Genomic DNA, 42,691 nt, shown 5'->3' with positions numbered 1-42,691 from the left:
CCCGCGCGGCTCCCAGTCGCGACACGGCCTCGCACCGGCACGGCAAGGGGCGACGGGCCCCCCCGCCCCCCCCCCCGCCCCCGGGGGGGGGGGGCCCCGGGGGGCCCCCCCCCGCCCCCCCCCGGCCCCGCGGACCCGGCCGCGGCGATGCTGGCCGTCTGGCGCACGGTGATCGGCTCCGACCTCGGCCCGGACGACCACTTCTTCGAGGTCGGCGGCAACTCGCTGCTCGCCGTGCGGCTGCTCACGGCGGTGCGGGACGCGGGCTTCGGCTCGGTGAGCCTGCGGGAGTTGTACGCGCACCCCAGTCCGGCGGCCCTCGCCGCCGGTCTGAGCGCCCCGGCCACCCCGTCGGCCGCGTCCGGCCCCGCCGCCCGCGGGTGAGAACCGGTTCCGGCCCCGCCGCGCGTGCGGCGGGGCCGGACGGTTCCTCGGCAGGTCCCGTCAGCGGTGCCCGGACCGGGGGCCGGGCTCCCAGAGCCTGGCGAGGTAGTCGATACCGGCCTTCACGCTCTCGTTCCGGGTCTCGAAGGCGATGATGCCCTTCCAGTCCCGCGCCCGGATGGTGTCCGTGATCGCCCGCATCGACAGGGTGCCCTCGTCGAGGGCGAGATGCGCGTCCTGGTCCCCGCTGTTGTTGCTCAGCGACAGGGCCGCTATCGACGACGCGAACTGCTCGAACGCCGGCACCGCGAGCGACTGGTTGACGTTCGCATGGCCGACATCCAGGATGAATCTGATCCCGGGAATCGCGGCGAGGGCCGCGGCGAAATCGGACTCCCTGGTGAAGACGTACGAGAACGGACGGTATTTCGGGTAGTAGGAGAGGTTCTCCAGCCAGACCGTGACGCCGCGTTCGCCCGCTTCCCGGACGACCACGGAAAGCAGGGAGAGGAACCGCTCCAGTGCGGCATCGCGCTGTGCCTTCGTCGGCCGGGGCTCGACGAAGGCGCCCCCGTGCACGATCAGCGCGGTGGCCTCCAGGCGCGCCGCCAGGTCGATCTCGCGTCGCAGGTACTGCAGGCTCGCCGCCTGGATCTCCGGGATCTCCGAGGCCAGCGGTGCCCGGAAGTTTCCGTGCAGGAGGGGCGCGAGCCCGTGCTCCGCGGCGGCCGCCACCAGGTTCCGGGCACGGCTCTCGGACCAGTTGTGCGGCATGTCCGACAGCAGACTCGCATCGATGTACCAGTGGCTGCACCCCTCCTCGTGTGCCGCCGTCAGTCCGTCCTCGGCGGCCAGGTAGCGCTGGACGGCGACGCCGGCGACAAAGGGCAGGGACCGCGTTTCATGCGAGCTTTTCACATTGCACCCACCTCGGGAGAATCTGGCTTTTCTTGCGGGGCCACCCATTTCACATGCCCGGCCACCAACAAATGCGGCAGGAATGGGGAAAAACCGTGCCAGCAGTCTAAGCACGCCGATCGCCGGGGAGGCGGCACAACCAGCGGCAGATGAGGGGAAGTTCACCGCACCGCCCCGCCCCGCCACCGCCGGGCCACCGGGCCGGCCCCAACGGGCCGCCCGCCACCGACCGGTAGCCACCCGGACGATCAACTCCCAAGCCACCAAAGGAAAATACGTCGCTCACTCCCGCCACGACGGGCTACGGTGTAGCCTCCGACCACCAGGTGATCTCCGGTCTTCGCACACGGACGACACACGGCGGGGGGCCGCCGAACCACTCAAACGGGGGAGGGGTATTGGTTCCGCACGACGACGGGTTCATCGAGCACGGCCACAGCCCGGCCGGCCCGACGGCAGACCGCGGCCTACGCCTGCGCCTGCGCAGAGCGACGGCGGTCCGAAGAACGAGAGCGGCCCGGGCCTGCGCCCCGCGCGCGTGAGCGACCGCCGCGAACCCCCACCGGGCCGGCCCCAACACCCCCTCCCGGCCTCGGGATCCCGCTCGGCGCAGACCTCCCGCTCCCCCGTACCGACACGGCGCGGCGCCTCCCCGACCGGGAGCCCGCGCTCCGCCCGGGGCACACCGGCCCCAGCGGCCTCCCCACCTCCTGCACCCGGCGTTGGCACGTCAGGCGCCACCCGGCCGTCATCCACGACCATGACGGCCGGCCGACCAGAGAAGGACCCCCTGATGGAGCGATCGCGATCCGGCGTCGGTGGTGAGGACTTCGGACAACAGCTCCGGAAGTACCGTCAACGCTCCCGGCTCACCCAGACCGCGCTGTCCAACCTCTCCGCCGTCAGCGTGCGCGCCCTGCGCAATCTGGAGCAGAGTCAGGTGGCACTGCCACGCCCGGACACCGTGCGTCTGCTGGCGGACGCTCTGCGGCTGACCGCCCAGGAGCGCGTCTCGTTCGAGCTGGCGGCCGGCTGCGAAGCGGGCGGAGCGCTGTTCGAGGCGCTTGTCATGCCGGCCATCGCCAACGCGCGGCCGCTCCACGGGCGGGAGTGGGAGGTGAACACGATCGTCCGGCGGGTGCTGAGCGAGCACGAGCGCATCACCGCCGTGACCGGCTTCGGCGGCGTCGGCAAGACGCACCTGGCCGTGGCCGCGGCCCAGGCCCTCCACGCGCAGGCGGCCATGCCCACCGTCTGGGTGCCCCTGCGGCAGACGCCCGGCGGCCTCTCCGCGGGGGCGGCGACCCACCGCCGGGCCGGCAGTCCGCACCGGGCCCGGTCCCTCCGGGTGGAAGGGATGCTGACACGCGACGGCGAGAACCTCGACCAGCTCGTCCGGCTGGTCGAGGACCGGTCCGTCCTGCTGGTCCTCGACGGGAACGACGTGGGCCAGGTCCCGCGCGACACCCTGCGGACGCTGATGTGCGAATGTCCGAGACTGCAGATCCTGGAGACCGCGCGGACCCCGCAGGGATCGCCCGAGGAGTACCAGCTCGCACTGCGCCCGCTCACCCTCGCGGCGGCCACCGCACGCCCGGAGGAGATCACCACCGCGCCGGCCATGGCGCTGCTGCTCGAACTGATCACCGATCTCCAGCCCGGCTTCGACCCCGACACCACCACCCTGCGGATGCTCACCGAGATCTGCCACCGGCTGGACGGCCTGCCGAGAGCCCTGGAGGCGGCCGCCTCCTGGTTCACGATCGTCTCGGCGGACGAACTCCTCGGCATGGCCCGCAACGAGCCGCTGCTGCTCGCCACGCATCCCGGGGACCGCGCCGACGCGGTGGCGATGGTGCGGGACGCCGTGCTGGCGCAGCCGCTGCCCTACCGCAACCTCCTCACCCGCCTCTCGAACCGGCCCTGCCCGTGGACGGTCGAGACGGTGGTCGCGTACCTCGGCATGCCACGGGCACAGGCCGCACGCGCGGTCTACGCTCTGCTGCAGTGCGGGCTCATCACCAGAGTGACGTCACCCGTCGAACAGCGGGTGGGCTTCACCGTGCTCAACGCCGTCCGGGCCTATCTGCGGAGCATGCGCGAAACCGCCGGCCAGGCCACGGCGGGGCAGCGCAGATGGCCCCGGTCCAAGGACTGCTCGACGGCGAAAGCCCTGCCGCGGCTCCCGGACCGGCAGTTGAGCGGCAGTTCACCCGCGCCCGTCGAGGACCGACCCAGACAGCTGGCACTGTAGACCGCGAGCCCGGACAGGTGCCACCCGAACAAGGCAGGACGAATCAGTGACCCAGCCGGCAACACCGCAGGCCGTCATGGCAAGGCCGAAGGACTCGCTCTGGCGGAACAAGAACTTCATGCTGCTGTGGTTCGGGCAGGGAGCGGGAACACTCGGTCCACGGATCGCGATCATCGCCCTGCCTCTCCTGGCGCTCGACGTCCTGCATGCCAGCACCTTCCAGGTCTCCCTGCTGACGTCGCTGAGCTGGCTTCCCTTCGCGCTGTTCTCGTTGCCGGCCGGCGTGATCGCGGAGCGGCTGGACCAGCGGAAGATCATGATCTTCTGCGATGTCGCCCGCATGCTGCTGATCCTCTCGGTCCCCCTGGTCGCCCTGGCCGACCGGCTGAGCCTGTTCTACCTGTACGCCGTCACCAGCGCGTCCGGCGTGCTGACCGTCCTGTTCACGGTCGCCTACCGCACCCAGCTGCCGAAACTGGTGAAGAGCACCCAACTGGTCGACGGCAACGGCAAGCTCGGCATGTGCGAGTCCCTCGCGGAGCTGATCGGGCCCGGCCTGGGCGGCACGCTGGTCGGGCTGGTCGGCGCCTCGCGCACGCTGTTCGCCAACGTCCTGACGTACGCCCTCAGCGCCCTGACCCTGGGCATGATCCGCGTCCCGAAGTCCGCGTCCGACGCACCGGGCGGTTCGAACCGCGTGTCCTTCAAGTCGGCCATGGGCGAGGGGCTCACGTTCGTCCGCCGGGAGCCCGTCCTCCGCAGGCTGCTGATCTGCACCAGTGTGACCAACTTCTTCGTGACGGCGACGTACTCGATCGCGGTCACCTTCATGCTGCGCGGCCTGGACGCGTCCCCGGCCGCCGTCGGTCTGGTGTTCACCCTGGGTTCCGTCGGCGGCCTGCTCACCGGCGCCTTCGCCCGGCAGATCTCCGACCGGGTGGGCTCCGCGCGCATCATCTGGGTCGCCATGCTGGTACCCGGCCCGCTGTACCTGCTGATGCCGCTGGCGATGGCGGGCTGGGGCATCGTGCTGTACGCCGTCGGCCTGGCCGCCCTGTCGGCCAACTCCACCCTGTTCAACACCGCGTCGATCTCCTACCGGCAACTGGTCTGCCCGCCCGACCTGCTGAGCCGGGTGAGCGCGGTCTACCTCTGGATCGCCTACGGTGTCATCCCGCTCGGCTCCCTGTTCGGCGGGGCGCTCGGCGCCTCGATCGGGCTCCGGCCGACCCTGCTGGTCTGTGTTCTGGGGATGTGGAGCGCCTCGCTGTTCGTGGTGTTCTCGCCCCTTCGCACCATGCGTGACGTGCCGGTTCCCGTCACCGCGCTCAGCTAGCCACCGATCCTTCGGCCACGCTCCCGCCGCCGTTCCCCGTGGCATGACGCAGGCCGACTACCGAAGGGACATGACGGGCATGGCGGAACCGCCGAAGGACCTCGTCCGCACACCGCCGGCCGACTTCCCCGCGGCCGACTCCCCCGCGGCCGGACCGGTCGACCCGGCGGACCCGGCGGACATCCTGCTGGCCGTGTTCAAGGAGCATCTCGCCGTCGAGCAGATCGACCGGGACAGCAGGTTCTACGCGCTCGGCGGGGACTCGCTGATCGCGGTGCGTGTGGTCAACGCCGCGCGCGCCCGGGGAATCCCGGTCTCGCTACGGGATCTGATGGTCCATCAGACCGTTCGGGGCGTGATCGGCTCGCCCGCCGTGGTCGAGGCGCTGGCCGCCGGCGGCGGCGCCGACCGGAGCACCGCGGCGGAGACCGCCTTCTCCCTCCTCGACCCGGCGGACCGCTCCCTGGTCCCGGCGGGCGTGGTGGACGCCCTGCCCGCCTCGGCCCTCCAGGTCGGCATGCTCTATCTCTGCGAGACCAGCCAGGATCCGCTGCTCTACCACATCATGCACGGCTGGGAGGTGTGCGCGCCCTTCGACGAGAGCTGCTTCCGGACCGCCCTCGCGGAGCTCGGCCGCCGCCACCCGGCCCTGCGGACCTCCTTCGACCTCGGCGAACTCTCGGAACCGGCACAGCTGGTGTGGGAGCGGGCCGAACCGGCCCTGAGCGTCGACCGGGCCGCGGACGCCGGGAAGGCCGAGGCGCTGGTCCGCGACTGGCGTGACCGCCGGGCCGACACACCGCTCGACTGGCAGTCCCCGCCGCTGTTCCACTGCCAGGTGGTGGCCCTGCCGGCGTCCTTTCACGTCGCGCTCGCGGCACACCACGCCATTCTGGACGGCTGGAGTTTCAGCCGGCTGGCCGTGGAGCTGATGACCCTCTACCACCTCGGGCTCGGCGGTCAGGGCGTCGAACTGCCCGGGCTCGCACCGGACGTGCAGCGCGACTTCATCGCCGCCGAGCGCGCGACGGCGGGCTCGGCGGCGGCGGCCGACCACTGGTTCGGACAGGCGAACGTTCCCGCGCTGCTGTTCGGCGCGGCGGCCTCCGGCCGGGTCCCCGATCCGCGGGAGCGCTGCGAGACCGCCCTCGACCCGGAGCTCGTGGGCGCCCTGTCCGCCGTGGCCCGGATGCTCGGCGTCCCGGTGAAGTCCGTCGCGCTCGCCGCCCACGCCCGGGCCCTGGGGAGCTGGACCGGACGCGAGCACGACGTCGTCACCGGTGTCGTGTTCAACACCCGCCCGGAGAGCGCCGGTTCGGATCTGGCGGCCGGGCTCTTCCTCAACACCCTGCCGATCCGCTTCACGACGGTGGACGACACCTGGACGGGTCTCATCAGGGCGGCGGCCACCGCCGAGCGGGAGGGCGCCCCGTACCAGGCCTACCCCCAGGCCAGGGTCGTGGAGCGGCTCGGCCGCCCGGCCTTCGACGTCACCTTCAACTTCATGAACTTCCACGCCTACCAGGAGCTCGACCGCCTGGCGTCGCTGCCCACCCGCGGCTGGTGGCGCCGGGGCAAGCCCAGCTTCCCGTTCCACGTCAATGTCGAGATCACCGGCACCGACGGCCAGATACGGATCGGCTTCGACCCGGCCTTCGTGCCGCGGACCGCCGCGGAGGCCTACGCGGACCTCCTGCGGCAGTCACTGTCCGCGCTGGTGGCGAACCCGGTCAGCCCGGCCGCCCCGCCCGGGCCACCCAGGCCATCGGCGCCATCAGCGCCGTCTGCACCGCCCGCACCGCCCGCACCGCCCGCACCGCCCGCACCGAACGATCGGGGGATATGAGCGATGGCCGACGCCTCTCGGACCCGCTTCGCCGTGCTGTACGACGCGGGCGCGGTTCCCGCCGGGGAGATCGGTGCGGGCCTGGCCGACCTGGGCGACATCGTCTTCCTGGTGCCGCCGGAGTCCGCGCACGTGGACCAGCTCCGGCCGGTGATGGACCTGCTGGGCGAGGTCCGCACGCTCACCGGGGACACCGCGGCGGACACGGAGCTCGTACGGGAGGTCGCTCCGGACGCGATCCTCACCTTCTGCGAGGAGATGATCCGCCCGGCCGCCGAACTCGCCGCCGCCGCAGGGCTTCCCGGTCAGTCGGTACGGACCGCCCGGCTCTTCACCGACAAGGGCGGGCAACGCCGCGCCCTGAGGGAAGCGGGCGTCGACACCACACGCACCCACGTGGTGGAGGACCTCGCGGACTGGCCCACCGCCCTCGGGGCGGTGGGCCTGCCCGCGATCGTCAAACCGGTGACCGGTTCGCGGAGCCGGGACGCCTACGCCATGTGGTCACCGCAGGACGCCCGCACCGTCCGGTCCCGGCTCGCGGACCTCGCCGCCGGCGGGTCGTGGTCCCCCTTCATCATCGAGGAGTTCCTCCCGGGCCGGCCCAGCGAGCCGTTCGGCGACTACGTGTCGGTCGAGAGCGTCTGCACCTCCTCGGGCATCACCCACCTGGTCCTCACCGGCAAGACCCCGGTCATGCCACCGTTCCGGGGGACGGGGCGGATCTGGCCCAGCCACCTGCCGGGCACCGAGGAACAGGAGATCTTCGACCTCGTCACCCGGGCACTGGAGGCCGTGGGATCCGACTTCGGCTTCGCCCACACCGAGCTGAAGCTCACCCCCGAGGGGCCGCGCATCATCGAGCTCAACGGGCGGATCTCCGGCCATGTGAACATGATGGCCCGCGAGTCCTGCGGGCTGGATCTGGTGCGCGTCGGGGCGCTGCTGGCACTCGGCGAGAAGCCCTGGCTGCCGACCTTCGACTTCGGCGGCAGGGTCCACTTCCAGTACAACAACCTCGCACCGCTGCTCCCCTGCCGGCTGGACGCCGTCCACGGAGCCGAGACCGTCCGGGGGCTGCGGGGGGTGACCGCCTACCGCAACTTCGTCCGGCCGGGCGACCGACTGCCCGGCGGCTCGGCGACGCTGACCCTGGACACCATCTCGGGTGTGGGCGACAGCCATGCGGCGGTGGCGCGCACCATCGACGAAGCCCGCTCGGCGCTCACCTTCGAGTTCCGCTTCGCGGACGGCGTCCGCCGGATCAACGGCCTGGACCTGCCGCGACATTGAGACGGGCCGGGCACCGGGCGCTACTCCACGGTCACGCTCTTCGCCAGGTTGCGCGGCTTGTCGACGTCCCGCTTCAGCGCCACCGCCGCGTGGTACGCGAGCAGTTGGAGCGGGATGTTGAGGAGCAGCGGGTCGAGCTCGGGCTCGCTCCTGGGGACGAGGATGCAGTGGTCGGCGAGCTTCGCCTCGGGCCTGCGGTGGGCGACGGCCAGCACCCGGCCGGAGCGGGCCTTGATCTCACCGAGCGTGGTGAGGTTCTTGTCGAGCAGCTCGTCGTCGGGCACCAGGGCGACGGTCGGCAGCGCGGAGCTGATCAGGGCGAGCGGGCCGTGCTTCAACTCGCTCGCGGGGTACGCCTCGGCGTGGACGTAGGAGATCTCCTTGAGCTTCTGCGCGCCCTCCCGCGCGACGGGGTAGCCGCGGACCCGGCCGATGAACATCATGCCCTCGGACCGCGCGTACTCGGCGGCGAGTTCGGCGATGGCGTCGTTCTGCGTGAGGATCTCCCGGATCTGCCCGGGCAGCGCCTTCAGACCGGCCACGATGCGGCGGCCGTCGGCGGGCGAGAGGTCGTGGATGCGCCCGAAGTGCAGGGCGAGCAGCGCGAAGGCGACCACCGTCGAGGTGAAGGCCTTGGTCGAGGCGACCGAGATCTCCGGGCCCGCGTGCAGGTAGATGCCGCCGTCGCACTCGCGCGCGATGGCGCTGCCGACGGTGTTGACGACGCCCAGTACCCGGCCGCCCTTGCGCTTGATCTCCTGGACGGCGGCCAGCGTGTCGTAGGTCTCGCCGGACTGGCTGACCGCGACGTACAGGGTGTCCGCCTCGATCACCGGGTTGCGGTAGCGGAACTCGGAGGCGGGCTCGCTGTGCGCGGGGATCCGGGCCAGCTCCTCGATCAGCTGGGCGCCCATCTCACCGGCGTAGTAGGCGGAACCGCAGCCGAGGATCTTGACCCGGCGGATCTCGCGCAGCTCGCGGGCGTCCAGGTTGAGGCCGCCGAGGTGGGCGGTGGCGAACCGCTCGTCGAGCCGGCCGCCGAGGGTGCGCTCGACCGAGCCGGGCTGCTCGTGGATCTCCTTGAGCAGGAAGTGCTCGTAGCCGCCGGTGTCGTAGGAGTCGGTCTCCCAGTCCACGGTGGACGGCTGGCGGTGCGTGGTGCGGGCGTCCTCGGTGAAGGTGCGGAAGCCGTCGGCGCGGACGGTGGCCAGCTCGCCGTCCTCCAGGTGGACGACTTGCCGGGTGTAGCGGACCAGCGCCGAGACGTCGGAGGCGGCGAACATCTCCTTCTCGCCGATGCCGAGGACGATCGGGCTGCCGTTGCGGGCGACCACGATGCGGTCGGGCTGGGCGGCGTCGAGCACGGCGATGCCGTAGGTGCCGACCACCCTGCCGAGCGCGGCGCGCACCGCGTCCTCCAGCTCGGCCCCGGCCGCGGCGTGGGCGGCGATCAGGTGGGCGAGCACCTCGGAGTCGGTCTCGGAACGGAAGACGGCGCCGTCGGCGGTGAGCCTGGCGCGCAGCTCGTCGGCGTTCTCGATGATGCCGTTGTGGACGACGGCGATCCGGTCGGCGTTGTCCAGGTGCGGGTGGGCGTTGGCGTCGCTGGGTTCGCCGTGGGTGGCCCAGCGGGTGTGGCCGATCCCGGTGGTGCCCTTGAACCGGGCGGGCACGGCGGCGGCGAGGTCGGCGACCCGGCCCTTGGTCTTGCGGACCTTCAGGCCGCCGGTGCGGCCGGTGACGGCGACGCCGGCCGAGTCGTAGCCGCGGTACTCCAGCCGGGCCAGCCCCTCCAGCAGAAAGGGGGTCGCGTCCTTGGGGCCGATGTAGGCCACGATTCCGCACATCTGGGTGGACTCCTTCACGAGGCGGGAAGAGGCGGGGGAAGCGGGCGGCCGGCGGTCAGCCGTAGACCATCCGGCGCAGCTGGCGGGCCGAGAGCCCGGGCGCGGCGACCCGCCTGGCGGGCAGTTCCTCGGCCAGCCGGGCGAAGATCCGCTCGTTGGTCAGGCCGCGCGCCTGCAGCTCACCGTGGCGGCGCCGGACGTACTCCTCGGTCGTCTCGGAGAAGTACGCCAGGACCTCCGCCACGACCCGCGCCGCCTCCCTGGGCCCGAGCGGGCTGGTCCGGGTGAGGTGGGCGAGCAGGTCTTCGTGAGGGTGCGGTGAGCTGGACACGAGCCAGGAGCCTAGGCCGCGCCCGGCGGCGAAACCAAAGATCTTGCCCGAATCCGGGCAGATCTCGGGGCTTTCGGCTCAATCGGGACCCGGAGTCGGTTCACCCCCTTCTCGCCCCACCCTTGTAGCGACCCCCGGTGGCGACGTAGCGTGATTCTCCGCATACGGATCGCAGATGCGTATCGGGAGACCGGAGGCTTGCAGATGTGCGGGATCACCGGATGGGTCGCCTTCGACCGCGACCTCACCGCCGAACGTCCGGTACTGGACGCGATGACGGCCACCCAGTTCTGCCGCGGCCCGGACGCCGGCGGAGTCCACCTGGAGCGGCACGCCGCACTGGGCCACCGCCGCCTCGCGGTGATCGACATCGAGGGCGGCACCCAGCCGATGACGGTCGAGCACGACGGCCGGGCCCTGGCCGTGCTCACCTACAGCGGCGAGGTCTACAACCACCGCGAGCTGCGCGCGGAGCTGGAGGCGACCGGGCACCGCTTCCACACCCGCAGCGACACCGAGGTCGTGCTGCACGCCTACCTCGAATGGGGCGAGGGCCTGGCCGAGCGGCTGAACGGCATGTTCGCCTTCGCCGTCTGGGACACCCGCAGCGAGGAGCTGCTGCTGGTCCGCGACCGGATGGGCATCAAGCCGCTGCACTACTGCCCCACCCCGGACGGCGTGATCTTCGGTTCCGAGGCCAAGGCCGTGCTCGCCCACCCGGCGGTCCGGCCGGTGGTGGACCTCGACGGCCTGCGCGAACTGCTCGCCGTCACCAGGACCCCGGGGCGGACGATCTACCGGGGCATCGCCGAGGTCCGGCCGGGCCATGTGGTCCGGATCCGCCGCACCGGGATCTCCGTCCGCCGCTACTGGGCCCTGGAGGCCCGCGAGCACACCCACAACCTGGAGACCACCGTCGCGACCGTCCGCGCCCTGCTGGACGACATCGTGCACCGCCAGCTGGAGGCGGACGTACCGCTCTGCTCGCTGCTCTCCGGCGGCCTCGACTCCAGCACCGTCACCGCGCTGGCCGCCAGGGCGCTGCGCGAGGCCGGCGCCGGCCCGGTGCGCTCCTTCGCGGTGGACTTCGTCGGCCAGACCGAGCACTTCCAGGCCGACGAGACCCGCCCGACCCCGGACCGGCCGTACGCCCGGCTGCTGGCCGACCACGTCGGCGCCGACCACAGCGTCATCGAACTGGACAGCGCCGCGCTCACCGACCCGGCGCAGCGGGCCGCCGTGCTGCGCGCCCGGGACGCGCCGGGCGGCTTCGGCGACATGGACACCTCCCTGCTGCTGCTCTTCCGCAGCGTGCGCCGGAAGTCGACGGTGGCGCTCTCCGGGGAGTCCGCCGACGAGCTGTTCGGCGGCTACCGCTGGTTCCACGACCCGGGGATCGTCGCCGCCGACGACTTCCCCTGGGCGGCCGCGGCGGTCCAGCTCGGCGGCAGGGGCGCCAGGCCGCGCGAACAGCTGCTGGACGGCGGTCTGCTCGACAGGCTCGATCTGGACGGCTACCGGCGGGCCCGCTACCGCGAGGCGCTGGCCGAGGTCCCGCACCTGCCCGGCGCCGACCCGGTCGAGCGGCGGATGCGGGAGATCTCCTACCTCCACCTCACCCGCTTCGTCTGCATCCTGCTGGACCGCAAGGACCGGATGAGCATGGCCAACGGCCTTGAGGTGCGGGTGCCGTTCTGCGACCACCGGCTGGTGCAGTACGTCTTCAACACCCCCTGGGCGATGAAGACCTTCGACGGCCGGGAGAAGAGCCTGCTGCGTGCCGCCGTCCGGGACGTGCTGCCGCAGGAGGTCGCCGACCGGGTGAAGAGCCCGTACCCGGCCGTGCAGGACCCGCACTACCCGGCGATGCTCCGTGACGAACTGGCCGAGCTCGCCACCGACCCGGCCGCCCCCGTGCTCGCCCTGCTGGACCGGCGGCGGCTCGCCGACGCGCTCGCCCCGGACACCGACCCGCAGACCGTCCGGCTCGGCGTCGATCTGGCGCTGGACCTCAACGCCTGGCTGACGCGGTACCAGGTCTCCCTGGAGCTCTGACCGTTCCCCCGTACGGCGCGGCGGCCCCGCGCCATCCCGCTGCGCCGTACGGGTGGTGACCCCGGGCCATCCCGCGTCGTTGGGCAGGTGGGACGTGCGATAGCGTCGCCGACACCTCCCGAATGGCGGTCGAAAACGCGGAATCCCACCCCCCGTGCCGTCAGGATGGGAAGCGAACCGTCCGCCTCGATCCGCCGGGGGATCTCCGTCATGCAACCGCGAGCATTCGCGATTCTCACCGCTCTTCTGCTGGGGGTCCTGGGCCTGGGATCGGTGGCCGTCACCGACTGGACGCCCGCGCCCGCCGCCGCGGTGGGCGCCCCGGCCGCAGCGGGTGCGGCCGACGCCACCGGCCCGGCGGGCGTCGCGAGCGCCACCCCGACCGGCGACCCGGCGGTGTGGACCCGCTCGACGCTGCGCAACAAACTGATGACCGAGATGCAGGCCACCGACCCCGGGGTCGCGCTGGCCGACCTCGACCGGATCACCAAGCAGCTGCCGTACACCGTCCGGTTCTGCCACCCGATCGCCCACGAGCTCGGGCACGAGGCGGTGAAGCGGTTCAACGCGGACTTCCAGAAGGTCATCTCCTTCCCGCACGAGACCTGCGCGGCCGGCTATCTGCACGGCGCGGTCGAGGAGATGCTGAACGCCTCCCCGCAGCCCGAGGTGGACCTGCTGAAGCTCTGCGCGCCGACCAACATCGGGCCGTGCATCCACGGCGTCGGCCACGGCACCATGTTCGTCGCCAAGCAGGACGTGGCGGCCGCCCGGGCGCTGTGCGACAAGTTCCCCTCCGACCAGAACAAGATCCGGTGCTCGGAGGGGCTGTTCATGCAGCTCTTCGGCCCGGACGAGGAGGACGAGAAGGCGAAGGCCAACCTGCCCGCCGACAAGCTCGCCCAGGACCCGCTGTACCCGTGCAAGGACCAGCCGTCGCTGTTCCAGTCCGCCTGCTTCTTCTACGCGCCGACGTTCTACCTCTCGTCGCACGACTACCCGAACCACCCCGAGGTGTACGCCGACGCGCTGAAGTGGTGTCTGAGCGGCAAGGGCGCCGGCGGGGCCGTGGACTGCAGCCGGGGTGTCGGTTCGCGCACCATGAAGTACAACCTGGACCGCGAGGACTGGGCCGCCCAGCAGTGCGCGACGGCCGCCGACGGCTGGCAGCGCAAGGCCTGCGCCGAGGGCCTGGTCAGCTACTACACGGTCAACTACACCGACGGCGGCGCGGCCGGCCGGCTCTGCGCCAAGCTCACCGACAAGGAGATGCAGGGCTACTGCCGCTCGGCGAGCGGGCTCTCCGCCTCGCTCGACTGACGCCCTCCCCGACCGTTCCCCCCGGGGCCCGCGCCGCACGGCGCGGGCCCCTTCCGTAGGATCGGGCCTGATCACAGGTGCGCCGAGGACGCCGCGCCCCAGGCCCCCACCCGCTGGAGCAGCCCTCATGGACGGACCCGAGGACTTCCGCGCCGCCGCGCACGCCACCGCCGAGCTGGTCTCCGACTACCTCGCCGGGCTGCCCGACCGCCCGGTCTGGCAGCCGATGGACGACACCGCCCGGCAGGCCCTGCTGGACGCGCCGCTGCCCGAGGACGGCCGCCCGCTCGCCGAGCTCCTGGCCGCCATCGGCCAGGACGTCCTGCCGTACCCGATGGGCAACGGCAACCCGCGCTTCTTCGGCTGGGTGAACTCCGCCCCCGCCCCCGCCGGGGTGCTCGCCACCCTGGCCGCCGCCGCGATGAACCCCAGCTCGGCCGGCGGCGACCACGCCGACGTCCATCTGGAGCGCGCCGTGGTGCGCTGGATCGCCGAGCTGGTCGGTTTCCCGCACCCGGCCGGCGGCGGGCTGCTCACCTCCGGCACCTCGATGGCGACCATCGTCTGTCTGGCCGCCGCCCGCGCCCGCGCCGCCCGGCAGGCCGGGTGGAACGTCCGGGAGGACGGCCTGGCGGGCCTGCCGCCGCTGGTCGGCTACGTCACCGGGGAGACCCACTCCTGTGTGCGCAAGGCCGCCGAGCTGCTGGGCCTGGGCAGCAGGCAGTTGCGCACCGTCGCCACCGACCCGGACGGGCGGCTCGACCTCGCCGATCTGCGGGCGGCGATCGAGCGGGACCGGGCCGCCGGGCTGCTGCCGTTCCTGGTGGTCGCCTCGGCCGGCACGGTCGGCACCGGCGCCGTGGACGCCTTCGGCCCGATCGCCGACCTCTGCGCCGAACAGCGCCTCTGGCTGCACGTGGACGGCGCGTACGGGGCGTTCGGCGTGCTGGACCCGGTGATCGCCCACCGCTACGCCGGGCTGGAGCGCGCCGACTCGCTCGCCCTCGACCCGCACAAGTGGCTGGGCGTGCCGGTGGACTGCGGTTGCGCGCTGGTCCGCGACACCGAGGAACTGCGTGGCACCTTCAGCCTGGTGCCGTCCTATCTGCGCGACGAGGCGGCCGGCGCGCTCGGCTGGTTCTCCGAGTACGGCACCGAGCAGACCCGCCCGTTCCGCGCGCTCAAGGTGTGGGCCACCATCGCGCACCGGGGCCGGGCAGGGCTCGCCCAGGACATCGCCCGGTGCACCGAACTAGCCCGCCACCTCGGTGAACTCATCGAGGCCGACGAGGAGTTGGAGCTGCTGGCACCGGTGCAGACCTCGATCACGGCGTTCCGCCACCGGGCCGCCGGACTGGACGAGGCCGCCCTGGACGCGCTCAACCGGGAGCTCCCGGTGGCGGTGCAGCGGCGCGGGCGGGTCTTTGTCACCGGCGCCCGGCTGGCCGGCCGGGAGATGCTGCGCGCCTGCCTGCTCAACGCCGCGACCACCGAGGCGGATCTGGAGCTGCTGCTGGCCGAGGTGAAGGCGGCGGCGGCCGAACTCCTCGGGCGAACGGCCCGGTGACTGCGGCCCGCCACCGAGGCCCGGAGACATTTACCGACAGGTCACGGGGGATTCGTGATCGCGAAACACCGAGGCGGCAGATTGATGCCATGGAGCACCCGGAGAAGCTGACGACGACCGAACAGACCGGACAGGCAGGACAGGCCGGGCAGACCGGGCGGACCGGGACCCCGCCGCCGGCCCCCTCCCGTGCCCGGCGGCGCGGCGCCAGAGGCCACCGCTGGCGCCGCGACTCCGTGGAACTCGCCGCGGTCTTCCTCTCGGTGACCACCGCCGACCTGGTCGCCAAGATCGTCGTGGACGGTCCGGACGGCCCGGTGGTGCTCGCCGCCTCGGCCGCCGCCCTGCTCGCCACGGCGCTCTTCCACACCTGGTGGTCACAGCGCCACCAGCTGCACGGGCCACCGGGCCCGGACGATCCGGCGCCCTCCGCCACGCCCGGACCGCAGGGCCCCCTGGACGAGTTCGAGCCGACCGCGCTCTGGCGGGTGCGCACCACCGTGCCGGACTCCCCCGGCAGCCTGGCCCGGGTCTGCACGGCCTTCGCCGAGCGGCAGGTGAACATCGTCTCGATGCAGTCGCACCCGCTGCCCAGCGGCGCCGTGGACGAGTTCTTCGTCCGCGCGCCGCGCTCGCTCACCCGGGCCGGCCTGGCCGCACTGGTGGCGACCGCGGGCGGCCACGACATCTGGACCGACCCGGCCGACGCACACGATCTGGTGGACGTTCCCACGCATGTCCTGGCACTCGCCACCCGCACCGCGCTGGACGCCGCCGAGCTGCCGGTCGCGCTGCGGCAGTTGTTCGGGCAGTGCGCCATCCGGCAGTACCCGGGCGCGGGCGGGCGGTCCGGCGCCGGGGTGGACGGGCATGTGATGCGGCTGCCCGTGCCGTCCGGGGACCTGATCGAGCTCACCCGCCCGCACCTGCCGTTCACCCCGACCGAGTTCGCCCGCGCCCAGGCCCTGGTGGAGCTGGACACCCTGCTCGGCCCCCGGGTGCCGGACGTCCGGGCCCGGCTGACACTGCCGGCCGGGGCGGACCTGACCGTGCGGCGGGCGGACACCGGCGACAAGGAGGCGGCGCTGGCCATGCACCACCGCTGCTCCCCCGACACCCTGCGCAAGCGCTACCACGGCCCGGTCCGGGACGCCGACCGCTACCTGGACCACCTGCTGGACGCCCGGCACGGCCAGACGCTCGCGGTGGAGACCTCCGACGGGCGGATCGTCGCCCTCGGGCACCTGATGTGGGACGACGACGGCGCCGAGGTCGCGGTACTGGTCGAGGACGCCTGGCAGCGGCGCGGGCTCGGGCTCGACCTGATGCGGCGGATGGCGGCGCTGGCCCTGGAGGCCGGGGTGGAGACGGTGTACGCGGTCACCCAGTCCTCCAACACCGGTCTGATCACCACCATGCGCAAGCTCGCCGCGCCGCTGGACTACCAGGTCGAGGAGGGCACCCTGGTGATCACCGCGCACCTGGCGGAGGCCACCGAGGAGCTCCCCGTCCCCTGGCCCACCCGGCCGGGCGGGTAGCACCCGCCCCCGGATCTTCACCACACCCTCACCCGGGCCGGACGGCGACCTCGCCGCCCGGCCCGCGGCACTCCCCCGCCGGGAACCGGCCCGGCTCCGGGAGCGTCCCCACGGACGAACGGCCCGTTTGCCCACCACCCGTCCTGACGTGGCGTCAGGTGGCCCGCCACCCGGCCGTCGCGGCCGTCGCAGCTGGCCGCACGGGGTCCGGAGGGCCGATCCGGGCGGCGGAGTCGGTAGGCTGGCCCCGTCCCCGCCGTCCGACGGCCTGTTATCCGGTCCCGGGCGGTGCCGCAGCAAGGAGGAACCACTGAGCATGGCAGGCACCGAATCGGAGCCCACAGGCGCACGCGACGCCTCGCTGCCGGCCCGCGCCAAGATCGCGGTCACGGCCGGCCGGGTGGCCGCCGTCCTCTCGCAGAAGGCGGGCCGCGGCAGCGGCTCGGTGATCGGCGGCAAGATCGCCCTGAGGCTCGACCCCGATCTGCTCGCCACCCTCGCCGACCACCTGGACGTGGTGCTGGTCAGCGCCACCAACGGGAAGACGACGACGACCCGACTGATCGCCGAGGCGCTGCGCGCCGCCGGCCCGGTGGTCTCCAACGCCCTGGGCGCCAACATGCCGGCCGGCATCACCTCCGCCCTGGCCGGCGGCTCGGACGCCCGCTTCGGCGTCATCGAGGTGGACGAGAAGTACCTGGCCGGGGTCGCCCGCGACACCCGTCCCAAGGCGATCGCCCTGCTCAACCTCTCCCGCGACCAGCTCGACCGCGCCGCCGAGACCCGGATGATGGCCGAGAAGTGGCGCGAGGGCCTCCAGGACACCGAGGCCGTGGTGATCGCCAACGCGGACGACCCGCTGGTGACCTGGGCCGCCTCCTCCTGCAAGAAGGTGGTCTGGGTGGCCGCCGGGCAGGCGTGGAAGGAGGACGCCTGGTCCTGCCCCGCCTGCGGCGGTGTGATGCAGCGCCCCGGCGACGACTGGTTCTGCCAGGAGTGCGGCTTCCGGCGTCCCAACCCGCACTGGGCGCTCCAGGGCACCCACGTCATCGACCCCCAGCGCGGCGCCTGGCCGATCCAGCTCCAGCTGCCCGGCCGGGCCAACCTGGCCAACGCCACCAGCTCCGCCGCCGTCGCGGCCGTCTTCGGCGTCTCCCCGCAGGTGGCGCTGGAGCGCATGCGGTCGGTGACGGCCGTGGCCGGCCGCTACGACGTGGTCCAGTACCAGGGCCGCGACATCCGTCTGCTGCTGGCGAAGAACCCGGCCGGCTGGCTGGAGACCTTCTCGCTGATCGACGGCCCGCCGGCGCCGGTCATCCTCTCCGTCAACGCGCTCGACGCCGACGGCACCGACACCTCCTGGCTCTGGGACGTCGACTACGAGCGCCTCGCCGGGCACCCGGTGTTCGTGATGGGCCAGCGCAAGCTGGACCTCGCGGTCCGCCTGGAGGTCGCCGGGCTGCAGTTCCACGTGGTGGACTCGCTGGAGCAGGCCGTCCGGATGGCCCCGCCCGGCCGGATCGAGGCGATCGCCAACTACACCGCCTTCCAGCAGCTACGGAAGGCCGTGGCCGGCTGATGCCGGCCCAGCAGCCCCATCGAGTGATCGTGACGGAAGGCCTTCGAGGATGAGTGAGAGCAGCCTGCGCGTGGTCTGGGTCTACCCGGACCTGCTCAGCACCTACGGCGACCGGGGCAACGCCCTGGTCGTGGAGCGCCGGGCCCGCCAGCGCCATCTCAATGTGACCAGGATCGACGTCCGCTCCGACCAGGCGGTGCCCACCAGCGGGGACATCTACCTGATCGGCGGCGGCGAGGACCGCCCGCAGCGACTGGCCGCCGAGCGGCTGCGCAACGACAGCGGGCTGGTCCGGGCGGCCGAGAACGGCGCGATCATCTTCGGCGTCTGCGCCGGCTTCCAGATCCTCGGCCACGAGTTCATCAACGACCTCGGCGCGCGCGAGCCGGGTCTCGGCCTGCTCGATGTCTGGACCACCCGCGGCGAGGGCGCCCGCTGCGTCGGCGACGTGCTCGCCGACGTCGACCCGCGCCTCGGTCTGCCGCAGCTGACCGGCTTCGAGAACCACCAGGGCATCACCCACCTCGGCCAGGGCGCCAAGCCGCTGGCCACCGTCACCGTCGGCCAGGGCAACGGCACCGGTGACGGCACCGAGGGCGCCTGGCGGGACACCGTGCTCGGCACCTACCTGCACGGCCCGGTGCTGGCCCGCAACCCCGCCCTGGCGGACCTGCTGCTCAAGCTGGCGCTGGACGTGAACGCCCTGCCGCCGGCCGACACCACCTGGTACGACGCGTTGCGCGCCGAGCGCATCGCGGCCACGTCGCGCCCCGCCTAGTCACTCCGTCCGCCCCGTCCCGGGTGCCCGCGATGCGGTCACCCGGTTCGCGGGCGGGTCCGGACGTACGACAATGGGGCTGCCAGCTGCACACCCTCCTCGGCAGCAGGCTGCACTTCCCCGCGGGGGCGCCGACGGCGCCGCTCCCGCGTCGGCTCCTGCCCGGCCGGACGCAGGGGCCGTATGCTCGACTTCACGGCCGTTTTCGGACGTTCTGTCCGGATCGACCGGTCCTTCACCCCTCGGTCATCTCCCCGCCATCTCGGCGTGGGGTCCGACCACTACGGTGACGGTCGTCGTCCCAGCCTGGTAGTCCGGCCGTTCCTCGGTTCTGCTCGGGAGTTGCAAAGCAATGCGTATTGGAGTGCTGACCAGCGGCGGTGACTGCCCCGGCCTGAACGCGGTGATCCGCTCCGTGGTTCACCGGGGGGTGGTCGACCACGGCGACGAGATCATCGGGTTCGAGGACGGCTGGCGCGGTTTCCTGGAGGGCGTCCACCGACCCCTGACCCTGGACTCGGTAAGCGGCATCCTGGCCCAGGGCGGCACCATCCTCGGCTCCTCCCGGGTGCAGCCGAGCCACCTGCGCGACGGCGTCGAACGGGCCAAGCGGTACTGCGCGGACCTCGGCCTCGACGCGGTGATCCCGATCGGCGGCGAGGGGACGCTCAAGGCCGCCAAGCTGATGAGCGACGCCGGCCTGCCGATCGTCGGCGTGCCGAAGACCATCGACAACGACATCGCCTGCACCGATGTCACCTTCGGCTTCGACACCGCCGTCTCGGTCGCCACCGAGGCCCTGGACCGGCTGAAGACCACCGCCGAGTCGCACCAGCGTGTGATGGTCGTCGAGGTCATGGGCCGGCACACCGGCTGGATCGCGCTCAACGCGGGCATGGCGGCCGGCGCCCACGCGATCGTCGTCCCGGAGCGCCCGTTCCACATCGACAAGCTCACCGCCGTCGTCCGCGAGCGCTTCGACCGGCAGAAGAAGTTCGCGATCGTGGTCTGCGCCGAGGGCGCCAAGCCCGAGCCCGGCACCATGCACTGGGAGGAGGGCACCAAGGACATCTACGGCCACGAGCGGTTCACCGGCATCGCCACCCAGCTCTCCCGCGAGCTGGAGCACCGGCTCGGCAAGGAGGCCCGCCCGGTGATCCTCGGCCACACCCAGCGCGGCGGCACCCCGACCGCGTACGACCGGGTGCTGGCCACCCGCTTCGGCTGGCACGCCATCGAGGCCGTCCACAAGGGCGCCTTCGGCCACATCACCGCCCTGCAGGGCACCAACATCAACCTGGTGCCGCTGGGCGAGGCCGTCGCCGAGCTGAAGACCGTCCCGCAGGAGCGTTACCTGGAGGCGGAGACGGTCATCTGACCGGCCCCCGACCTTCTTGCACCCGGCCCCCTGGCACCGCGCACCGTGCACCGCGCCAGGGGGCCGACGCGTACCGCCCGGGGCAGCGCGCCGCGCTGCCGGCCGACCTGCACGCCCGGTCAGCGTGACCGGGGTGCCCGCCGGCACCCCACTCACGACCGGAAGGGACCAACCGATGGAGATCCTCGCCTACGGTGTACAGGCCGACGAGCGGCCGCTGCTGGAGAAGGCTTTCGCCGGCCGCCACGGCCTCCGCTGCCTGGACGTCTTCCTCAACCGCGACACCGCCCCACTGGCCGCCGGCTACCCGGCCGTCAGCAGCAGCGTCAACGCCGTCCTGGACGCCGAGACGCTCACCGTCCTCGCCGCCGGCGGCACCCGGCTGATCGCCCAGCGCTCCACCGGCTTCAACAACATCGACCTGGACGCCGCCGCCGAACTGGGCCTCACCGTCGCCCGGGTCTCCTACTACAGCCCGTACGCGGTCGCCGAACACGCTTGGGCCCTCGCCCTGGCCGTCAACCGCCGACTCACCCGCGCCGCCAACCGCACCCGCGAGTTCGACTTCCGCCTCGACGGCCTGCTCGGCCGGGACATCCACGGCATGACCGTCGGTGTGATCGGCACCGGCAAGATCGGCGAATGCTTCACCCGGATCGCCGCCGGCTTCGGCACCGAACTCCTCGGCTGGGACATCGCCCCCAACCCCGCCTGCCTGGAACTCGGCATGACCTACACCGAACTGGACGACCTGCTCACCCGCGCCGACCTGATCAGCCTGCACGTCCCCCTGCTGCCCGCCACCCGCCACCTGATCGACGCCGCCGCCCTCACCCGGATGAAGGACGACGCCATCCTCGTCAACTCCAGCCGCGGCGGCCTCGTCGACAGCGCCGCCCTGGTCGAAACCCTCCGGGCCGGCCGCCTCTCCGGCGTCGGCCTCGACGTCTACGAGGAGGAGACCGGCGTCTTCTTCACCGACCGCTCCATCCACGGCATCACCGACGACGTCCTCGCCCGCCTCGTCACCTTCCCCCAAGTCCTCGTCACCAGCCACCAGGCCTACTTCACCCACACCGCCGTCGGCCAGATCATCGACGCCACCGCCCGCAACATCGACGACTACGAAGCCGGCCGCCGCAACGAGAACACCCTCGTCCCCACCGCGAACGCCTGACCCGCCAACAGTCAGACGCCGAGAACCCGGCACAGACAGCGCGCGTCGCCCCCGGAGTCCCGGCCCTGCCCACGACAAGATCATCAGGCTTCACCCCGCCGGACCGGAAGGTCCAGCGTGAACTGCGCGACCAGAAAGGTGCCGCCGATGCGCGTGGAGATGCTGCTCGTCCCGGACTGCCCGAACGGGCCGGTGCTCAAGGAACGGCTGGCGCTCGCCCTGGCCGGCCGCAGCGACGTGGAGGTTGCCGAGCACGTCGTCGAGGACCAGGCGGAGGCCGAACGCCGGGGCATGCACGGCTCGCCGACGCTGCTGGTCGACGGCCGCGACCCGTTCGCCGCTCCCGGCACCGCGGCCAGTGTGTCCTGCCGGCTCCACCGCGGCGCGGACGGCCGGATCGGCGGAGCGCCGTCCGTCGAGGAACTGCGGCAGGTCCTCGGCACCACCGCCACCGCGGGCGCGGACCGGCCGCCAGGCCGGACCGGCGGGGATCCGCGACTTGTCGATTATCGATATGCCCCCTAGTCTGGGCATATCGATAATCGATGGGGAGGCATGCGGTGAACACGCGACTCACGAGGACCCTGGCCTCGGTGACTTTTGTGCTGGCGGTGTTCTGCGGACTCGCCTTCATCGGCAAGGGGGTCACGCACACGCTCGACAACGGGGCGGTCTGCGTACAGACGGACTTCTGGCGCAATGCCTCACTGGCGCCGGACAGCCTGCCGACCGGCAAGGGCCTGGAGGCGTCCAGCAGTGCCACGCGCCTCTGCCAGGACAGTCCCTCCGTGGGTCAGCGCGCCGCCGACCTCGGGGGCGAACTGCCCTGGCTGCTGTTCGGATCCCTCGCGCTGCTGCTCTTCTCCCGGCTGCTGAAGGCCGTCCTGCTGCAGGGACCGTTCACCGACGCGGTGTCGCAACGGCTCTCCGTTCTCGGCTGGTTCGTCGCCGTTGGTACGCCGCTGGCCGGCCTCGTCGTCGGCTGGTCGCAGTCCTGGCTCGTCGGGAGCATGGCGCCGGTCGTGGGTTCCGGGCCGACGGTCTCCGGGCCGCAGGTGCTCGTCCTCGCCGGCCTCGCCGCAGTGATCATGGGGAAGATCATGCGCGACGGCGTGCGCATGCGAGAGGACCTCGAAGGGACCATCTGATGCCCGAAGAGGAACTCCACACGATCCGGATCCACCTCGACCGGCTCCTCGCCGAGCGCGGCATGACGCTCACCGAACTGTCCGCGCAGGTGGGCATCACCGTCGTCAACCTGTCCGTGCTCAAGAACGGGCGGGCCAAGGCCATCCGTTTCTCGACCCTGTCGAGGATCTGCGACGTCCTCCGGTGTCAGCCAGGAGACCTGATCACCCATGATCCCGCCGAGTCGGCCTAGCCGGTCATCCCCGGCAGGGTCCACCGGGGAGTGGCCAGGCCGTTCCTCCGCGGCAACTCGTCGTCCGTCGTCCTCGTCGTCCGTCGTCCTCGTCGGCCGAGGGAGTTGAAGCACACCCGCTCTAACTCCTCCGCATCGGCGAAACCCGCTGCCGCCGGCTGGAAGCCTGAAACCCCACCGGCGAGGTCACCGGTCAGAAGTCGACCGGATCGCGGCTGATCGGGCAGGTCATGCAGTGACCGCCGCCGCGGCCCCGGCCCAGTTCGGCGCCGACGATGGTGATGACCTCGACTCCCGCTTTGCGCAGGAGGGTGTTGGTCTGAGTGTTGCGGTCGTAGGTGACGACCACGCCCGGTTCCAGTGCGACGGCGTTGTTTCCGCTGTCCCACTGCTGACGCTCGGATGCGTAGACGTCGCCGCCGGTCTCGATCACCCGCAGCCCGGACAGCCCGAGTGCCCCGGCGACGACGTCGACGAAGGGGCGGGAGCCCTCGTCGGTGATCTCGACACCGGGGGCGGTGTCGCTGGGCCGCAGGGAGAACGTGTGGACGCCGTCCATGATGTTCGGGTAGAGCGTGACGATGTCGCGGTCGGCGAAGGTGAACACCGTGTCGAGGTGCATGGCGGCGCGGAGCTTGGGCATGCCGGCCACTACCACCTGCTCGGCCGCACCGTTGTTGAACAGTGCGGCCGCGACCTGGGTGATCGCCTGCCGCGAGGTGCGCTCGCTCATGCCCATCAGGACGACGCCGTTGCCGACCGGCATGATGTCGCCGCCTTCGAACGTCGCCTGCCGCCAGTCCTGTTCGGGGTCTCCCCACCACACCGTGGAGCCGGCGTAGTGCGGGTGGAACGTGTAGATGGCCTTCATCAGAAGGGTCTCGTCGTGTCTGGCCGGCCAGTACAGCGGGTTGAGGGTGACACCGCCGTAGATCCAGCAGGTTGTGTCGCGGGTGTAGAGGGTGTTCGGCAGGGGCGGCATGAGGTACTCGCGGATGCCCGTCGACTCACGGGCCAAGGCGATGTAGCCGGGGCGGAAATCGCCGGGGAGGTCGGATACGGCCAGGCCGCCGATCAGGTACCGCGCGAGTTGGCGCGCTTCCAGGGACTCCAGGAAGGCCCGCGTGCCGTCGATGAGTCCGATGCCGACCTCGTTCGCGATGATCTTGCGGTCGAGCAGCCACGACTTCGCTTCGGGGATCGCCATCGTCTGGGCGAGCAGGTCGTGCAGTTCGACGACGTCGATGCCGCGCTCGCGGAGCTTGTTGACGAAGTCGGCGTGGTCGCGCTGGGCGTTCTCCACCCACAGCACGTCGTCGAAGAGCAGTTCGTCGGCGTTGCTCGGAGTGAGCCTGCGGTGCGCGAGTCCTGGCGCGCAGACCAGGACCTTGCGCAGCTTGCCGACCTCGGAGTGGACGCCGTGCGCCGACGTGGCCGTGCTGGTCGGGTGTTCCATGGAGAGGCCTTTCCGTCTGGGGTGTGTCTTGGCGTTCACAGGCTGATCCAGCCGACTGCCAGGGCGATCACGCCGATGACCGCACCGGCGATCGAGACCGCGAGGATGACGAGTTCCGCGGGCGAGAACAGGCTTCTGCCCTGCTCGCGCCGGGCCATCACGAACAGGATCGTGGCGGGTGCGTAGATGATGAAGGACACCAGGAGGAACTTCGGACCGGCCGCGTAGAGCAGGAACGCCGTGTAAATGGTGGCGAGCGCGCTGACCACCAGGTCGCGGGAGAACCCTTCGCGGCGTTCCGTGCGGGAGTCCGGCTTCAGCACGATCTTGAGCGCGTAGGCCGCCGCGAGGAGGAACGGGATCAGGGACAGCGCGCTGGTCAGATCGAGAGCGAGGTTGAACGCGTCGTCGGAGAACAGGGTGACGATCAGGAAGACCTGGGACAGGGCCGTCGTCATCACCAGCGCCGGAACCGGAACGTCGCCGGCGCTGGAGCCGCGCAGGAACCGTGGCATGTCGTCGTCCTTCGCGGCGACGAACAGGACCTCGGCGGCCATCAGTGTCCAGGCGAGGTAGGCCCCGAGCACGGAGACGATCAGGCCGACGCTGATGAACACCATGCCCCAGGTACCGACCGCCAGCTCCAGTACGCCCGCCATCGAGGGCTGGCGAAGCTGAGCGATCTCGCCCATCGGCGCGATGCCGTAGGACACGATGGTCACCGAGGCGAAGACGGCGAAGACGCTCAGGAAGCCCAGGACCGTGGCGCGCCCGACGTCCTCGCGCCGTTCCGCGTGCCGCGAATAGACGCTGGCACCCTCGACGCCCAGGAACACGAACACCGTGGCCAGCATGGTTCCCCGGACTTGGTGGAACAGGGAGCCCGCGTAGTCGGCGCCCGCGAAGTTCTCGGCGAACACGTGCGGTTTGAGATAGAACAGCGCCAGGACGATGAAGACCACGATCGGGACGACTTTGGCGACGGTCACGATCTTGTTGACCGCTGCCGCCTCCTTGACCCCGCGGCAGATGAGCAGGAAAAAAGCCCACAGGCCGACCGAGGACAGGGCCACGGCAAGCAGTGTGTCTCCGTCGCCGAGCGCCGGCGCGATCGCCCCGATGGTCGACATGATCAAAACCCAGTACGTCACGTTGCCGACGCACGCGCTGGCCCAGTACCCGAATGCTGCGAAGAAGCCGAGGTACTCGCCGAACCCGGCTTTGGCGTAGGCATAGACACCCGCGTCGAGATCGGGTTTGCGAACAGCGAGGGTCTGGAAGACGAAGGCGAGCATCAGCATGCCGGTACCGGCGACCGCCCAGGCGATCAGAGCACCTCCCACCCCGGTCTCCTGGGCGAAACGGCTCGGGAGCGAGAACACGCCGGCGCCCACCATCGAGCCGACGACCATCGCGGTCATGGTCGGCAACGAGAGTTTGGCAGCCGCCGGCGTCTCAGCAGGGGTGTCGGCGTTGGTCATCTCTTCTCTTCCCTACTCTGTGCGGCGTGGCGCAGGCACGGGCCGCCCTGCCGCTGAAGGTCGATCGGGGGCTCTGCCAGGGCCGGTTCGATCCTTCGCGGTCCTGAAACCGGTGATCGCGTCGGACACGCTCAGCACCGGGCCGGCGCGGCGGAAGACGCGGCACGGCGGCAACGACAGCACCGGCACGCCCGCAACGGCACCCGCGAAGGCGCCGCAGGAGCTCCACGGGACGGGCGGGGAGGTCGCCATGACCACGGGGATGACGGCATCCGCCAGGGCCGACTCACGCTCAGGATGCCGCATCTCGGTCCCCGCATCTCCTGCCACGCCACCCGGCCCAGGCCCGTCCCGCGTGTCCCGGTCCCGGTCCCGGTCCCGCACGCTACCGACCGGCTGACCTGAATGCCCGCAATGACTGACGATGAGTCAATTGTGTCGGGTGAAAGGCATGCGCCCTCCAGGCGTGGCAAAGGGCGGACACGGCAGTCTCCTGCGGCAGCGGCCGGAGACCTGCCGGCCGAGGGCTCGGACGAACCCGCGCCGGGGGTGGGCACTATCGGCCACTCCTGGGGGCCCGCGTCCGGTTCCGGCCTAATGGGTCCGACCGGGGTTGACGGCCAAATTGGTCTATGCCACTTTCTGATCGCGCGGCCCGCCACCTCACCCCCACTGCTCCGCCTGAGGTCGACCGGGCTCCCCTCCGTCGGTGCCGCGCACCGTCCCCCACCACAGGAGAGGAACCCCCATGAGCATCAGAACGACCGTCCGGCGCCCCCGGATCCGGGCGGCACTCGCCGCCGCCGTCACGACCGGGCTCGGCATCGGCGCGCTGACCGCCCTGCCGGCCGCCGCGGCGGGCGAAGCGGTCTCGGTGCAGTACCGCAACGGCGGCAGCGGCAGCTCACAGGCCTCGCCCTGGCTGAAGGTCGTCAACACCGGTGCCACGAACGTGGCGTTGAGCCAGGTGAAGGTGCGCTACTACTTCAAGGCCGACAGCGCCTCGGCCACCTACAGCTACTCCTGCGACTGGGCCGTGAAGGGCTGTGCCAACGTCACCGGCACGTTCGGCAGCATCGTCGAACCGGGCGCGGCCGCCGACCGCTACCTGGAGATCGGCTTCACCGCGGCCGCCGGCTCGCTGGCCCCCGGCGCCGACACGGGAGACCTCCAGCTGCGCTTCAACCGCACCGGCTGGCTCCCCCTCGACCAGGGCGACGACTACTCCTTCGGGCCGGCCCAGAACACGTACACGGCCTGGTCCAAGGTCACGGCGAGTGTCGGCGGGGTCCCGGTCTGGGGCACGGCACCCAGCGGCAACACCCCGAACCCGACTCCCACGCCCTCCGGCCCGACCACGCCGCCTCCGGGCGCCGCGCTGTTCGACGACTTCGACTACACCGACCACACCGACCCGGCAATCGGCGCGCACGGCTGGAACGTTCGCTCCGGCGGCGGTGGCCCGGGCGTGTCCGGTGCCACCTGGGCGCCCGAGAACGTCTCCTTCGCCAAGGAGGGCGCGAACTCGGTGATGACCCTGCGGAGCACCACCGCCGGAACGGGCGACTCCACCCGGCAGGCCGAACTCAACACCCGGGCCATGAAGTTCAAGAACGGGACCTACGCCGCCCGGGTCCGGTTCTCCGACGCCCCGGTGAGCGGCCCGGACGGCGACCACCTCGTGCAGAGCTTCTTCGCGATCAACGACCTCAAGGCCCCGATGGCCGACGACTACTCCGAGTACGACTTCGAGTACCTTCCCAACGGAGGCTGGGGCGAGCCCGCCAACATCCTCTACAGCACCTCCTGGGAGACCTACGGCCCCGACGGCTCCGTCAACCAGCACACCGAGGCCCGGGCCGGGTACGAGGGCTGGCACGACCTCGTCATGACCATTGACGACACCGCCATCGTCTACTACGTCGACGGGGTCGAGTTCGCCCGCCACGACGCGCGCTTCCTGCCGGAGCGGCCCATGGAGATCCACTTCAACCAGTGGCTGATCGACTTCACCGGCCAGGCCTCCACGGCGCCGCGTACGTACGAGGAGAAGGTCGACTACGTCCTCCACGTCAAGGACCAGGTCCTGACCCCCGCCCAGGTCAACAGCGCCGTGGCTGCCTACCGCTCGGCGGGGACCACCTTCACCGACTCGGTCCCCGCCACCCCGTGACCGCGGCTCACGGCTGATCGGCCGCCGGCTGGAGGCGGGGCACCGCCGGGTGCCCCGCCCTCCGCCCCGACCGCCGGTGCCCTCGGTGAGGTCGCCGGCCCGACTCCCAAGTGGAGCTCCGACGTCGCCGAGGGCCAGGTCATCGGATATGCGTTCTATGCTGCTGCCCAACCTGGAGCCCGAGGAGTCACGATGACGGGCAAGTACTTCTTGCTGATCTGCGACGACGTGCCCAATGCAGTGGTTCTGACCGACCCCGGACCCCATCCCGTCGAGGTCGTGAAGCTGCTTCGCCGGAGGACCGGGCTGAGCCTGTGGCACAGCAAGTCCCTCATCAGCCGCCTGCCGGCCACCATCCTCGAAGACGTACCGCAAGAGGTGGCTGAAGCCACGGTGCGCGAACTCCTCCTTCAGGGCGTCCTGCTGGTCGTTGAGGAGCCAGGTGGCGTCGGCGACCCCGGCGCGTGCGACGAACTTGCCGTACGGCGCGAAACCGTCGTGGTAGCCCGGGACGAACATCTCGTTCGACAGCCACTCTTCTTCTTCACACCGGCTGCCCGGCCGGCGGCCCCGTCGGGACGTGACCGAACGTCGAAGCCGGCAGCCGAAGCGACAAGGGAGCGGAGCGTTGTCAGACCGTTGCGCGATGCTGGGCGTGCAGGTGGTTCGAGGGGTCGCCCGCACCGGCACTGAAGGGGGCATGGTGGCAGATCAGGATGACGGCTGGGCGGGCGTGGGCTGGGAGGGCTGGCAGGACTACGAGGGCATCCGGCGGCGTCTCGATCGGGGTGCCGATCCGGAGGTGTGGGGCGGGGGACGGCCTCTGCACCGGGCCTCGGTGTTCGGCTCGCCGGAGGTCGTCGCGGAACTGGCTCGGCGCGTGACGGATGTGGACGCGTTGGCGGGCGGGACGACCGCGTTGTGGGAGGCCGTCCTGTGCCGCAGGCCGGACAATGCGCGAGCCCTCGCCGCTGCGGGGGCCGATCCCTGGCGGCCCTTGGTCGGTGGCTGGTCGCCGGGGCGGCTCAGCCTGGCCGGACCGACGCCGGACCTGTTCGTCATGCCTGAGGAAGAACGCGGGCTGACCGAGGCGGAACGCACGGCGGCGCGGGAGGGCAGGCGGCTCGTCTCGGCGCTGGGAAAGCTGTACTACGACGGCACGGGGCTGGCGTGCGTAGCCGGGATCGACGCGGGGGACGCGATACGTCGCTTGGAGGCGACGCCGGCCGAAGGCGACGGCCTGGACGAACTACTGGAGGATCCCTACGCGTACGACATGGACGACAGCTTGAGAATTATCGGCGTGACGACTGTCCCGGGCGGCTGCGTCGTCACCCAGCCGTGGGGGTACGCACCGAAGATGCCAGGCGTGCTGGCCCGGCTGTCCGTCGACACCGTCTGCTACGGCATGTACTCCAACCCCAAGAGCGGCAATCAGGGCAGCATCGCCCGCAACGGGACCATCGAAGCCTGGGACCTCCACCCGGGCGGCCCACCGCGCCCACAGGCCGGGTCCCAGGAAGTTCTGGCCTCCTACCTCTACCAATCCAGCGCGGTGGCCTACTCGTGCGCCTTCGCAGGACTGCGCCTGGCCGACGCGCGCGCCATCGTCGGGCCACCCGACATGTGGGTCGAACTGCCGCAGCGCGACTATTGGGAGCGCTGACACGAGGAGGCTGCCACGACCAGTGGCGTGGCCTCGCCGTGCGAACCGCTCAACTCGCCATTGCCTACCAGTCCGCACTCCACCTCGCGGCCATCCTCGGCCGGGCCCGCAGCTGGTCGAAGAGACGGAACCCAGTGCGGCGTGCAGGTGGGAACGAGGGCGTCCGGACGCGGGATCGGCGTGCCGGTCCTGACGGGTCGCAGGTCATGATCTGACCGGCCTCGTTTCGCGCACAGGTGCCGTCCGGGCCGGGATGGGGCTTGCTCTGGCAGTCGGTACAGGGCTGCGGCGGGATCTCCCAGGGCTTCGGCGTCGTGGGCGGGGCCGGCTCCACGGAGGGCGCCGGGCTCGCCGGAACCTCGTGAAGCCGTACGAGCGCCGGCCTCTCGCGCGGCTGCCGCTACGGGAGGACCGCATCCACAAGCGTCCGGAGCCCGAGCACCGCCAGGGCCGCCCCTGCGGCCGCTCCCGCGATCTGCACAATCACCGAGCGTCCTCGCCGACTGCCGCCCTCACCCTTGCCCCGAAACCTACGGCAAGCCGAACCCCGGCCTCCTACGGCGGACCTGGCAGGCCCCCGACTGGAACGACCACGCCTCGGTGCTGCGCCGCGTCCTCCCCCAGCTCGCGGCCGCCGTAGCCGACAGCTCATCGGAGTCCTTCCGCTACCAGGACGAGATCGGTCTCTCGCTCGCCCGCGGCCGCTGGCAGGAATGGCCCCGGGAACAGGCCGCAGCGGTGCGGGAGTTCCTGCGCGCCTTCTGGGCACGCAGCCTCGTCGCTGCCGGGGTCCTCCGGCTCGCGCCGCGCCGCAGTGAGCACGTGGTGTGTGCCGGAGGGGGGAAAGTACTGGGCGCCGGTGAGATCGGCTTCCGCGTGGAGTCCGGGCGGTGGGCGGTCGATGAGGTCAGCAACCAGTCGACCGGCTACTGCCCGGGCGTCAGCTCGTGGCCGGCTGTCGCGGCGGCCCCGGCGACCGCAGAGAGCGCCGGAGCCGCCGCGTTCAGCCGGCTGCGGCCAGGTGGCGGACGAGGTGGGCCGATACCTGCGGGATCTCGCCGTACTCGTGGTCGCCGTCGTCGGCCGGGAGCTGGTGGATCACGGCGGCCAGGCGCGGGGGAAGCCGTACGTCGAGGCCGAACCGGCAGCGGCTGATGATCTCGTCGCGCACCTGGGCGGGCAGCAGTTCGTACGGTGAGTCCAGGATCCGCTGGGAAGGGCGGGGCGCGGCGCCCAGCGATTCGGCCTCGCGGCGCCAGACCTCCGCGTCCAGGACCTCCCCGAGGCTGCGGTGCAGCATGCTGAGGCAGGAGGCGGAGGTGTAGTTGCCGCCGCCGGCCGCGAACTTCCACCAGAACTCGGCGCCGTCGCGGTGTCCGACGGTATAGAGGAGCGCGCCGAGGACCAGCGCGCCTTCGGGGTGGATACGCCGGTCGTTGATGAGCAGGTCCAGCGAGGGCGCCGCCGTCGGCACGGCGAGGATCATGGCGGTGACCAGGTCGAGTTCGTGGCCGGCCTGCTCGTGGTCGGCGGACATCGGCGCGGGGGCGGCCGCCAGCCGCTCCCAGGCCGAGCCCGCATTCGCCGCGTACTCGCCGTACGGCGGGCCGGCCGCCGCGGGCTGCGCGGGGTCGCCCCGCAGCAGGCGGTCCTGTCCGGTGGTCACCGCTGCCCTCCCCGCCGGCCACCGAGCGCGACGGCGAGCCGGTCCAGGGCCTGTGTGGCGGTGGAGCGGACGTTCGCCTCCGTCATCCCGAGGTAGTCCGCGATCACGCTGTCCGGCAGGTCGACCAGGTACCGCAGCACCACCACGTCGTGCCGGCGCTCGGACAGTCGCCGGATCGCCGCGTACAGCTCCTCGTGACTCCCCTGGGCCTCCACGAGGTCCAGGGTGCGCGCCGCCGAGCGCCGCACCGCCACCACCCACCCTGGGACGGTGGCGGGTCGGGGCCGGTACTCGGCTCTGATCATCGCCTCCGCCAGGGCCGCGCCGATCTCCTCCTTCAGCAGCGTCCAGGCGTGGAAAGCCGGTACCTGCTGGCGCAGGATCCAGGCCCACCGCTGCCACATCCGGTCCTTGGCGCGCTCGACAACGCGCCGGGCCTCGTCTTCGTCACCCAGGCGGGCCCGGGCGATCCCGCTCCAGGCCCGCTCGTGCGTGTCGCAGAACGCGTCGAACGTCAGGAGGCGGCTGCTCCGCCGCACCGCCCAGTCGCTCTCGTTCACGTTCCATTCCTCCCTGACGGCCACCCCGTTGGGTACCCGACCGACTGTAGGCCACCCTCGACCGACCGGCCGGCCCGGGCGTCTGGCGCGCCTGCTCACGTCGAGAACTTCCGCCCCCGACAGGAACATTGGAGCGCACGGCGCGCCCCCATGTTCAGCGGGGCGAGAGAATTCACTATCAGACATAAGAAGTGATGAACAATCAAATGACCTGTCCCATAGAGAAACACGGCCAGTCGGAATATGATCCTTTGCGGTCACTCCCCGGTGCGCTCGATTCACCCACCGTTCCGACCCGCGATTGCCGGGACGCGGGCCCGGGCATAGTGGGAGGGGCCGCGCCAGGGCCCCGCGCCGTGGGTGGTGCGGGTCGTCGCTCCGCCCTGTCGTAGGAGCTGGACGCCTATGAACCAGGGGGAACAGATGGCCGACGAAAGCACAGACGCCCGATCCGGCACCGAACCCGACGTGGCGGTCGAACTCGACATCCACGTGGCGCACTCCGCCCGGATGTACGACTACTACCTGGGCGGCACCACCAACTTCCCCGCCGACCGGGAGGCCGCGGGCCGGGCCCTGGCCGTCTTCCCACAGGCACCGGCCGCCGCACGCGCCAACCGCGGCTTCATGCACCGCACCACCCGCCACCTCGCCCGGGCCGGCATCCGCCAGTTCCTCGACATCGGCACCGGCATCCCCACCTCGCCGAACCTGCACGAGGTCGCCCAGCAGATCACCCCCGAGGCACGGGTCGTCTTCGCCGACAACGATCCCATCGTCCTCATCCACGCCGTCGCACTGCTGCGAGGCACCTCCCAGGGACTGACGACCTACGTCCAGGCCGACGTGCACGAGCCCGACACCGTGATCAGCGCCGCCCGGAAGGTCCTCGACTTCACCCAGCCGATCGCGCTGAGCATGAACGCCCTGCTGCACTTCGTCCCGGACGAAGCACACCGGATCACCGAACAGCTCAAATCCCAACTTCCCTCCGGCAGCGCCCTGGTGATCAGCCACCTCACGGCCGACTTCGCGCCGCAGGAGACCGCGCGCCTCATTCAGGTCTACCGAACCGCCGGCACCCCGGTAGCGGCACTGCGCCGCGAGGAGTTCGGGGAGTTGTTCACCGGCTGGACCGTACTCGACCCCGGCATCGTCTCCACACCCCGCTGGCGCCCCGACCACACCCACGACTCCGCCACCGCCCACAACTCCGCCCCCGTCACCGACGCCGAGGCGTCCTGCTACGGTGCCGTCGCCATCCGGCCGTGAACCGGACCCTCACCGCCGCTCTGACAGCCCAACGCCCCCTGCGTTGAAGGCGCGTCCGACGACGCCGATGCCGATCGAGGCTTCAGACCAGAGCCCTGAAGCCTCGACCAGCGGCACCCGCCCCCTCCGGTCAGCGGGGGGCCAGGCCCTCCAGCATCTCCGGCAGCTCCCGGCTGTGGATGACCCCGAGGCTCTTCGTCGCGCGCGTGAGTGCGACATAGAGGTCGTTCACGCCGCGGGCGTGCGCCGCGAGTATCTCCGCGGGCTCCACCACGAGGACCGCGTCGAACTCGAGCCCCTTGGCCTGGGCCGCCGTCATCAGCACGACGGGCGAGTCCAGCGCCGAAGGACCGTCGATGACGGTGACGCCGTCCAACCCGGCCAGCCCGTTGATCAGTTCGGCCGGCCATGCCGGGGCGTGGATGATCGCCATCCGGCCGCCGTCCAGCGCCGCGATCTCCTTCTCGACGGCGGTGCGCAGCGCCCGTCCCCGGTCGGCTTCGGGGATCCGGAGGCTCCACGGACGGGTCCCGCCGCTGCGCACCGCGCTGGGGGCGGTGCGTGCCGGGTCGGCCGCCCGCAGGACGCCCTCGGTGACCCGCATGATCTCGGCCGGGGTCCGGTAGTTGATGGTGAGCTCCACCGTGCGCCAGCGTCCCGCCGTGTACTCGTCGAGCGCCTCACTCCAGGAGCTCAGCCCGGCCGGCGCGCCGGTCTGCGCCAGGTCGCCCACAATCGTCATGGAGCGGCCGGGGCAGCGGCGGGTCAGCAGCCGCCAGGCCATCGGGGAGAGTTCCTGCGCCTCGTCCACGATCACGTGCCCGAAGCCCCAGGTCCGGTCCTCGGCCGCGCGCTCGGCCAGGGGACGGAACTCCCCCTCGCCGCGGTACTGGCGCGTCAGCATCTCCGCGTCGATCTCGGCCAGCCCGGCGCCGAAGTCCTCGAGGACGACCTTGGCGAATTCCAGCTCCTCGGCCCCGGCGGCGGCATCGGCCCGGCGGGAGACGGCGCTGCCGGGCAGCGGGCCGAGCAGTTCGGCGGCCTCGTCGAGCAGCGGCACGTCGTCGGTGGTCCAGGGGGCGGCCTCCTGGTCCGGGCCCGGGTGTTCACGCAGCAGTGCGGCGCGTTCGGCCTCGGAGAAGTCCGGCATGGCCCTCGCCAGCAGCTCCGGGGAGCCGAACAGCGCGGTGAGCAACCGCTCCGGGGAGAGCAGCGGCCACAGCTTCTCGGCCAGGTCCTGGAAGTCACGCTCGACGACGAGCGCGTCGGCGAGGTCCACCACGTCGTCCAGGTCCATGGACCCGCCCCGGTCCCTGGCGATCCGCAGGGCCAGCTCCGAGGAGAGCCGCTCGACCAGGGCCGCTCGGGCCGCGTTGTGGGGTTCGCCGGTCCTGTGCGCGGCGGCGTGGGCCCGCTCGCAGAGGGCCCGACCGATCACGAGCTCCTCCTGGTGGGGCGAGCTTCGGCCCACGGTGATGGTCCATGACTCCTCCGGCAGCTGCCGGAGGCCGTCCAGCGCGGCGGCGAGTACCCCGGCCATCCGTGCGTCGCCCTTGACGGCGGCCGCCTCGGGCGTCTCCGTGTCGGTCCCGGTCACGCCCGGGTAGAGCGCGCCGATGCTGCTCAGTACGACCTCGCTCTCGCCGAGCGCGGGGAGTACCTGGTCGATGTAGCGCAGGAACGTCGTGTTCGGCCCGATGACCAGCACACCGCGCCTGGCCAGCCGGTCGCGGTGGGTGTAGAGCAGGTACGCGGCGCGGTGCAGGGCGACCACGGTCTTGCCGGTCCCCGGACCGCCCTGCACCACCAGGACGCCGCCGAGCTCGGAGCGGATGACCCGGTCCTGTTCGGCCTGGATGGTGGAGACGATGTCGCCCATCCGCCCGGTCCTGGCCGCCGTCAGTGAGGCGAGCAGGGCGGTCTCCCCACTGAGCTCGGCGCTGTCCCGGTCCTCCAGGGCACTCACGCCGAAGGCGTCGTCGTCGAAGCCGACGACCGTCCGGCCCTTGCTCCGCAGGTGCCGTCGCCCCACCACACCGCCGGGCACGGCTGGCGTCGCCCGGTAGAACGGCTCCGCGGCCGACGCCCGCCAGTCGGTCAGGAGCGGCTCGTGGTCGTCGTCCGCCAGGGCGATCCGGCCGATGTACCGCCGCTCGCCGTCGGCGCTTTCGATCCGGCCGAAGCAGAGCCCGTACTCGGCGGCGTACAGTTCCGACAGTCGGCGGGTGTGGTGGATCTCCAGCGTGTCCCGCTCCATCCGGGACTGGAAGGTTCCGCCCTTGTCCTGGAGATGGATCTCGCGCAGCCGAGCCGTCGCGAGTTCGCGCTGGGCTTCGAGGCGGTCGTACAGCTCACCGACGTATTCGTTCTCCGCTCGCAGCTCTCCGGTCCGCCGGTCGTCGGAGGGCTGAGCGCCGTCACCGCCCGGATTCGTCCCGTTTCCGGCTCCGGCGCTGACCACTGAATTGAGTTCGGACGAGGACGAGGACGATGCCGATGACGCGGGGACCAAGGCTTGCTCCATTGACTCAGGACCCTCAATTGATCGAGCAATTGAGAGTGGCGGCGGAATCTCCGCTATTCACAGCACAAAAAACTGGGTCCAGGACCTGCGCGCACGCGACAGACCGGACCGGGCCCGCTCAGAACTCCTCACAGAATGGCCCTGGAAGCCAGGGCCGTTGCTCGCCGGTGAGTACGGCGCCGGAAACCTTCCGTAGCTCGACGATTCTGCAGCACGACCCGGGCCTTGCCGCAAGCCCCCCGGTGCGCTATAAGTTGGGAGTGGAAAGGAGTGGGTACTCCCCTTTCCCATTCATCGTCCGATATGAACGGACAAGCCCTCCGCCGACCAGATCCTTCCATGCCGGGGCCTCCGCTGCGAGCCCGTTCGACGGCCGCCGATTCGGCGGCCCCGACGGCCTGTCCCACTTCCCGGCCGTCCGGGCGGGGGGCGGGGCGCGGGCCGGGGTAAGGCCCGCCTAGGCTGTGTCCCGAAGCAAAACGGGCGAACCGGACCCCTCCGGGGGACCGCGAGGACGGAAAGCAGGACCCGCCGATGGGCGACGGAATGTCAGGCATGCACCACCACGGCGGGATGACACAGCTGGGCCCGTTCTCCCTCTCCAACGTCTGGACCTGGTCCCCCGACTGGGTGTTCCTGATCGGCAGCCTGGTCGCGCTGGCGCTGTACGCGACCGGCGTGGTGCGGCTGTACCGGCGCGGCGACCGCTGGCCGATCGGCCGGAGCATCGGCTGGGCGGCGGGCGTCGGCACGGTGATCCTGGTCACCTGTACCGGGCTGAACGACTACGGCATGGCGCTGTTCAGCGCGCACATGATGCAGCACATGGTGCTCTCCATGCTGTCGCCGATCCTGTTGCTGCTCGGCGCGCCGATCACACTGGCGCTGCGCGCGCTGCGCCCGGCCGGCAAGGGCCGGCCACGCGGGCCGCGCGAGCTGCTGGTGGCGCTGCTGCACAGCACCTACGTCCGGGTGATCTCGCACCCGGCGTTCACCATCCCGCTGTTCATCGCGAGCCTGTACGGGGTCTACTTCACCCCGTTGTTCGACTTCCTGATGCAGTACCGGCTCGGGCACATCTTCATGATGGTGCACTTCCTGGCCACCGGACTGGCGTTCTTCTGGCCGATCATGGGCGTGGACCCGGGCCCGCACCGGCCCGGCCATGTGATGCGGATCATCGAACTGTTCATGGGCATGCCGTTCCACGCCTTCTTCGGCGTGGCGGTGATGATGGCCAGCCACCCGCTGGTGACCACCTTCACCGAGGCGGGCGCACCACCCGGCACCGACCTGCTGGAGGACCAGAAGCTGGCCGGCGGTATCACCTGGGCGTTCGGCGAGATCCCGACCGCGATCGTGCTGATCGCGCTGGTCTACCAGTGGATGGGCTCCGAGCAGCGCCAGGCCCGGCGCCGGGACCGTGCCGAGGACCGCAACGGCGACGCCGAGCTGACGGCGTACAACGCCTACCTGGCCTCGCTGGACAAGCGGAGCCAGCGCCCGGCCCCGGCGGCCGACGCCGGCTGACCGGCCCTCCCCGCCGCAGGCACCGCGGAACCCCCGCCCGATCCGGGCGGGGGTTCCGTCGTTTCCGGGGCCCGGCCCCTCCCGCGGCTGCCTGCGGGCTCAGACCGGACCGCCTCCGGCGGCTTCCTGCTCCCCCGCCGGACCCGCCGGACCCATCGGACCCGCCGGACCCGCCGGACCCGCCGGACCCGCCGGACCCGTCCTAGGATCCGGAACATGCAAGCGCTTCTCATGGCCGCCCTGCTCGCCGTGGTCCTGCTGTCCCGGATCCACGAGCCGAGACGGTTCGGCAACGGGGTGCTGATCGGGCTGATCGGGGTGTGCGTCGCGCTGGGGACGGTGAGCCTGGTCGGGCACGTCTCCGCCCCGGCGGGGCGCGCCGTCACGGCCGGGGCGGCCTCCGCGGTCTGGCTGAGCGGGCTGGTGACGGCCGGGCTGCTGGTGGCCAACGGGGTCACCATGGTCCGCCGCGAGGGCACCCGTCCGGCGAGCCTGCTGGCGCTGCTCACCGGCGCGGCCGTGCTCGCGCTGCTGGGGCTGCTGCTCTCCGCCACCTACCTCGACGTCCGCGCGCTGCGGGCGGCGGCCGGGGCCGCCCTGCTGATCGGCGGGTACGCGGCGTTCCTGCTGCTCTGCTTCCTCGGCTACACGCTGCTGTACCGGCGGGTGGTGGTCCGCCCCGGCTACGACTACCTGGTCGTCCTGGGCGCCGGGCTGGACGGCTGCGAGGTGCCGCCGCTGCTGGCGGCCCGCCTGGACCGCGCGCTGGAGCTCTACCGCGCCGCGGAGGCGGCCGGGCGGCCGCCCCTGGTGCTCGTCACCGGCGGCAAGGGCCCGGACGAGGGCTGCACCGAGGCCTCGGCGATGGCCGACTACCTGGTGGCCCGCGGCTGCCCGGCCGAACGGATCCGGCGGGAGGACCGGGCGACCAGCACCACCGAGAACTTCGCGTTCGGCCGGGAGCTCATGGAGCGCGAGCACCCCGGCTACCGCTGCACCGTCGTCACCAGCAGCTTCCATGTGCTGCGCTCGGCCGTCACGGCCCACCGGGCCGCCGTCCCGGGCCATGTCGTCGGCGCGCCGACCGCCGGGTACTACTGGCCCAGTGCCGCGCTGCGCGAGGCGGTCGCGACGGCCGCGCTGTATCCGCGGGTCAACGCCGCGGTCTGCCTGGTGCTCGCCGCGGCCGGAGCGGTGACCGGCTGGCGGTGGTGACCGGCCCGCCGCTGACGCGGAGAGGTCCCCGGGTCGTGGACCCGGGGACCTCCCTGTTCAGCTCGTCGACGGTCAGCCGAGGTTGGCCAGCGCCTCGTTGAAGGTCTTCGACGGACGCATCACGGCCGCGGCCTTGGCGGCGTCGGGCTGGTAGTAACCGCCGATGTCGACCGGCGAGCCCTGGACGGCGATCAGCTCCTCGACGATGACCGCCTCCTGGTCGGCCAGCGTCTTGGCGAGACCGGCGAACGCTTCGGCCAGCGCGGCGTCGGCGGTCTGCTGCGCCAGCTCCTGGGCCCAGTACAGGGCCAGGTAGAAGTGGCTGCCGCGGTTGTCGATGCCACCGAGGCGGCGGCTCGGCGACTTGTCCTCGTTGAGGAAGGTGCCGGTGGCGCGGTCGAGGGTGTCGGCCAGCACCTTGGCGCGGGGGTTGTCGGTGGTCTGGGCCAGGTGCTCGAAGCTGACCGCGAGGGCGAGGAACTCGCCCAGGCTGTCCCAGCGCAGGTAGTTCTCCTTGACCAGCTGCTGGACGTGCTTCGGGGCGGAGCCGCCGGCACCGGTCTCGAACAGGCCGCCGCCGTTCATCAGCGGGACGACCGACAGCATCTTGGCGCTGGTGCCCAGCTCCAGGATCGGGAACAGGTCGGTCAGGTAGTCACGCAGCACGTTGCCGGTGACCGAGATGGTGTCCTCACCGCGGCGGATGCGCTCCAGCGAGAACTTGGTGGCCTCGACCGGGGACTTGATCTCGATCTGCAGGCCGGCGGTGTCGTGCTCCGGCAGGTAGGTCTTGACCTTCTCGATCAGGACGGCGTCGTGCGCGCGGGTCTCGTCCAGCCAGAAGACGGCCGGGTTGCCGGTGGCGCGGGCGCGGGAGACCGCCAGCTTGACCCAGTCCTGGATCGGCAGGTCCTTGGTCTGGCAGGCACGGAAGATGTCGCCGGGCCGGACGGCCTGCTCCAGCACCACGTTGCCCTCGGTGTCGACCAGCCGGACGGTGCCGGCGGTGGCGATCTCGAAGGTCTTGTCGTGGCTGCCGTACTCCTCGGCCTTCTGCGCCATCAGGCCGACGTTCGGCACCGAGCCGATGGTCGCCGGGTCCAGGGCGCCGTGGGCGCGGCAGTCGTCGATGACGGCCTGGTACACGCCGGAGTAGCTGCTGTCCGGCAGGACGGCCAGGGTGTCGGCCTCCTTGCCGTCCGGGCCCCACATGTGGCCGGAGGTGCGGATCATGGCCGGCATCGAGGCGTCGACGATGACGTCGGACGGCACGTGCAGGTTGGTGATGCCACGGTCCGAGTCGACCATGGCCAGGGCCGGGCCCTCGGCCAGCTCGGCGTCGAACGAGGCCTTGATCTCGGCGCCGTTCGGGAGCGCGTCCAGGCCCTTGAGGATGGCGCCGAGGCCGTCGTTCGGGCTCAGGCCGGCGGCGGCGAGCGCCTCGCCGTACTGGGCGAAGGTCTTCGGGAAGAAGACGCGGACCACGTGGCCGAAGACGATCGGGTCGGAGACCTTCATCATGGTGGCCTTGAGGTGCACCGAGAACAGCACGCCCTCGGCCTTGGCCCGGGCGATCTGGGCGGCCAGGAACTCGTTCAGGGCGGCGGCGCGCAGCACCGAGGCGTCCACGACCTCGCCCGCGAGCACCGGCACCGACGGGCGCAGCACGGTGGTGGCGCCGTCCTCGGCCACCAGCTCGATGCGCAGCGAGCCGTCCGCGGCGATCACGGCGGACTTCTCGGTGGAGCGGAAGTCGTCGGCGCCCATGGTGGCGACGTTGGTCTTGGAGTCGGCCGTCCAGGCGCCCATGCGGTGCGGGTGCGCCTTGGCGTAGTTCTTGACCGAGGCGGGGGCGCGGCGGTCGGAGTTGCCCTCACGCAGGACGGGGTTGACGGCGCTGCCCTTGACCTTGTCGTAACGGGCGCGGACGTCCTTGTCCTCGTCGGTCTGCGGGTCGTCCGGGTAATCCGGCAGCGCGTAGCCCTGCTGCTGCAGCTCGGCGACGGCCGCCTTCAGCTGCGGGATGGAAGCCGAGATGTTCGGCAGCTTGATGATGTTGGCGCCCGGGGTCTTGGCGAGTTCGCCCAGCTCGGCGAGGGCGTCCTCGATCCGCTGGCCCTCCTCGAGACGCTCCGGGAAGCTCGCGATGATCCGCCCGGCCAGGGAGATGTCGCGAGTCTCCACCTGTACGCCGGCCGTCGAGGCGTAGGCCTGGACCACGGGCAGGAACGAATACGTTGCCAGGGCAGGCGCCTCGTCGGTGTGCGTATAGATGATGGTCGAGTCAGTCATCGGTACTCCGCTTCACGTCTCCAACGTCTTGATGTCAAGATATCTCGTGATTGCCCCTTCGCTCCACCTCCCCCCGCTCCGGAGCGCACGCCGGGCGCCCGGTGGGCTCGTCGGGAGTCAGCTCCACCGTCGTCCCGGGGCGGGCCCGGGGCAAACGGAGCACCGCCGGAACCGGCCCAAGACCTAGGACTGTCCGGCCAGGCGCCGGTCGAACTCGGCGGTGTCGGACACGAACCAGAGCTGGCGGCCGCCGTTGCTCTCGCGGACGAAGTCCCGCAGGGCGCCGCTGGCGGCGGTGTGCCGGGAGATGTCGCCGACGACGGCCAGGCCCAGGCGGTAGTTGGCGAACTTCTGGACGATCCCGCCGGCGATCCGGGTGCTCAGCCGGAAGAAGTCGTCCTCGAGGCGGGCCACCGGGACGACGACCCAGGTGGCGCCCTGCCCGAAGGCGTCGCCGATCACGTCGGTCGCGTCGCGCTCGTCGCGCAGCGGCGGGCCGTCGGCGGGCAGCCACAGGACGGTGGCGGTGGGCTCAGACATGGCGGTTCTCCCCGATCAGCGCGTTGACGATGGCGAGCAGCTCCGCGGTGTCGGCGAGCCCGCCCAGAATGATCACCTTGAGCGCCGACCGCTCCTCGTGGTGGACGGTCTCGACGAACAGCCGGCCGCCGGCCGCCCGGGGGCCGGCGATCGCGGCCATGACCGTGTTGCTCAGGCGCGCGGCCTCCTCGACGCCGACGCCGTCGATCCGGACGACCGTGGACGCCTCGGCGTGCCGCCGCTCCGGCTCGGGGGCCGGGGCCGGGGTGCCGGTGAACGCCTCCAGGTCGGAGCGGGTGATCCGGTACTGCTTGCCGATCCGCGTCGCCTTCAGCCGACCGTCCCGGACGTAGCCGCGGACGGTGCGGACGTGCAGGCCCAGCAGTTCGGCCACCTGTTCCACCGAGTAGTACTGCGACACCGACCGCCACTCCCTTCCCATTTCCCTATGCTTACGCAAACTACCATTCGGATGGTCCTTATAGGTAACGATAGTGACGGTTCACGGGCAGGCCGCCGGGCCGAACGTCAAGAGTCCGTCAACGCCGCGTCAGGACGGGCGCCGCCGGGCGGAACGCGGCCTAGCGTCGAGGAAGCAGTTCCGGCAGGCCCCTCCACCACTCGGGAGCACCCGCATGGCCCGCGTCGTCTGGCACGTCCCGGTCACCGTCACCGGACGCACCACCGTCCTCCGCCTCTTCCGCCTGCGCGACGGCCGCCGCCGCGCGGTCGGCTTCAGCTCCGCCGAGGCGCCGGCCGCCCTCCTCGGGCCGGCCCGGTCCGCCACCGAACCCGGTGAACCGGCCCTGCGCGGGCTGACCACCCCGCTCGGCGTCGACACGCTGGTGCTCGACCCCCGACTGGTGGCGCCGCCGGTCGCCGGCACCGCCGCCCGTCCGACACCCGCCGCGGCCGCACAGCTCCAGCACCGGTGACGGCTCTCCAGCTGCTCCCCGGAGACCGGCAGCCCGAACGGGCCAGGACACTGCATGCCCTGGCCCGGATCCGCTTCGGCCCGGTGCCGCTCGACTTCGACCGGCTCGCCGCCGAGTTCCCCGCCGTCCAGAGCGGTCTCGCCCTCGCCGGCGAGGCCGACCTGGAGCTCCGTCTCGCCTGCACCGGCCCCGAGGAGTTACGCGCCATCTCCACCGCGCTGCTCCGCGCGGGCGCCGCACGCGTCAGGATCGACCTCGTCCTGCGCGCGCTGGCGCCCGCCGCGCCCGCGCTGCGGTCACTGCCCGCGCCCGCCCGGAGCCGCTGACCGGGGAACCCGGTCCGCCCGCCGCCCCCGAGGGTGCGACGGGCGGACCGGCCCGGGGCCGCTCAGCCGGACT

The 42,691-nt window shown here is 71.8% G+C and carries 36 protein-coding genes (1 of these 36 cut by a window edge); 24 read left to right on the top strand and 12 right to left on the bottom strand.

The genetic code is table 11. From position 1 onward, the window contains the following. Positions 1-147 precede the first annotated feature (147 nt). Positions 148-384 carry an acyl carrier protein gene (locus ACIP82_RS06310; protein WP_400651431.1) on the top strand — a complete coding sequence of 79 codons (237 nt, stop codon included), beginning with the start codon at positions 148-150 and terminating at the stop codon, positions 382-384. Positions 385-444: 60 nt separating this feature from the next. On the opposite strand, the gene ACIP82_RS06305 is transcribed toward ACIP82_RS06310, so the two are convergent. Continuing rightward, positions 445-1,302: a sugar phosphate isomerase/epimerase family protein gene (locus ACIP82_RS06305; RefSeq protein WP_363608163.1), complete on the bottom strand. Its 858-nt coding sequence runs from the start codon at positions 1,300-1,302 to the stop codon at positions 445-447. Between the two features lie 793 nt (positions 1,303-2,095). Between ACIP82_RS06305 and ACIP82_RS06300 the strand changes: the two genes are divergently transcribed. The 4 genes from ACIP82_RS06300 to ACIP82_RS06285 all read left to right on the top strand — a co-directional run bounded on the left by ACIP82_RS06300 (position 2,096) and on the right by ACIP82_RS06285 (position 8,031). Further along, positions 2,096-3,556, top strand: a complete 1,461-nt coding sequence (locus ACIP82_RS06300) for a helix-turn-helix domain-containing protein (protein ID WP_400651428.1) — start codon at positions 2,096-2,098, stop codon at positions 3,554-3,556. A gap of 76 nt (positions 3,557-3,632) precedes the next feature. Further along, entirely contained in the window at positions 3,633-4,892 is a 1,260-nt protein-coding gene (locus ACIP82_RS06295) for an MFS transporter (RefSeq protein ID WP_400651426.1), read from the top strand. Between the two features lie 70 nt (positions 4,893-4,962). Beyond that, positions 4,963-6,738: a condensation domain-containing protein gene (locus ACIP82_RS06290; RefSeq protein WP_400651423.1), complete on the top strand. Its 1,776-nt coding sequence runs from the start codon at positions 4,963-4,965 to the stop codon at positions 6,736-6,738. A 3-nt stretch (positions 6,739-6,741) separates the two neighbouring features. Further along, positions 6,742-8,031: an acetyl-CoA carboxylase biotin carboxylase subunit family protein gene (locus tag ACIP82_RS06285; RefSeq protein WP_400651420.1), complete on the top strand. Its 1,290-nt coding sequence runs from the start codon at positions 6,742-6,744 to the stop codon at positions 8,029-8,031. A gap of 20 nt (positions 8,032-8,051) precedes the next feature. On the opposite strand, the gene glmS is transcribed toward ACIP82_RS06285, so the two are convergent. After that, positions 8,052-9,878: a glutamine--fructose-6-phosphate transaminase (isomerizing) gene (gene glmS / locus ACIP82_RS06280; RefSeq protein ID WP_363608168.1), complete on the bottom strand. Its 1,827-nt coding sequence runs from the start codon at positions 9,876-9,878 to the stop codon at positions 8,052-8,054. A gap of 55 nt (positions 9,879-9,933) precedes the next feature. Next, the gene (locus ACIP82_RS06275; RefSeq protein WP_363608169.1) at positions 9,934-10,209 is read right to left on the bottom strand and encodes a hypothetical protein; all 276 of its coding nucleotides are present in this window, start codon (positions 10,207-10,209) and stop codon (positions 9,934-9,936) included. Between the two features lie 204 nt (positions 10,210-10,413). On the opposite strand from ACIP82_RS06275, the gene asnB reads away from it, so the two are divergent. The 11 genes from asnB to ACIP82_RS06220 all read left to right on the top strand — a co-directional run bounded on the left by asnB (position 10,414) and on the right by ACIP82_RS06220 (position 22,982). Further along, entirely contained in the window at positions 10,414-12,264 is a 1,851-nt protein-coding gene (gene asnB, locus ACIP82_RS06270; protein WP_400651416.1) for an asparagine synthase (glutamine-hydrolyzing), read from the top strand. A 210-nt stretch (positions 12,265-12,474) separates the two neighbouring features. Next, a complete protein-coding gene (locus ACIP82_RS06265; RefSeq protein WP_363608171.1) occupies positions 12,475-13,584 on the top strand; it encodes a hypothetical protein in 1,110 nt (369 codons plus the stop codon). Positions 13,585-13,711: 127 nt separating this feature from the next. Beyond that, positions 13,712-15,151, top strand: coding sequence for a pyridoxal phosphate-dependent decarboxylase family protein (locus ACIP82_RS06260; protein WP_400651414.1), 1,440 nt, complete (start codon positions 13,712-13,714; stop codon positions 15,149-15,151). A gap of 89 nt (positions 15,152-15,240) precedes the next feature. Next, on the top strand, positions 15,241-16,689 hold the full coding sequence (locus ACIP82_RS06255; protein ID WP_363608173.1) for a GNAT family N-acetyltransferase: 1,449 nt from the start codon (positions 15,241-15,243) through the stop codon (positions 16,687-16,689). Between the two features lie 316 nt (positions 16,690-17,005). Further along, positions 17,006-18,268, top strand: a complete 1,263-nt coding sequence (locus ACIP82_RS06250; RefSeq protein WP_363608174.1) for a MurT ligase domain-containing protein — start codon at positions 17,006-17,008, stop codon at positions 18,266-18,268. Positions 18,269-18,317: 49 nt separating this feature from the next. Beyond that, a complete protein-coding gene (locus tag ACIP82_RS06245) occupies positions 18,318-19,046 on the top strand; it encodes a glutamine amidotransferase (protein ID WP_363608175.1) in 729 nt (242 codons plus the stop codon). A gap of 352 nt (positions 19,047-19,398) precedes the next feature. Next, entirely contained in the window at positions 19,399-20,424 is a 1,026-nt protein-coding gene (locus ACIP82_RS06240; protein WP_363608176.1) for a 6-phosphofructokinase, read from the top strand. A 175-nt stretch (positions 20,425-20,599) separates the two neighbouring features. After that, complete coding sequence (locus tag ACIP82_RS06235) at positions 20,600-21,601, top strand: 2-hydroxyacid dehydrogenase (protein ID WP_363608177.1); 1,002 nt, start codon at positions 20,600-20,602, stop codon at positions 21,599-21,601. A 147-nt stretch (positions 21,602-21,748) separates the two neighbouring features. After that, complete coding sequence (locus tag ACIP82_RS06230; RefSeq protein ID WP_400651410.1) at positions 21,749-22,126, top strand: alkylmercury lyase; 378 nt, start codon at positions 21,749-21,751, stop codon at positions 22,124-22,126. A gap of 35 nt (positions 22,127-22,161) precedes the next feature. After that, on the top strand, positions 22,162-22,749 hold the full coding sequence (locus ACIP82_RS06225; RefSeq protein ID WP_400651408.1) for a DUF2975 domain-containing protein: 588 nt from the start codon (positions 22,162-22,164) through the stop codon (positions 22,747-22,749). After that, on the top strand, positions 22,749-22,982 hold the full coding sequence (locus tag ACIP82_RS06220; protein WP_363608180.1) for a helix-turn-helix transcriptional regulator: 234 nt from the start codon (positions 22,749-22,751) through the stop codon (positions 22,980-22,982). The genes ACIP82_RS06225 and ACIP82_RS06220 overlap by 1 nt, the downstream gene beginning before the upstream one ends. A gap of 193 nt (positions 22,983-23,175) precedes the next feature. On the opposite strand, the gene arcA is transcribed toward ACIP82_RS06220, so the two are convergent. Further along, on the bottom strand, positions 23,176-24,438 hold the full coding sequence (arcA, locus tag ACIP82_RS06215) for an arginine deiminase (RefSeq protein ID WP_400651405.1): 1,263 nt from the start codon (positions 24,436-24,438) through the stop codon (positions 23,176-23,178). Between the two features lie 35 nt (positions 24,439-24,473). Then, positions 24,474-25,919, bottom strand: coding sequence for a basic amino acid/polyamine antiporter (locus ACIP82_RS06210; protein ID WP_363608182.1), 1,446 nt, complete (start codon positions 25,917-25,919; stop codon positions 24,474-24,476). 748 nt (positions 25,920-26,667) lie between these two features. Between ACIP82_RS06210 and ACIP82_RS06205 the strand changes: the two genes are divergently transcribed. The 3 genes from ACIP82_RS06205 to ACIP82_RS06195 all read left to right on the top strand — a co-directional run bounded on the left by ACIP82_RS06205 (position 26,668) and on the right by ACIP82_RS06195 (position 29,758). After that, positions 26,668-28,092, top strand: a complete 1,425-nt coding sequence (locus ACIP82_RS06205; protein ID WP_400651401.1) for a cellulose binding domain-containing protein — start codon at positions 26,668-26,670, stop codon at positions 28,090-28,092. A 192-nt stretch (positions 28,093-28,284) separates the two neighbouring features. Further along, positions 28,285-28,785, top strand: coding sequence for a ribosomal protein L7/L12 (locus ACIP82_RS06200; RefSeq protein WP_400651398.1), 501 nt, complete (start codon positions 28,285-28,287; stop codon positions 28,783-28,785). Further along, a complete protein-coding gene (locus ACIP82_RS06195) occupies positions 28,739-29,758 on the top strand; it encodes an ankyrin repeat domain-containing protein (protein WP_400651395.1) in 1,020 nt (339 codons plus the stop codon). The genes ACIP82_RS06200 and ACIP82_RS06195 overlap by 47 nt, the downstream gene beginning before the upstream one ends. A 1,003-nt stretch (positions 29,759-30,761) precedes the next feature. On the opposite strand, the gene ACIP82_RS06190 is transcribed toward ACIP82_RS06195, so the two are convergent. Beyond that, positions 30,762-31,424: a hypothetical protein gene (locus ACIP82_RS06190; RefSeq protein ID WP_363614558.1), complete on the bottom strand. Its 663-nt coding sequence runs from the start codon at positions 31,422-31,424 to the stop codon at positions 30,762-30,764. Beyond that, complete coding sequence (locus tag ACIP82_RS06185) at positions 31,421-31,984, bottom strand: sigma factor-like helix-turn-helix DNA-binding protein (RefSeq protein WP_363614556.1); 564 nt, start codon at positions 31,982-31,984, stop codon at positions 31,421-31,423. The genes ACIP82_RS06190 and ACIP82_RS06185 overlap by 4 nt, the downstream gene beginning before the upstream one ends. 423 nt (positions 31,985-32,407) lie before the next feature. On the opposite strand from ACIP82_RS06185, the gene ACIP82_RS06180 reads away from it, so the two are divergent. Then, positions 32,408-33,256 (top strand): SAM-dependent methyltransferase, encoded by an 849-nt coding sequence (locus ACIP82_RS06180; RefSeq protein WP_363614554.1) that lies wholly within the window; start codon positions 32,408-32,410, stop codon positions 33,254-33,256. Between the two features lie 130 nt (positions 33,257-33,386). On the opposite strand, the gene ACIP82_RS06175 is transcribed toward ACIP82_RS06180, so the two are convergent. Further along, positions 33,387-35,717, bottom strand: a complete 2,331-nt coding sequence (locus ACIP82_RS06175) for a HelD family protein (protein WP_400651392.1) — start codon at positions 35,715-35,717, stop codon at positions 33,387-33,389. Positions 35,718-36,335: 618 nt separating this feature from the next. Here ACIP82_RS06175 and ACIP82_RS06170 point away from each other — a divergent pair. Then, positions 36,336-37,310: a cytochrome c oxidase assembly protein gene (locus tag ACIP82_RS06170; RefSeq protein ID WP_363614570.1), complete on the top strand. Its 975-nt coding sequence runs from the start codon at positions 36,336-36,338 to the stop codon at positions 37,308-37,310. A gap of 216 nt (positions 37,311-37,526) precedes the next feature. After that, the gene (locus ACIP82_RS06165; RefSeq protein ID WP_363614550.1) at positions 37,527-38,525 is read left to right on the top strand and encodes a YdcF family protein; all 999 of its coding nucleotides are present in this window, start codon (positions 37,527-37,529) and stop codon (positions 38,523-38,525) included. A 72-nt stretch (positions 38,526-38,597) separates the two neighbouring features. Here ACIP82_RS06165 and ACIP82_RS06160 read toward each other — a convergent pair whose 3' ends face one another. The 3 genes from ACIP82_RS06160 to ACIP82_RS06150 form a co-directional block, all read right to left on the bottom strand. Then, a complete protein-coding gene (locus tag ACIP82_RS06160; RefSeq protein ID WP_363614548.1) occupies positions 38,598-40,817 on the bottom strand; it encodes an NADP-dependent isocitrate dehydrogenase in 2,220 nt (739 codons plus the stop codon). Positions 40,818-41,000: 183 nt separating this feature from the next. Continuing rightward, positions 41,001-41,357, bottom strand: a complete 357-nt coding sequence (locus tag ACIP82_RS06155) for a DUF4180 domain-containing protein (RefSeq protein WP_400651389.1) — start codon at positions 41,355-41,357, stop codon at positions 41,001-41,003. Next, a complete protein-coding gene (locus ACIP82_RS06150) occupies positions 41,350-41,778 on the bottom strand; it encodes a helix-turn-helix domain-containing protein (protein ID WP_363614544.1) in 429 nt (142 codons plus the stop codon). Before ACIP82_RS06150 ends, ACIP82_RS06155 begins: the two co-directional genes overlap by 8 nt. 214 nt (positions 41,779-41,992) lie before the next feature. On the opposite strand from ACIP82_RS06150, the gene ACIP82_RS06145 reads away from it, so the two are divergent. Beyond that, positions 41,993-42,292, top strand: a complete 300-nt coding sequence (locus ACIP82_RS06145; protein ID WP_363614542.1) for an SAV_915 family protein — start codon at positions 41,993-41,995, stop codon at positions 42,290-42,292. Then, complete coding sequence (locus ACIP82_RS06140; protein ID WP_363614540.1) at positions 42,289-42,618, top strand: hypothetical protein; 330 nt, start codon at positions 42,289-42,291, stop codon at positions 42,616-42,618. The genes ACIP82_RS06145 and ACIP82_RS06140 overlap by 4 nt, the downstream gene beginning before the upstream one ends. 62 nt (positions 42,619-42,680) lie before the next feature. On the opposite strand, the gene ACIP82_RS06135 is transcribed toward ACIP82_RS06140, so the two are convergent. Continuing rightward, a protein-coding gene (locus tag ACIP82_RS06135; protein ID WP_400651385.1) for an EamA family transporter crosses the window boundary here: on the bottom strand, positions 42,681-42,691 show its 3' portion. Its footprint extends 859 nt past the window's final position; 11 of the gene's 870 nt are visible here — the last part of the coding sequence; its start codon lies beyond the right edge, outside the window; the stop codon is at positions 42,681-42,683.

Origin of the sequence: Kitasatospora sp. NPDC088548 (assembly GCF_044753005.1) — a bacterium.
GTDB lineage: Bacteria > Actinomycetota > Actinomycetes > Streptomycetales > Streptomycetaceae > Kitasatospora.
This window is presented reverse-complemented; position numbering and strand designations above follow the sequence as displayed.

Bases quoted from the DNA above. Each gene is read 5' to 3' on its own strand.
- ACIP82_RS06310 (WP_400651431.1), top strand. From the start codon at position 148: ATGCTGGCCGTCTGGCGCACGGTGATCGGCTCCGACCTCGGCCCGGAC.
- ACIP82_RS06300 (WP_400651428.1), top strand. From the start codon at position 2,096: ATGGAGCGATCGCGATCCGGCGTCGGTGGTGAGGACTTCGGACAACAG.
- ACIP82_RS06295 (WP_400651426.1), top strand. From the start codon at position 3,633: ATGGCAAGGCCGAAGGACTCGCTCTGGCGGAACAAGAACTTCATGCTG.
- ACIP82_RS06290 (WP_400651423.1), top strand. From the start codon at position 4,963: ATGACGGGCATGGCGGAACCGCCGAAGGACCTCGTCCGCACACCGCCG.
- ACIP82_RS06285 (WP_400651420.1), top strand. From the start codon at position 6,742: ATGGCCGACGCCTCTCGGACCCGCTTCGCCGTGCTGTACGACGCGGGC.
- glmS (WP_363608168.1), bottom strand. From the start codon at position 9,878: ATGTGCGGAATCGTGGCCTACATCGGCCCCAAGGACGCGACCCCCTTT.
- asnB (WP_400651416.1), top strand. From the start codon at position 10,414: ATGTGCGGGATCACCGGATGGGTCGCCTTCGACCGCGACCTCACCGCC.
- ACIP82_RS06265 (WP_363608171.1), top strand. From the start codon at position 12,475: ATGCAACCGCGAGCATTCGCGATTCTCACCGCTCTTCTGCTGGGGGTC.
- ACIP82_RS06260 (WP_400651414.1), top strand. From the start codon at position 13,712: ATGGACGGACCCGAGGACTTCCGCGCCGCCGCGCACGCCACCGCCGAG.
- ACIP82_RS06255 (WP_363608173.1), top strand. From the start codon at position 15,241: ATGGAGCACCCGGAGAAGCTGACGACGACCGAACAGACCGGACAGGCA.
- ACIP82_RS06250 (WP_363608174.1), top strand. From the start codon at position 17,006: ATGGCAGGCACCGAATCGGAGCCCACAGGCGCACGCGACGCCTCGCTG.
- ACIP82_RS06245 (WP_363608175.1), top strand. From the start codon at position 18,318: ATGAGTGAGAGCAGCCTGCGCGTGGTCTGGGTCTACCCGGACCTGCTC.
- ACIP82_RS06240 (WP_363608176.1), top strand. From the start codon at position 19,399: ATGCGTATTGGAGTGCTGACCAGCGGCGGTGACTGCCCCGGCCTGAAC.
- ACIP82_RS06235 (WP_363608177.1), top strand. From the start codon at position 20,600: ATGGAGATCCTCGCCTACGGTGTACAGGCCGACGAGCGGCCGCTGCTG.
- ACIP82_RS06230 (WP_400651410.1), top strand. From the start codon at position 21,749: ATGCGCGTGGAGATGCTGCTCGTCCCGGACTGCCCGAACGGGCCGGTG.
- ACIP82_RS06220 (WP_363608180.1), top strand. From the start codon at position 22,749: ATGCCCGAAGAGGAACTCCACACGATCCGGATCCACCTCGACCGGCTC.
- arcA (WP_400651405.1), bottom strand. From the start codon at position 24,438: ATGGAACACCCGACCAGCACGGCCACGTCGGCGCACGGCGTCCACTCC.
- ACIP82_RS06210 (WP_363608182.1), bottom strand. From the start codon at position 25,919: ATGACCAACGCCGACACCCCTGCTGAGACGCCGGCGGCTGCCAAACTC.
- ACIP82_RS06205 (WP_400651401.1), top strand. From the start codon at position 26,668: ATGAGCATCAGAACGACCGTCCGGCGCCCCCGGATCCGGGCGGCACTC.
- ACIP82_RS06200 (WP_400651398.1), top strand. From the start codon at position 28,285: ATGACGGGCAAGTACTTCTTGCTGATCTGCGACGACGTGCCCAATGCA.
- ACIP82_RS06195 (WP_400651395.1), top strand. From the start codon at position 28,739: ATGCTGGGCGTGCAGGTGGTTCGAGGGGTCGCCCGCACCGGCACTGAA.
- ACIP82_RS06180 (WP_363614554.1), top strand. From the start codon at position 32,408: ATGGCCGACGAAAGCACAGACGCCCGATCCGGCACCGAACCCGACGTG.
- ACIP82_RS06170 (WP_363614570.1), top strand. From the start codon at position 36,336: ATGCACCACCACGGCGGGATGACACAGCTGGGCCCGTTCTCCCTCTCC.
- ACIP82_RS06165 (WP_363614550.1), top strand. From the start codon at position 37,527: ATGCAAGCGCTTCTCATGGCCGCCCTGCTCGCCGTGGTCCTGCTGTCC.
- ACIP82_RS06160 (WP_363614548.1), bottom strand. From the start codon at position 40,817: ATGACTGACTCGACCATCATCTATACGCACACCGACGAGGCGCCTGCC.
- ACIP82_RS06155 (WP_400651389.1), bottom strand. From the start codon at position 41,357: ATGTCTGAGCCCACCGCCACCGTCCTGTGGCTGCCCGCCGACGGCCCG.
- ACIP82_RS06145 (WP_363614542.1), top strand. From the start codon at position 41,993: ATGGCCCGCGTCGTCTGGCACGTCCCGGTCACCGTCACCGGACGCACC.